This window comes from Streptomyces sp. NPDC007164, assembly GCF_040634135.1.
Taxonomy (GTDB): domain Bacteria; phylum Actinomycetota; class Actinomycetes; order Streptomycetales; family Streptomycetaceae; genus Streptomyces; species Streptomyces sanglieri.
The window spans coordinates 1-41125 of record NZ_JBEYFB010000053.1 but is presented as its reverse complement, the minus strand read 5'-3'; the positions used below and the strand labels follow the sequence as shown (position 1 = coordinate 41125).

Here is a 41125-nt window from a genome sequence, read left to right as displayed (position 1 = left end):
CCGACCCGAAGCCGTACGTCTGGACGAAGACCTCCGACGAGATCCTCGAACGCCTCGCCTCATATCTGAACAGAATCCCTGACTCAGAACACTAGGGGTCAGGGGAGGGATATCCGGCGTCGCGCGTCCAGCAAGATCCGGAACAGAGGCCCTGGCGCTGCCCTGCGGAAGTTCGTGGAGAGGTGAGGATCAGGCGGCCTTGAGTGCCTTCGTAAGTCGCTGTGCCGCACAGCCGGCGGGTCAGGACCGTAGTCGGCCGGTAGCAGAGGAACGTCGCCTCGCCGCCTGGAGCTTGTGATGACTCGCCGTCTGCCGTGTCTGCCCGCTCCGGGCCCGCTGGAAGCCTACGCCGCGCGCTAAATGGCCTCGCGCTCACCCGGATCCGGCGGCCGGTGCGCCTGTGTTCCCAGGTCGTCCCGTCAGGCTGTGGGCGCCCGTACCCTTCCGCTTCGGAGTGAGGGGAGGGAAGGACTCGCGTCACAGGTCGTCGACCTGGACCAGTCCGTCCTGGATCGCTCGTGCCAGGAGCGCGGCCTTGGTGGGCGCCTCCCTGCCGATCATCGCGTACTTGATCCGGATGTGTTCGAGGTGGGTGTTGACCGTACGCGGCGAGATACCCAGGCGTTGGCCCACGAAGTCCTTGGACTCGGACTGGAACCACTCGACCAGCACCTCGGTCTCGCGCGCCGAGAGCGCCGGCCGGGTGGCGGAGCGGTCGCCTGCCAGCGCTCCTGCCAGCGACGGCGGAGTGTACGTGCGGCCTGATGCCGCGGCGACGGAGGCTTCGAGGAGATGTCCGGCGCCCTCGGCCTTCGTCAGGTAGCTCAGGGCCCCCAACTCCAGACACTGCAAAGCGATCTCGTCATCCGCGCGCATCGAGTAGACGACGACCCGCCGCCCCGCCTGAACCAGCCTGTGCAGCTCGCCCATGGCCGGCGTCGGCCCGCCCAGGTGCAGGTCGAGGATCACCACGTCGGCGGTGGCGCCCGCACCGGCCCATGCGACCCGGACGTCGTCACCCGACGCCGCGACCTGGATCGGTGGGGTGCCGGTGACCAGCCATTGGGCGACCCCGGCACGCACTGCGGGGTGGTCGTCGACGATGACGGCGCTCAGCTCTGTTGCTTGCGCCATCTGGCCTCCAGCCGCAGGAACTCACCGTAGACACGGTACTCGACCCCGACTCGGCCGGTGGATTCGATGACCAGGCCGGCGCAGTCGTCAGCGTCGGCCACCACCGCGATGCGTACCTCCTCATCGGTGCGCAGCATGCTCACCCTGGCACGGATCCGCGCCGCCGACAATGCCGTGACCACCGGCCCGGTCAGCTCGTGGCGCACCTGCGAGGGCACCGGCACAGCGGCGCCACTGATGGCGAACGACACCTCCACGCCTCGTCGCTCCGCCGCGTCGACGCACGCGGTGACCTCGTGCACCAACGGGTCGGGCATGTCGTCGTTCTCGGCGAACAACCGCCGCAACTGCGTCGCGGCAAGCGCACACCGCCGCTGGGTGTCACTGTCGCGTGGGTCGAGTTCGCCGTCGGCCAGGCCCGCAAGAAGCGACAGTGTGGAACCCAACTGGTCGGCGAAGAGGCTCCGTTGACCCCGTTCCCACTGCTGCGCCGTCAGTACCCGGGTCACCAGCCGGTCCTTTTCCTCGGCCACCGCCATCGCCTCGTGGGTCTGCCAGTGCAGCACTCGCGTGATCACTACGACCGCCAGCTGGACGTTGACCGCGCCGAACGCGGCGGCACCGGCCGCACCCAACGTGGCGCGGTCCGGCACGCCTGCCGAAAGGAACAGTCCCATGCTTGTCACCAGATGCGCGGTCAGAACCGTGATCAGCGTCCGGACCCGGTCCAGCAACAGCAACAGCAGGTGCCACCCCACCAGGCCGAACGACCAGTCGGACGCCTGGAATCGCTGGTCCGGGGCGAGCGCGGCCGAGGCGCAGAACGACACCGCGAGTACCACTGCCGTGCCGGCCACCACGAGGGCGACGGGCAGCGGCCTTCGCCGCAGCACCCACCCGCAGCAGACGGCGGTGACGCAGGCCAGGGCGATGAAGGCGGCCACGGCGAGCCATCGGTGCCGGTACTCCTGTGTGAGCAGGGGGTGCAGGCACAGGCCGAACTGCAGGATGCCGGTGGCGCAGACCAGGATGATCCGCGTCGTCGCGTAGACGTGGTCACCTGCCACGCGTCTCTCACTCACCGGGCCACACCAACCTCACGGTGGCACCCGCACCGGGACGCGAGGTGATCGAGGCGCTGCCGCCGACGGCGACCATGCGCTCGACCACCGAGCTCCGGATACCGCGACGGGAGCGCGTCACCTCGTCCGGGTGGAACCCCACCCCGTGGTCGGCCACCGTGACGACGACCCGGTCGCCTTCGCCGTGCACGCTCAGCACGGCGGTGCCGACCTCGGCATGCCGCTCGACGTTGGCCAGTGCCTCGCGTACCGCACGCACGAAGGCGAGTGCCACCGAGGCCGGAACCAGCGGGGTGTCCTCCGCGCTGACGTAGACGGCCAGTTGACCGCGGCCGACGACGGTGTGCAGCGCGGCTGTCAGGTCCACGGTGCTGTCCTGGGCTGTCGCTCCCCCCGCGGTACCGGTGAGCACCGCGAGGTCGTGCCGGGCGTACTCGGCGACCTGCTCCGGGTCCGTTTCCTTCGCCTGCACCGTCACCAGAAGGAAGGTCGACGCCGCTGTGTCGTGGAGCAGCGCGAGGTACTCGCGTTCCTGCCGGTGCCGCGCCAGCAGGGCCGCCTCCGCGCGCGCCAGCGCCGATCGCCGTTCCCGCAACTCGTCCACCCGCCGGGCCGATTGGCGAAGCAGCACGAATCCCAGGCGCGCCAGCAGGCACTCGAACACCAGGCGCGGCAGCAGAGTGCCGACGACATCGGTTCCCCCCGCGGTCAGGTCGACCGCGAGCAGCGCGGACGTGACGGGCACGGCGACCGCCGGGGGCCACTCCAACTGGAGTGTGATCGCCGTTGTGGTCAGCATGTTCAGCGCCCACAGGTTCGGTGGCCCGCCGGTCCATTCCTGGGTTCCGCAGACCGCCGCCACCCTCAGCACGGCGAACACCAGAGACAGCACCGCGCCGCGCCCCGTGAACCCCGCCCAGCAGTCCGCCCCGGCCCCCATGAGTACCAGCCCGAACAAGGCGAACCCCAGCGGCAAGGCCTCGTCGGGTACCGCGAGAAGTCCGAAGAGACTGATGACGACCACCGCGACCCCGCGCACGGGAGGAACCAACCGGCGGGCGGACGTCAGGAATCGCGCCTCGACACTGTCTTGCGGCGAGACCGGCGGCATGCCGCTCACCGAACCGGTGCGACACCGCAGGATGACAACCCGGGCATCGGTTCACCGTCCTCCTGGGTTGACCCGGCCATCTCAGCTGTCGAGGACGAGCCCCGACGACGCGGGACTATACCGAAGCCGTACGACCGCCCCTCACGTCAGATGTGCGTGCTCGTCGGCCTGTCGGATAGCGACACGGCGGACATGTCATGTTCCGTACGTCGGTCGAACACCCGATGCCGGCCGGGCCGTCCGTTGCTAGCTTTCGGCACTCCATATTGCTTGACGTGGGAGTCGGGTTGATATCAGGAACAAGAGTCAGACGTACGTGGGTCGCGATTGCCGCGGTGTGTGCGGCCCTGGTGGTCTCGCTCGGTCTTGTGCAGTCGGCCACCGCCGTTCCTGCCTGGCCGGCCCTCAGCAATGGCACGACCGGAGCGAACGTCGCCACCGCCCAGTACCTGTTGCGTGGTCATGGTTACGACATTTCGGCCGACAGCGATTTCGGCCCCGCGACCGAGAACACGGTGGTTGCCTTCCAGGAGTCCAGGGGGTACGCCGCGGACGGTGTCATCGGCGGGGAGACCTGGCCGGGGCTGATCGTCACGGTCCGGGAGGGCGAGAGCGGCGACGCGGTCGCGGCGGCGCAGACCGCTTTGAACAAGTACGGTTACGGACTTGCCGTCGACGGGCAGTTCGGTCCGGCCACCGCCTCCGCGGTCACCTTGTTCCAGAGCGACAAGGGTCTGTCCGTGGACGGTGTCATCGGCCCCGAGACCTGGCAGAACCTCGTCGGCCTGGGCGGCGGCGGTGGCGGCGGGGGCTGCACGGTGCCGGACGAACCCGACCCCGAGGTACTCAAGGTCGTCTACCGGACCGGCGGCGAACTCGGCGTCATCGACCGGGTGTTGCTCGCCGGGTTCGAGGCGGGCGTGGTCGAGTCGAACATGAACAACCTGGACTGCGGCGACCGGGACTCGCTCGGAGTGTTCCAGCAGCGTCCGTCGCAGGGCTGGGGCACGCCGGAACAGATCAGGGACGTGTCGTACGCGTCGAAGGCGTTCTTCACCCGCGCCGTCCGAGTGGCGGCGGACAACCCGGACCTGTCCGCGGGGCAGGTGGCGCAGGCCGTGCAGGTCTCGGCCTACCCGGACCGCTACGACTCGGTGGAAGGCACCGCCCGCGAGCTGATCGAACGCGCGTCGCACCTCTGAAGTCCTGGCTCAGTCAACGACGCCGCGCCCCCTGACCGTGTCACACCCCCCGACCATGTCACCCGACATGTCGTCGTCCGAACAGAGGCCCACATGACATCGCGTTCATCCCTGTTGCTCGCGTCCGCCCTGACCGGCGTCAGCCTGCTTTTCGCCGCACCCACGTCCGCGTCCGCGAGCCCCGCACCGTCCCTCGCACCCGCCTCGGCATCCACCGGCCTCGCATCCGCCGGAGCCTGCTTCACCTGGAACCGGTCCCTGAGCGAGGGAACGTCCGGCGAGGACGTACGACAGCTCCAGATCAGGGTCGCCGGCTACCCCGGGTCCGGCGGCGAACTCGCCATCGACGGCGAGTTCGGCCCGGCCACCAGGGCCGCGGTGCAGCGCTTCCAAACGGCGTACGGCCTGGAGGCCGACGGCATCGCCGGCCCGCTCACCTTCGGCAAGATCTACGACCTCCAGAAGGGCGACTGCTCCCCGGCCAACTTCGACTGGTCGGAACTCAACCAGTGCGGCACCGACTGGTCCGGCGGCCAGACCGACGCCGCCACGGTCCAGGCCAACGTCCTGGCCACCATGTGGAAACTGCAGGCCCTGCGGCACGCGATGGGCGACCGGCCCATCGGCATCAACGACGGCTTCCGCGACCACGCCTGCAACGACGCCGTCGGCGGAGACCCCGACAGCCTCCACATGTACGGTCTCGCAGCCGACTTGAGCGCCGGCTCCCAGGGCTTCTGCGCCCTGGCCTTCGAGGCCCGCGAACACGGCTTCACCCAGATCCTGGGACCGGGCTACCCCGGCCACGACGACCACGTCCACGTCGCAGGCGGCACCGGCCGATATTGGTCGGCCCCCGACTGCGGCCTCTGACCCCTCATCCCGCGGCGAACCCAGCCGCCCGCTTCACCTGCCGGCGTGCCGCGTTCCACCACCCTCTCGTTGCCTGTCCGCCCGGCAGGCCCTCCTGTGCAGAAGGGATACCGCCCATGCTTTCCAAACTGTCCGTGAGAACCGTCGTCGCCGCCCTCGCCGTCACCGGGCTGCTCGCCGCCGCGCCTTCGGCGGCGGGGAGCAGCCGGCACTCGGCCGCGACCCCGGTTGCCGCCCCCCAGCCGTCGGCCTCCGGTGTCACCGTGAGGATGCCGGCCACGGTCGCCGACCGCCTCGGCACCGACCGCGAAGCACTGATGGACGCCGTCTCCACCGACGTCCTCTCCCGGTCCCACGACGCCAAGGGCATCGCCCCGAAGGCCGCCGTCAGTAAGCTCGCCGCCGAGGGCCGCAAGGTGGTCGTCGACGTCCGCGCCGTCTCGCGCGACTGGGCACGTGGCGTCGCGTACGTCGAGGCGCCGCGCACACAGCACGGCGAGCCGGAAGGCTGGCTCTACATCGCCCACCGCAAGGACGGGCGCTGGGTCGCGGGCCTCGAAGGGGACCGCGAGTTCGCCGACCACGTGGCGAAGTCCCCACTGGTCGGCAAGGCGGAGCGGCAGACCATGACGGCATACGCACAGCGCAAGGCGACGCCGCAGAAGCAGACGTCGTCGGTGGGGATCCTGGCCAACACCAACGGGCTGCTGCTGCCCTGGATGCCCGACTACTACATGACCCTGACCGGCGGCGCGCACTCCAGCGACGGCTCGACCGGCTACTGGAGCAGCCTCGACTTCTCCGGCGGCAACGCCAGTGGCCGGGTCCGCTCCTCCCGCGAGGGGACGGCGACCTCGATGTGCGGCGCCGGCGGCGGCTGGACCAGGGTGATCCACCCGGGCGGCTTCTCGACGGACTACTACCACATGTGGAACGCCACCTACTACAACGGGACGTCGATCGCCCGCAGCGCCCTGCTCGGCAACATCGGCACCGACACCTGCGCAGGCGGTTCCGCGACCGGAGCCCACGTGCACTGGAGCCTCCGGACGTACGATGCCAACTACGTCGGCCAGTACACCTGGCTGAACGGCCGCACCATCGGCGGCTGGACCTGGTGGAACGGCTCCGGCCAGTACACCGGCTGCGCCACCCGCTCCGGCGTCACCGCCTGCCCCGGCACGGCGATCTACAACCGCACCAGCTGACAACCGCCGTGCGACTCCGCACCCGGCCCCACCGCCGGGTGCGGAGTCGCGCGGTCGCGGCTGCACCGGGGTGATCGAGTCGACGAACTCCCCGGCCCGCAGCCGGACAACGGTGAAGCGCCTGCCTGACGGGACAGCCTGCCGGGAGCGAGGACGTCTTCCAGCAGCCATTGCTGCGCGGGCAACAGCTGCTCCCGATCGATCTCGTCGAACGCCGCCCGCCGCGCCCTGGCCGACCTCCTCGACGGCTGAGGCACTGCACCCTGAACCCTCTGACCCCGCCCGTCTGCCGGACCTCACGAATGGCCGGCCGTGCCGTTCCTCTTGGTGAGTGGGGTCGTTGCCGGGGTCGCGGGCGGCGCACGGCACGCCCGGCATCAGATCAGCCCGGCTCGCATGGCGCGTGCACCGGCCTGGAATCTGCTACGGGCGTCCAGTGCGGCCATCGCCGCCGCCACGTCGTTGCGTACGGTACGGACGCTGCAGCCCAGTCGGCGGGCGATGGCGTCGTCGGTCAGGCCGTCGGCCAGCAGGCGCAGGACCATCTGCATACGGGGCCGCTGGGCAGCACCCGTACCGGGTGTGCGTCTGAGTCGTCGTACCTCTGCGCCTCGCTCCCAGAGCCGCTCCGCGAGGGAGCACAGGGACTCCAACTCCGCACCGGGGCGCACCATACGGGGCGTCCGGGAGTGGTCGATCACCACGGCCGCCGCGCCGTCCATGATCATGGCGCACACCGGCACCGCGTCGGCCATGCGGGGCGGGACGTCCTGTTGGGCCAGCCACTGCGCGTGATCCATGGCGTCGTCGGCGTCGAAGACCGAGGATGCCCAGACGGCCCGCAGACGGATGCCTCGCCGCAGCCCCAGGTCCACGATGGGGCGGGAGAAGGCGAATCCACCGTCGACGTAGCCGGGGACGAGGAAGGTCACATCCTTCTCGACCTTGGCGACCATCCGTTCGACCACACTGGAAGCGTCGGTCCGGTGCCCGCCGCTGCCGCGGGCAACCCCTTCGTCCCGCTCGGCCGCCCCCTCGTGGAGGGCGATGAACCGGTCGGCCTCCGCCGGGCTGAGCCCCAGGGTGCGCCCCTCGAACATCGCTCGTGCCAGCAAGGCCGGGAAGGCGACGCACGGCTCGACCGCGCGGAAGGACGTGGGGTCGTCCGCCGAGACACCGACGAGGCCCTCGTCCCTCAGCGCCTGCAGCGCCTGTGCGACCTCGCCCGCCGAACACTTCACGGCTCGGGCCAGTTCCTGCGTCCGCCAGTGGGTCCGCTGGAGCAGCTTCCGGTAGAGAAGCTCCGCACATGCTTCGGGACCGGTTACGGAAAGCGCCACTTCAACCTCTCGGAAAATGTCTTCGCAAGGGCAAATCAACCCCACCCGCGAGTGTGGGTCGGGCACGGCCAGAACGGCTTGGAGTACTTGGACTGCGGTCCGGCAGATCGATGCCACGGGACAGGCAGGCCCGGTCGCTGCGCTCGCGCAGCGACCGAGAGGAGGGGCGCTGCCGGTCCCGGGGGATGCCGGACTCAGTGCGCGGCTGGAACTACGGGGCGATGCCTCAACTGCGCCACAGCCGACCCGAGCACCCGTCGGCACGACACGCTGCTTCGCCCCATGATGTACCTCTATCTCGCACAATGGCTGAATTCCGGGACATCACACACGGTCACCGGAGTCGGAACAGATTAACCAGCCAAATCCAGCCAAGCGCGCCAACAGGACACAACCATGTCAACCTTGTGACCCGCTCGTCACAATAGCAACTGACTCATCACAGCGGCGCGGGAAAATGCCCGCCGGCAGAGCATGCGGAACTCCGCCGGCGAAGCCTACGAACTGCGGGGAAAACCACTTGTCGAAGTGTCAGGCGCGGTCGCCCCGGCGTCCGAGTCGCCGAGCACGGGCCGCCGCGTGGTCACGGCGGCGTGCGCGGGGCGCGGTGCTCGCGGCGGGTGCAGGCGCCGCCGCCTGTTGCAGGTGGCGGGCGAGCGCTCCCGTGCTGGCGTGTTTGAACAGCGATACGAGGGTGATGTCCCGTCCCAGCCGCTCACGCAGCGACACCTGCACCTGGGCCATCAGGCGCGATGTGCCGCCGAGGTCGAAGAAGTTGTCGTCCGGCGCGATGTCCTCCACCTCCAGCACGGTCTGCCAGATGCCGCGGACGATCTCTTCCAGGTCGCCTCCCGACGCCTGCCGTCCGGGCTCCCGGTCCGGTGCCGGATCCGGGAGTGCCTGGGTGTCGATCTTGCCGTTGGGTGTCAGGGGCATGCTGCTGATCTCCATCACCTCGGAGGGGGTCATGTACTCGGGCAGGCGGGCCGCGAGGTCCACGCGCAGTTGCCCCGGCGCGAGTGCCTGGCCGTCCGCCGTCAGCACGTACGTGGTCAGCCGGATGTCACCCTCCGCGTGCTGCCTCGCGACCGTCACCGCGTCGTTCACGCCGGGCAGCCGTCGGCAGACGGCGTCGATCTCGGCCGGATCCACCCGGAATCCCCGGATCTTCACCTGCGCGTCGGTACGGCCGAGGATCTCGACGGTGCCATCGGGCAGGTAGCGGCCCCGGTCGCCCGTGGCGTATCTGCGTACGCCCGGCATGGGGTCGTGGTGGAATCCCCCACTGCCCGGGGAGTTCGCGCCCGAGGCGTTCACATAGCCCTCGGCGAGGTAGGGCGTACGGATCACGATCTCACCGGCCTCGCCCACGCCGGCCAACTGCCCGGAGCCGTTGAGGACAAGGATCTGTACGTCCGCGATGCCCCTGCCCACGGGCACGGAGCGGGTCGCGTCCGCACCAAGGTCCGCGGCACCCGGCTCGACGATGTGGAACGCCATCGCCTGCGGCGTTTCGGTCGCTCCGTAGAAGTTGACGTGCCGGGCCGATGGCGCGACCGCCGCGAGCGCGGCCACATCGCCCTGCCGCAGGACGTCACCGCCGTAACAGATCAGGCGTACGTCCGGCAGCCGCATCCCGGTCTCCCCGGCGGCGATCGCCAGCAGACGGGCGAGTGGCGGGGTGAGGTGGAGGACCGTGATCCGGCGCTCCGCCAGCCAGTGCAGGAGCGACAGCGGGTTCGCGATGAGCTCGGTGTCGGGTACATGGAGTTCGCCTCCCGCCCACAGCGGGGTGAAGACGTCGCGCAGCAGCGGATCGTGGCCCAGTCCGGCCAGCAGCGCGAAACGGCTGTCCGGACCGAGGCCGAAGGCCGGGACGTACCAGGCGAGGAAGTGAGCCAGGGGGGCCGGTCCGCTGCGGACACCGCGCGGCAGCGGCCCGGTCGACCCCGAGGTGAACATGATGTACGCGGGGTGTTCCGCGCCGGGGGCCGATGGCGCGGGCGTCGGCGCATCGAGTACGTCGAGTGCGCCGAGCAGCCGCCCGGCCTCGACCACGCGTACCCCGGAGTCCGTGATCGCCTGTGGCAGCGCACCAGCTTCCGCGAAGCGGATCAGCAGCACCGGTGCCACGGCCGCCAGCTGGGCCCGCAGCCGGGCGGGCGGGTGGGCCGGGTCGAGCAGCACGAATGCCGCGCCGCGTTCCAGGATGCCCACCAGCAGCGGCACCAGAGCAGTGGTCCGGGCCGCGTGGAGCGCGACGACGTCCCCTTCGCGCACCCCGAGTGCGGCCAGTTCGCGGGTGACCCGGGAGGCGAGCGCGGCCAGACGCTCACCGCCTGCCAGCTCTCTCCCGGACGCGTCGCGCACGGCCGCCGTCGCCATTCCCCTGCGCACCCCGGCGGCGAGCGCGGTGCGCGTGGTGTCTCCCGGTCCCGCCCCGGTGTCCGGCAACAGGGCGCGGTGCGCGTCGGTCACCAGGGACACCCCGCCGGTCCGCACCCCTGGGTCGGCGGTCACGGCCGCGATGACGTGGGCGAGCTGTTCCAGGATCACCCGGGCCCGGGCGTCGCCGAACAGCCCTCGGTCGTAGGAGAGATCGAGCCGGAGCCGGTCGCCGTGGTCGGTGACGTACAGGCCGAGGTCGAAGAGTGCCGCGTGCGCGGGCAGCTCGATCATCTCGGTGTCCAGCCCCGGCATGCGCGGTGGCTGGTCGGGGCCGCCCAGCAGGTTGAACCAGGTCTGGAAGAGCGGGTTGCGGCCCACGGCTCCGGCGGCCGACACACCCGCGACCACGTCCTCGAATGGGATGTCCTGGTTGGTGTGGGCTGCCAGCACCTCGTCGCGCACCCGGCCGAGCACCTCGGCGAACGTCGGTGTGCCGGTGAGGTCCGTGCGCAGGGCGACCGTGTTGACGAAGAAGCCGATGAGGTCCTGCACCTCTTCGCGGTCGCGCCCTGCCATCGGGGTGCCGACCGTGATGTCGTGTTCGCCCGCGAGGCGCGAGAGAAGCACGGTGAAGCAGCTGAGCAGGGTGACGAAGAGCGTTGTCGCGTGCTGCTGCCCGCAGGCCCGTACGGCGCCGGTGAGCGCCGGATCGAGCCACCGGGTGGCCCGCCCGGCCTCGCCGCGTTCGCCCGCGTCCCGCCCCGGCCGGTCCGCGAGGCTGTCGAGTGCGGGCGGCGGCGTACGGAACCTCTGCTTCCAGTGGTCCAGTTGAGGGGCGAGCCCGCCGGAACGGTGCCGACGGTCCTGCCAGGCCGCGATGTCACCGTACGACAGCCCGAAGGCCGGCGGACCGGCCGTCGCGTCACGCAGCGGCGCCGCGTACTCCTGGCCGAGGCCGGTCAGGAACAGTTCGGCCGACCAGCCGTCGAAGACGATGTGGTGGACGGTCACCAGCACCTGGTGGCGGTGCCGGTCGAGGCGCAGCAGGTCCGCCCGGATGAGCGGGCCGGCCGTCAGATCGAACGGTTCGCGTACCCGGCCCGCCAGTACGTCCAGTGCCCGGCGCTCGGCGGACGGGTCCCCGCGCAGATCCGTGACGGTGATGGCGAGCTCGAAGCCGGGCAGGACCTCCTGCATCGCCTCGCCGCCGGCCATGACGATTCGGGTCCGCAGGGGTGCGTGCCGGGCCACGATCCGGTTGAGCGCCGTGGTGAGCGCCGAGTGGTCGAGCGGTCCCTCGGCGCTGAAGGCGATGGGGATGTTGTATGTGGCGTCGGGGCCGGTGATCAGGTTCAGCAGCCACAGCCGGCGCTGGGCCGGGGAGAGCGGGTAGCGCCCACCGGGGGCGGGGTGTGGTGCGGGCGGCTCGCGCTCGGGCGTCAACTGGGTGGTGTGTGCCGCGAGTTCGCGCACGGTGGGGCGGGTCAGTACGGCACTGGGCTGGATGTCGACATGGAATTCCGCGCGGATGCGGGCGCAGACGCGGGCCGACTGGAGGGAATCGCCGCCGAGCATGAAGAAATCGTCCAGGGCACCCACGCGAGGGAGCCGCAGGGTCTCCTGCCAGATCCCGGCGACCCGGATCTCGGTGCTCCCCTTGGGTTCCTCGTAGGTCTCCTCGTCGCCCCGGGCCGGGGCGGGCAGGCGGTGCCGGTCGACCTTGCCGTTGGTGTTGAGGGGCAGCGAGTCCAGGACCGTGACGGTGGCGGGCACCATCGTCGCGGGCAGGGTGCGTGTCGCGTGCTCGTGCATCTGGGCGGGGGTCACCGTCGCGGGACCGGCCGGGGTGACGTAGGCGTGGAGGCGTACGCGCCCGGCCTCGTGGGCAGTCACCGCGACGGCCTGGCCGACGCCGGGATGCGCGCGCAGGGCGGTCTCGACCTCGGCCGGCTGGATGCGCACACCGTTGATCTTGACCTCGTCGTCGATGCGGCCCAGGTGCTCGACGGCCCGGTCGGGCAGCAGACGGGCCCTGTCCCCCGTGCGGTAGACGCGCCGGCCGCCGGGTGCGGGCAGGAAGCGCAGCGCGGTCAGGGCGGGTTTGCCCCGGTAGCCGCGGGCGAGTCCGGCGCCGGTGACGTACAGCTCGCCCTCCGCACCGTCCTCGGTCCTGCCGAGCTCACGGTCGTACACCATGACACGGGTGCCGGGGAAGGCGAGTCCGATGGGCAGGGTGGCCGTGCCGGGCGATGGGCCGGGGAAGGTCTCGTAGCAGGTGCTGTCCACGCTCGACTCGGTGACGCCGTACGAGCAGAAGACCCGCGTCCGCGGGCCGACGAGGGCACGCAGCCGCAGGTAGTCGCGGGGCGGCCAGCCCTCCCCGCCCACCGTGATCAGCCGCATGCCGTCCAGCCGTCCGCCGGTGGCCTCCAGATGGTCCATCAGCAGCCGCAGGAGCGCGGGGGTGATGTCCATCATGTGCACGTCGTGTTGGGTGATGAGCCGGTACAGATTCTCCGGTCGCAGCAGGTCCTCCTTGCCGCACAGCACCAGCGTGCCGCCGGAGAGCAGCGCCCGGACGAAGTCACCCGTCGACACGTCGAACGAGAAGCCCGCGACCTGGAGGTGGCTGCGGACACCGTCCCGGAGCCGGTAGACCTCCTCCCAGCCCAGGTAGGAGGTGACGAGCCCGCGGTGGGCGACCTCGACGCCCTTGGGCCGTCCGGTCGATCCGGAGGTGTAGATGGTGTAGGCGAGGTTGTCGGGCCGTACGGCCGAGGCCATCGGGGCCGGATCGGCCGCGGCCGCGGCCGGGCCGTCGGCCAGGACCACCCGGGCATGGTGCTCCGGGAGCCCGGCCGACAGCCGCGCCGATGTCACGATCACCGCCGGATCGCAGTCCTCGATGATGTGCGCGAGGCGTTGCCGGGGCTGCGCGGGGTCGAGGGGTATGTACGCCCCGCCCGCCTTCCACGCCGCCAGGACCGCGGTCACCGCCTCCGGTGTCCGCTCCAGATGGACGCCGACGACGGCCTCGGGGCCGACACCGGTCGCGCGCAGCACCGCCGCGAGGCGGTTCGCGGCAGCGTCGAGCTCGCCGTAACCGATGGTCCGGCCCTGGTGGATGAGAGCGGGCGCCTCGGGGTTCTCCCGGACCCGTGCCTCGAATCGTCGGTGGATCAGGAAGCTGGCGGAATCCTCGTCTGACGTAAACATGCCGGCCTTCGCGCTCGCGGAGTGGTTCAGAAGGGGGACGACGAGGCGGGTGTCAGTTCCCCGTCGTGTCGAGGACGACCTTGCCCGTGGTGGAGCGGTCGGCCAGCAGACCGAAGGCCCGCGCCGCGTCCTCCAGGACGTACGTCCCCCCGATGACGGGCTTCAGCTGCTTGTTCTTGACCATGCCGAACAGCCCGTTGAGGGTGTCGGTGAGGGCACGGCGGTTGGTACGCATCAGGTCGGCGGCCCAGAAGCCGGTCACGGAGCGGGACGCGCCGATCAGCGACTCCAGACGTACGGGGGTCGACGGCTCGTCCGAGGCCGATCCGAACACCACCATGCGGCCATGGGTGCCCAGGGCCGCCAGTCCCTGGTCCAGGGTGTGCCCGCCCGCCATCTCCAGGACGACGTCCAGCGGACGGCCGCGGTTGGCCTCCAGGAGGGCTGCGGTCATGTCGTCCGTGTTCGAGTCGACGACGGCGTCGGCGCCGATGGACAGGGCGAGTTCGCGCTTGTCCGGGGTCGATGCCGACCCGATCACCCGGGCGGCGCCCCATGCCTTGGCGAGCTGCACCGCGAGCGAGCCGACCCCGCCCGCCGCCGCGTGGACCACGATCGACTGGCCGCGCACGGCGCGGGCACAGGTGCGCAGCAGGTGCCAGGCGGTGAAGCCCTGAAGGCCGAGGGCGAGTGCTTCCTCGCCGGTGACGAAGTCCGGTACGGGGACGAGGGATCCGGCCGGAACGACGGCGCGCTGGGCGTGCCCGCCGGAGGCGATGATGCCGAGAACCCGGCGGCCCGAGGGGTCCTTGCCGTAGACCTCGGTGCCCGGGGTGAACGGCAGCTCGTTCGTCGTGAGGTATGTCCCGGCCATCTGGTGCAGTTCGGCGAAGTTGAGCCCGGAGCGCTCCACATCGACGAGCACCCAGCCCTCGGCGGCCAGGGGTTCGGGGACGTCGCTGATCTCGATGTTCTCTGGACCGCCGAACTCCTTGATGACGATGGCCCGCATCGCTGCTCCTTGCTCGAAAGTGTCTGTGCTGGAAAGGGGCTGTTTTTGGGAAGGTGGTGCGGCGCGAAGGTCAGGTGTCCGGCCCGGTGGCGAGTTCGCGGATGATCCCGGCGACCTCCGCGGCATGCTCACGGATGAAGAAGTGCCCGCCGCCGAAGGGCTTCGGGTCGACCGGCCGGTCGCTGTACGCGGGCCAGCCGGCTACCCGGTACTCGCTGACGGACTGGTCGTCCTTGCCGTACAGCACGGTGAGGGGGGCGGGCAGCGGGGCCGGGCGGGGCCGGACCCAGGTCTCGATGAGTTCGAAGTCCGCCCGGATCACCGGCAGGACGAGGGCGAGCAGGTCCGGGTTGTCCATGACCTCGCGGGGCGTGCCGTCGTACCGGTGGAGCCGGGCGGTGAGCCGTTCGTCGTCGAGTACATGGATCAGGTCCTTCAGGTCCCTGCGGTCCGGTGAGCCCGCGCCCGAGACCAGGATCCGGGCGGGCGGCGGGAAGCCCTGCCGGGCCAGCTCAAGGGTGAGGGCCACCGCCACCGAGGCGCCCATGCTGTGGCCCCAGAAGACGACGCGCCGGTCCATGAGCGGGCCGACTTCCGCGACGAGGTCGCGGACCAGGTGGGTCATGCGGCGGTAGGGGCGTTCCTGGAAGCGGCGTTCCCGGCCCGGCAGGTGTACGGGCAGTACGGCGCAGTCGGCGTCCAGCAGGTCGCGCCACTCGGCGTAGGCCGCGGCGCCGCCTCCCGCGTACGGGAACGCGATGACCAGTGGGCGACGGTCGGACGGGGCCGGTATCTGCCGCAGGAGCGTCCCCTGCCGGGCGGGCGGCGCCGCGGGTTCAGAGGAAGCGGGTCTTGAGTTCACGGCGGTATCCCATGACGGCCAGGGTGGTGAAGGCCGCGGTGTAGGCGACCAGGATCAGGAGCGAGGGGAGGCCGAAGCCGGGCTCGATGCCGACGACGCCCCAGCCGATGCGGGCGAAGTGCCAGGTCGGCAGGAACTGGGCGAGGTTCTCGGCCAGGGGCGGCAGCTGGTTGATCGGGACGAACATCCCGCTGGCGAAGGAGAGCAGCAGATAGATGATGGTGGACACGGGGCCGGCGGCCTTGGGCGACAGGTTGTAGCCGATGGCCAGCCCCATGGCGACGAAGACGATGTTGCCGAGGGTCAGTCCGCCCATCAGTTCCAGCCACTGGAGGGCGCTGAGCCGGACGCCCGCCACGACCGTGGAGAAGACGCCGAGGACACCGAGCGTGAACAGGGTGAAGACGGCGGCGGGAATGATCCGCGAGCACAGATAGGCGCTCGGCGACATGGGGGTGGCCCGGATCAGCAGGTCCCATTTGAAGCCGCGTTCGGCCGCGATGCCCACTCCGAAGCCGAACATGCCGACGCCGATGGCACCGTAGGCGCTGAAGCCCGCGACGGTGTACGCCATGGCCTCCTGGTCGCCGTGCCTGGCCTGGGAGAGGCCGAAGAACGCGAAGAAGAGCGTGGGCAGCAGACAGGTGGTCAGGATGAACGCCACGTCCCGCTTGAGTTTGAGGAACTCGGCCTTCGTCTGGGCGCGCACGATCCTGGTCCAGGAGGCGGCGTCCAGCCGCTCGGCGGCCTTGGCCCGCTTCGCTGCGCGCCGGTTGCGGGGGGCGGCGGCCGGGGCGGGTGCGGGGAGGTCGGCGGAAGAGGTGCGCAGGACCTCTTCGACGGCCTCTTCCAGGCTGACGCCGCGTACCTCGATGTCGTTCAGGTCCTGTTCGGTGGCGAGCAGGACCCGCAGGACGTCAGCGGTGCGGGCCGTGCTCAGCGACAGCAGGCCGTCGATGTACTCGATGTCCTCCGCGCCGCTGTTCCGCACGGCCTCCAGATCGGGCCGGCCGGACGGACGCAGTGAGAGACGGCGGCGGTTGAAGTGGGACTTCATCTCCGCGGACGAGCCCTCGAAGACCGTACGGCCGGAGGCGAACAGGACGATGCGGTCCGCCAGGGCATCGGCCTCTTCGAGGTAGTGCGTCGTGAGGAGTACGGCGGTGCCCTCGGCCGCGACGCGCTGCACAGTGGACCACAACTGGCGGCGCGAGACGCTGTCGAGCCCGACGCTGGGCTCGTCGAGGAAGAGGACGCGGGGCTTTCCGCACAGCGCGAGCCCCAGGTAGACGCGTTGCTGCTGGCCGCCGGAGAGTTCGCCGAAGAAGCGCTCGGACAGGTCCGTGAGACCGGCCAGGTCCATGACTTCCCGGGTGTCCATCGGGGCCGGGTAGTAGGCGCGGAACAGGTCGACCAGTTCGCGTACCTTGAGGCTGCCCGGCAGACCCGAGTTCTGGAGGACGACGCCGCACTGGGCCCGTACGCGTGAGGAGGTCGGCGAGCCGCCCATCAGTTCCACAACACCGGAGTCGGGCTGCCGCAGACCGAGCAGACAGTGCAGGCTGGTCGTCTTGCCCGCGCCGTTCGGCCCGAGTACGGCCACGACCTCGCCCGGGAACACCTCCATGCGGCCTTCGACGACGGCCTGGACGTCACCGAAGGACTTCATCAGTCCGGCCATGCGGACGGCGGGCTCGTGACGGGCGGGACGCGCCGTCGAACCATCCGCTGTCTCAAGGGTCTCAGTCATGGTTCTTCCTGTCTGTGCACACGATCCTGAATTCAACGGGATACCGCTGCCCGGCATCGTCCCTGAACCACATTCCGTCCGGGCCCGGGAGCATCTCGGAGAACGCCAGGTCGCCGTCGGGCACCCGCTCGCGTCCGCGACGGATCTTCGACCAGAGCATGTCGGCCAGCAAGGGGTTGGCCAGGTCGACGTAGACCGGTTTCACCTCGCCGGCGACCCGGACGAAGACGTTCTGCGGGACCCCGAGCCGTTCGCGCAGCGCCTGGAAGAAGGCGTGCACGGGCTCCTCCTTGGCGTCCGGGCCGGGCAGGTCCGTGAACGGCACCCGCCAGGTCTCGCGGCACACCACGACATCGTCGATGGTGATCCTCGGCTGGTGGTCCCGCCGTTCCAGGAAGCCGAACGACTGCACCGCAGCGCTGCTGAGGTAGTCCCCCAGGACCTGGACGAGATCCTCCTCGAAGGTCCCGTCCACGGACACCACCCGGAAGCCGTCTCCCGCCGGGACGACCCGCAGCGAGGTGATGGGGATCAGCTCGGCGGTACGCGGGTGGTACGAAGGCTCGCTGCCGATGCCGATGTACCGGCACAGCGGTGACAGATGGGCGCCGGGCGGGGCGGTGCGGGAGTTCACGTGCCCGGTGGAGAAGGGGTAGAGCGGGGTGATGGCCCCGGCGATCTCACGGTCGATCCAGCCGCGTATTGCCGGGGCGTTGGGCGCGGTGTCCAGGAAGAGCAGGGCGTTGACGGTGTTGACGCACGAGTGCAGTTCACCGAGCACCACCCGGAAGCGTCCGGCCCGGATGTCGTCGGCGCCGGCGGCGTCGATCATCAGGTCGGGGCTGTGCCAGCGGGCCTCGGTCCAAGCGGGCCCGTCCGCGGGGAACATCTCGTACACCGCGTCGCGGATCTCGGCGGCGGTCCGGGTGGTGGGCGAGCCGTCCGCGTTCGGCCTAAGGATCTTCGTCCAGCGGGCGCGGAGTTCGGCGCAGGCCGCGTCGGCGGGGCGTACCGGGTCGTCCCAGAAGGTGGTGGACATGGCCGCGAGGAGGTACGCGAAGGGGTAGCCGCCGTCGGACGACCGTCCCTCGTCGTCGGCCATGATCTGCCGGGCCGCGCGGACGTACTCGGCGGCGATCATCCGGGAGAACCAGCGGGAGCTGGTCAGCACCAGGTCGAGGACGGGCCCCGCCCTTTCGAGGACCTCGGGTCCCAGCTCCACATCGAGATCGGCGACGCAGTCCTCGTAGGCGATGCGCCTGCCCGCGTAGAACTTCCCGGCGCCCTGCTCGGCCCGTTCGCCGGTGACGCGTACGAATGCCTCCTCGGCGGCGGTCAGGGCCTGGGCCAGCTGCGCGGGCTGCCCGGTGTGGTTCTTCAGGGCGGCCACGGCCCGTACGACCTCGTCGAGGTCACGGAGCGCGGCGGTACGGCGTTCGACATCGCTCACCCGCATGAGCTGGCCGCGCAGTTGGCGTTCCGGGCGGCGTGCCTGGTGGATGGCGAAGTCGGTGCTGAGCACGCCCATGGCCCGGAGCCGCCGCACTTCGTCGCGTACCTCGCCGGCGTCCGACTCCGGGCAGCCGAGCGGGATCTCGTAGGCGGCGCGGGTGCCGTCGCAGGCTTCCAGCACGGCGCGGCGCAGCGGTGTCACGGACAGCTGGGAGCCGTCCTGGAGGGGGAACACGTCGCTCGTGAGGTCCAGGCCCGGGGCGACGTGCGGCACCACCCAGGGGTCCAGGCCGTGCCGCAGGCGCAGCGCGCGGGCCAGGGCACGGACCGCCCACAGCTCCATGTACACATCGCGGGACCGGGGAGCCCGGCCCGCGGGTGTGACCCGGGTCGGCTCTGTGCCCCACGTACCCCACACCGATGGTCCGAAGAAGCCGATGGTGTCGTTCTTGGCGCAGTAGCGGGACGCATAGGCGGCCAGCGAACGGCGCAGGTAGCGCCGTCGCTTCCCGGCCAGGTGCGCGCCCTTGCGGACCTGCTCGCCCAGCAGGGGGTTCTGCCAGGCGAGCGCGGACCGGAAGAGGTCGTTGTCGGCTGCCGTGGCCAGCTGCCGCAGCGCGGCTTTCCTGGCCTCCTCGAAGGAGTCCGGGGTTGCCATGTCGGCTGTGTCGAGCCAGTCGAAGGGCATGCCGGTGGTGCGGACGACGAGGGAGGGCCAGACGCCCCAGTCGCCACTGCCGCCCAGGGGGAGCAGATGGGTGTCGTTCACCGGACGGCTGCCGCGTCCGCGTCGTCCATGGCCCTGCGCAGGCTGAGCGGGCGCATGTCCGTCCAGACGCGTTCGATCTCGACGAGGCAGGCGTCGATCTTCCCGGTGAAGCCGGTCGAGCGCCATCCGTCGGGTATCTCCCGGCTCGCCGGCCAGATCGAGTGCTGTTCCTCGTGGTTCGCGACCACGTGGTAGGTGATGGTCAGGTCGTCTTCGTCGAAGAGGGGCATGGCACCTTCTCAGAGTTGTGCGAGCGCGGTGAGCTCTTGCTGGATGCAGGCGGAGAACTGGGCGACGCGGTGGCGGGTGAAGTGCTGGCTGCTGTAGCACACGGAGCCTTCGAGTGCGCCGTCGACGATCTCCAGGACGAACTCGATGAGTGCCTCCGGCTGAGCCTCGGCGTCCTGCATGGTTGCTGGCGGCGGGTCCAGGGGGCGTATGAACGGCCCTTGGGTCAGCAGCGGGTTCGGCGAGCGTTCTCCGTAGTAGTTCAGGTGGATCTGGGGCTGGCGCAGCTGCCGCAGTGCCCGCGCACCGGGCGTGCCGTCGGCGAGGTAGCGCAGCAGGCCGAAGGAGTTGCGCAGCAGGGGGCGGCCGGGCAGCAGTCCGCCGACCCGTCGCAGGGCGTCGTGCGATGTCTCTTCCGGTACGGCGTCGATGCGGACCGGGAACATCCCGGTGTACCAGCCGACGGCACCGCTGGGGTCGGGCTCGGGGCCCGCCACCGCGCCGTACCCGTCCCGGCCCTGGGTGAGGACGCCGAGCAGCAGGGGCCGGCCGTCGGCCCAGCGGTGGTACGCCCGCGCCAGGGCGGTGGCCAGCACGGCCTCCAGCAGCGGGCGGCCCTCGTCGTCGCGCAGTTCCCGCAGCCGGGCGGTGGCGGCCGGGGCCAGCGAGAGCGGCAGCTTCAGCTGCTCACCGCGCGTCGGGGGCCCCGGATCGTGGTCCACGGGAACGGGCCGGAACCCGTCCAGCACCCGCGCCCAGTGCCCGGCCAGTTCCTGCACCTCGGGGCGGTGCGCGGCGGCGACCGAGGCGCGGGCCCAGGCGGCGAAGCCCGTCACCGGGGCATCGTCCAACTCCCCGCCGAGCGCTGCTCGTTCGTACGCGTGGTGGAAGTCCTCCAGCAACTGCTGCCACGAGTAGCCGTCGACTACGAGGTGGTGGACGGCGAACAGCAGCCTGCTGCGGCCGGGGCGCAGCCGGACCAGCGTCACCGACCACGGCGGTTCGTGTTCCAGTGCGGTCACCGCCCGGACGGTGTGTTCGAACTCCCCGAGCCGTTCGCCGCGTTCGTCCTCGGACAGCTCCCGCAGGTCGAGGACCTGGAAGGTCACGAGGTCGGGCCGTTCGGCGACGTACTGCCGCCATCCCCCCGCCGTGCGCTGCCAGCGCATGCGCAGGGCGCTGTGACGCCGCGCGACCCACTCCAGGGCCGTGCGGACCGCCTCCGGGGCCAGTTCCGTATCCAGCTCCAGGTACTGGCACATCTGCTCCAGAGCCGGATCGTCGCCGGTCCGCTCGAAGAACACCCGGGCCCTCGGCAGGATCGGCACCGGCCCCGGGCCGTCGTCGAACGCGGTCGCGGGGGCCGGGCCCGCCGCGGCGGCCACGGCGGCGAGGTCGGCGAGCACGGGGTGGCGGAACAGGTCGGCCGGGCTGAGCGTGATGCCTTGGCCGGCCGCCTTGGCGACCAGCCTGAGGGCCCGCAGCGAGTCACCGCCCAGATCGAAGAAGTCGGCGGTCCGGCCCACCGATCTGACGCCGAGCACGTCCTGCCAGACGCGTGCGAGCCGGGCCTCCATCGGTGTCCGCGGCTCGACGTGCTCCGCGCAGTCAGTACCCCGGCCCGGGTCGTCGGCGACTTCGACGGTACGCAGCGCCTTGCGGTCCACCTTTCCGTTGGCGTTGAACGGCAGTCGGGCGACGCGGACGACCGTCGGGACCACCGGAGCGGGAAGGGTCCGGGCCGCGTGGCGGCGTACCTCCGCCGCGTCAAAGGTGTCCTCGGCGTCCGGCCGGGCGGTGGCGCAGGCGATGAGGCGGTCGTCGCGCAGGACGACGCCGACCTGCTGGACGGCCGGATGGGAGCGTACGACGGACTCGACGTCCGCCACCTCGACGCGTACGCCGCGCACCTTGACCTGGTCGTCGTCGCGGCCCCGGAATTCCAGCACGCCGTCGGTGCGCCACCGGGCCCGGTCACCGGTGCGGTACATGCGGGTGCCGTCGCCCGCGAACGGGTCCGGGACGAAGCGCGCCGCGGTCGCGCCCGGCTGGTCCACGTATCCCTGGGCCAGGCCGCCGCCGCCGATGTGGAGGTCGCCCACGACGCCCGCGGGCACCGGGTGCAGCGCCTCGTCGAGCACGTACATCCGTTCCCCGGGCAGGGGACGGCCGATCGGCACCACACCACGGTCCAGGTGGGCGTCCGTCACCTCCAGTGCCGTGGACCAGATGGTGGTCTCGGTGGGGCCGTACCAGTTCTCCAGGCGCACCCCGCGCCCGAGCAGGGTCTCGGCGACGGGAGCGGGCAGCGCCTCGCCGCCGCACCAGCCGCGCAGGCCCGCCAGGTCGCCCTGGGCGTCGGCGAGCGCGCCCCAGACCGTGGGGGTGGCCTGCAACAGGCTCGCTCCGGCGGTGCGCAGGGCCGTCATCAGGGCGTCCGGGTCGAGCACGCCACCGGTGTCGTGCAGTACGAGACGGGCCCCCACTGTCAGCGGGAGCAGCAGCTCCACGATCGAGATGTCGAATCCGGCGGTGGTGACGGCCAGCACGCTGTCCGCGCTGCTCCACTGCCCGGTCACGGCATCGGCGAACACCGCCAGCGCCCGATGGGAGACAGCGACTCCCTTGGGGCGCCCGGTGGAGCCGGAGGTGAACATCTCGTACGCGACGGCCTCAGGAAGCACGGCCGCGTGGGCTGCGCCGGGCTGCGCCTCGGCCGGTGTGTCCGCCCGGACCACGGTGGCGCCGTGCGGCACCCGGTGCAGGGTCCGCGCGTCCACCACGACGGCGCGCGGCCGGGCCACTTCGCCGATCAGCCCGGTGCGGGCGGCGGGCTGCGCGGGGTCCAGCGGCACGTACACACCACCGCACTGCCATACGGCGACGGCCGCGGCGATCAGCTCCATGCACCGGGGCAGGCAGACGGCGACCGGGTCGCCCGGCCTGACGCCCGCGGCGCGCAGGCCGTCCGCCATCCGGGCCGCGGCCTCGGCGAGTTCGGCGTACGAGTACGTGCCCCGGGCGTCCGTGACGGCGGGAGCGGTGGGCCGCTCCGCCGCCCTGGCGCGGATGCGGTCCGGAACGGGGAGCGGGGAGGGAGCGCCGGGCCAGCCCCGGCCCCACTCGTTCAGGACCGTGCGCCGCGCGCCCGGTCCGAGGACATGGCGGGAGGACAGCGGCTCCTCGGGCTCGGTGGCCAGCCACTTCAGCGCCGACCGGTACAGCTCCACCAGCTGGTCCGTCTCCCACGGTGCGAAGTGGCGCGGGGAGGCGGCCATGAGGAGCGCCAGGTGTCCGTGCGCCTCGTCGGTTCCGTGGTCGAAGGAGACGTACAGCGGATAGTTGGTCGGGGCGATCTCCTGGAACTCGCCGGAGAGCCGGACCGCCGACGAGCCCGGTTCGTCCTTGTGGAGTTCCCCGAGGGCGTGGAAGCGGGTGTAGTTGAAGACCGCCGTGATCAGCGGGCCGTGTGCGCTGCGGCGCTCCAGTGCCGCGCCGGGGTAGGTGCGGTGGCGCAGCAGCGCGGTCTCGGCCCGGAAGCACTCCTTGGCCAGGGTGGTGCCGGTGAGGCCCGCCGTCCGCAGCCGCACGGGAAGGGTGTTGAGGTACATGCCCCGGGTGTCCTCGGCTCCGGCCGTTTCCGGGCGGCCGTTGACGACCAGGCCGGTGAGCACGTCGTCCCGGCCGGTCCACAGGGCGAGTACGGCGACATGCGCGGCAAGCAGGACGTCCTTGACGGGGGCTCCCAGCCGGCCGGCGAGCCGTTCGAGGCCCCGCTGGACGTCGAGCGGCAACGGGACGACGCGGCGTTCGGCGGCGGCGGACCGCTCGCCGCGCCGGACGGGCAGCTCCAGCGGCTCGGCGCCGGCCAGGGCCTCGTTCCAGAACTCACGGGCCGCCGGGTCGTCGAGGGCCTTGCATTCGTCGGCCACGAAGTCGCGGAACAGTGTCGCGGGGGCCTCGGCGGCGGGCAACTCGCCACCGGTGAGCAGGATTCCGTACGTACCGAGGATCTCGGAGACCGTCGAGGTGAAACTCCAGCCGTCGAGGATGGCGTGGCATTCGGTGACGCAGAACCAGAACAGGTCCGTGTCCGCCCGGTGCACGGTGATGCGGAAGAGCGGAGCGCGGCCGAGGTCCGGGGCCCGCCCCCGCTCCTGGCGCATCCACGCGTCCACGCGGGCGGCGGCGTCGTCGTGAGCCGGTGGCGCCCCGTTCCGGTCCCGCAGGTCGACCACGGTCACCGGTGGTTCGACCGTGCGGTGGACGATCTGAAGGGGCTCGCTGTAGGCGGACAGGTCGAAGGACGTACGCAGGACCGCGTGGCGCGCCATGACATGGCGCACGGCGGCGCGGAGCAGGCCCTCGTCCAGTGCCGCGCGCACCGCGACGCCGGTCACGTTCAGATAGGCGGCGTCGTCGAGCTGGTGGAAGACCATGCCCTGCTGGAGCAGGGTGAGCGGGTAGGCGTCCTCGCAGCTCTCGGGGAGCAGCGGGCGGTCGGCGGGGTCGGTCAGCTCGAAGGGGCGGGTGCCGGTGTGTTTCTGTGCGGCCGACTCCCCTGCCAGCGCGGCGAGTTCGGCCACAGTCTGGGCGGCGAAGACATCCGCGACGGAGATCCCCAGCCCCTTCTCCTGGGCGAGTGCGGCGACCTGTACGGCGCGGATGGAGTCGCCGCCGAGCTCGAAGAAGTTGTCCTCCGCCCCTACCCGCTCGCTCTGGAGCACTTCGGCCCAGATCGCGGCGATGGCCTCTTCGGACGCTCCCCGGGGGGCCCGGTACACGGACCGGACGGTGTCGGCGAGTTGTGCCTTCCGGGCGTTCTCCCGCAGCGCGCGGCGGTCCAGCTTGCCGTTGACCGTCCGGGGCAGGTCCGTGGCCATGGCGAGGACGGGCACCATGTGCGCGGGAAGCCGGTCCGCCAGGTGGGCCCGCAGTTCCGCGGCGTCCAGGCCGTCGTGCGCGGGCACGACGAAGGCGATCAGCCGGCCCTCGTCCGCGACCACACCGGTCGCGGCCACGGCGGGGTGGGCGGCCACCGCCGCTTCGACCTCGCCCGGCTCGATACGGAAGCCGCGCACCTTCACCTGGGCGTCCACGCGGCCCAGGTACTCCAGTTCGCCGTCGGCGAGGAGCCGGACGCGGTCGCCCGTGCGGTACATCGGGCTGCCGTCGGCCGCGAAGGGGTCCGGTACGAACCGGGTGCCGGTCAGCGCATCCCGTCCCGCGTAGCCCTGGGCGACGCCCTTGCCGCCGATATGGAGCTCACCGGGGATGCCGGGCGGCAGCGGGCGCGCCCAGGGGTCGAGCACGTAGGCGGCCAGGTGCGGCAGCGGAACGCCGATCAGGCTGCCGGTCATGGGCCGGTCCGCGTCCTCCCTGGTGATCTCGCGCAGGGTCACGTGCACGGTCGTCTCGGTGATCCCGTACATGTTGACCAGCCGCGGCAGGTCGGCGACCGGCAGCCGGAACCAGGGCCGCAGCGCGGCCGGCCTGAGGGCCTCGCCGCCGAAGACGACAGTGCGCAGCGCGGCGGGGAAGGGTGCGTGCGTGCCCGCCCAAAGGTGGACCAGCGAGTCGAACGCGGTCGGGGTCTGGTTGAGCACGCTCACGCGCTCGTCGATGAGCAGCCTCAGGAACCGGTCGGGGGCGCGGGCGGTGTCCCGGTCGACGACCACGACGGTGCCGCCGGAGGTCAGCGGGCCCCAGATCTCCCAGACCGAGAAGTCGAAGGCGATCGAGTGGAACAGCGTCCACCGGTCGGCCGCTCCGTACCCCAGTGCCGCGCGGCCCTCGGCCAGCAGGGAGGCGAGGTTCCCGTGGGTCACGGTGACGCCCTTGGGGGCGCCGGTGGAACCGGAGGTGTAGATGCGGTAGAGGGGGGTGTCCGAGGTCACGGGGCGGGGCTCGAAGCCCTGGGCCGCTGGGTCGTCCTCCGGACCGTCCGGCGGGATGACGTCGAGGCGGCCTGCTCCGGCCCACTCCGCGAGGGAGGGATCGCCCACGAGTACGGTGCAGCCCGCGTCCTGGAGCAGCGAGCGCAGCCGCAGCTTCGGGTGCTCCTCGTCCAGCGGCAGCGCGGTGAGCCCGGCCTTGGCCACCGCCAGCATTGCCACGACGAGGTCGGTGCCGCGCCGGGTCAGGACCGCGACCGGGACGCGCGGGTCGGCCGCCCGCCGGCCGATGCGGTGGGCCAGCGCCTCGGCCCGCCGGTTCAGTTCGCCGTAGCCGGTGCGGGTGGAGCCGTGCACGACGGCCTCGCGCTCCGGGTGGGCGGCGGCCTGCTCCTCGAACCAGCCGACGATGCCGCGCGGGCCCAGACGCGGCGCTGTGTGGCGGGTGCCGACGGGCAGCGGCGCCGGGGCGCCGAATCCGAGCGTGGACAGGGGTGCGTCGGGGGCTGCGACGGCCCCGGTGAGCAGCGCCTCGTAACAGGCCAGCCAGGAGCGGGCCGTGGTGGCCCGGATGAGGTCGCTGTCGTACTCCAGGTACAGCCGCGTGCCGTCGGCGGCGTCCTCGACGGTGAGCGTCAGGTCGAACTTCGAGATGCCCAGGTCGACTTCGAGGCGTTCGGCGAAGAGCCCGCCGGGCAGCCCCCCGGCGCCGGTCTCCGTACGACGGTGGTTGAACACGGCCTGGACGAGCGGCGGCCGGCTGCGCTCCCGTTCGATGTCCAGGGCCTCCACCAGCCGCTCGAAAGGCAGGTCGCGGTGGGACACCGCTTCACTCGTCGAGCGGTGCTCCCGGGCGACGAGTTCGCGTACGAGCGGGTCGTCCGCGGCCGGTGCGCGCAAGCACACCATGTTCACGAAGTTCCCGACGTGGGGGGCGTCCTCGGCCCGCCGGGTGGTGACGGGGCAGCCGATCAGCAGGTCCCGCTCGCCGGTGAGGACCTGGAGCAGGTAGCGGTAGAGCGCCAGGTGTACGGACGAGGAGGTGACGCGCAGTTCGCGGGCGAACCCGGCGATGCCGGAGGTCAGCTCCGCGTCGAGCAGGCGCTCGATGCGGCGTCCGTTGTTGCCCTGTACTGCGGGGCGCGGGTGATCCGAGGGCAGTTCGACGACCGTGGGGGCGTCCGCCACCCTCGCGCGCCACCAGTCCAGTTCCCGCTGCTCCGTCTCCGGTGCCGGTCCGGTCACCCGGCGCGGGACCACGGGCCCCGCCGGGGCGCCCGCGTACTGCCCGAACATCTCCGCGGTGATCAGGTCGAGGCTGTCGCCGTCACCGACGATGTGGTGGACGCAGAGGCAGACCAGGTACTCGTTCTCCGCGGCGCGGGCCACCGCCAGCCGTGCGAGCGGGCCGCCCGCGAGGTCGAACGGGCGGCGGGCCTGCCCGGCCAGCCACTGATGAGCCTCCTCCGGTGAGACGAAGTCCTCACCGAGGACCGTCTCCGGGGACAGGTCTTGCGGGCCCAGGACCCGGGCCCGGGGACGGCCCCGCTCGTCCTCGAAGACCGTGCGCAGGGCTTCGTACCGGGAGACCACCGCCGAGAACGCGTCGAACAGCCGCCGGACGTCCAGCGGTCCGGAAAGACGCACACCGGCCGCGATGTTGTACGCCGCGCTGTCCGGGTCGAGGCGGTGCAGAAACCACAGCCGGGTCTCGGCCCGGGTCAGCCGGGAGGCGGCGTCCGGAGCGCTGCCGCCCGGAACTGCTCCGGCATCCGTGACGGATGCCTGGTCGAGTCCATGAGCCTGCATCTCGGCGTCGAGCAGGCACAGGAACTCGGGATCGTCGAAGACGTCGGTCATTGGTTCGCCTTTGCGGACAGGAGCAGTTGTTCGGCCACCTTCGCCATGCGCTCGGCGTTCGGGTTGGCCGCGCGGATCTTCGCGGACTGCTGTGCGATGGTCTGGGCCTCGAAGACGTCCGTCACGGACAGCTCGGTACGCAGCACACGGCGGATGCGGTCGACGATGCGCAGGGCGCTGATGGAGTCCCCGCCCAGGTCGAAGAAGTTGTTCTCGCGTCCCGGGGCGGCGACGGACAGCGTGCCGGACCAGATCTCCGCGAGGACCCGCTCGACCACATCGGCGGGCGGTGCGTCCGCCTCCGGTTCGGACAGCCGGGGGTCCGGCAGCGCCTTGCGGTCGGTCTTCCCGCTGGGGGTGAGCGGCAGGGCGTCGATGAAGCCGACCGCCGGAACCATGTGCGCGGGCAGCCGTTCGGCGACGTATCCGCGCACCTCCTCCTGCGTGGGTTTCCCGTCGCCGGGGACCACGTAGGCGATCAGGCGCCCGTCGCGGACGACCACGGCGGCTTCCCGTACCTGAGGATGCCCGGTGAACACGGCTTCGATCTCGCCTGGCTCGACACGGAACCCCCGCACCTTGACCTGGTCGTCGACGCGGCCGAGGAATTCCAGGGCCCCGTCCGGGAGCCGGCGCATCCGGTCGCCGGTGCGGTACATCCGCGCACCGGGCGGGCCGAAGGGGTCGGGCACGAAGCGCAGGGCGGTGGCCGCGGGGTCCTGGTCGTACCCCTGCACGACGGTCCGGCCGGCGATGTACAGCTCCCCCTCGGCGCCCGTCCGCGCGGGCCGCAGCCACTGGTCGAGCACATGGGGGACGACTCCGGGCACGGCGCGCCCGACCGGGACGCGCCGGCCCGTGGTCTCCTGCGCCGTCATCCGCTGGGGCAGGAGGTCGTCCACGGGCTGATCCGTGGCCCAGATGACCGTCTCCGTCGGCCCGTAGAGATTGTGCAGCCGCACACCCCGGCGGCGGGCGCGCTCGGCCAGAGCAGGGCTGAGCGGTTCGCCACCGCAGCCACCGGTCATTCCGGCCAGGTCCGCGTCGGTGGCGAGCAGCTGCTCCCACAGGCTGGGCACCGAGTACATACGGGTGGCCCGCACCCGGTCGATGTGCGCGGCGAGTCCGGCGGGGTCGAAGACCGGGCCGCTGTCGTGGAGCACCACGCGGGCGCCCAGCGACAGGGCGACCAGAAGCTCCAGGACGGACACGTCGAACCCGACCGTGGTCACCGCGATCAGCGTCTCGTCCGGCCCCCATGTGGGAGCGATGGCGTCGCGGAACGCCGCGAGTTCCCCGTGTCCCACCACCACGGCCTTGGGGACACCGGTCGATCCGGAGGTGAAGATGAGGTACGCGGCACCGCCCGGCACCGCCCGGAAGGCCGGGGCGGACACCGGCGGCGCCCCGGTGGCGTCCCGCGCCTCCCGTGCCTCCAGGGGCAACACACGTATGTACGGCGGGAGTTCTCCGGCCGCCGACGCGTCATCGGCGTGCACGACGACGACCGACGCACCGGACCGCTCGACGATGTGGTGGACGCGCTCGCGCGGGGTCCGCCGGTCGACGGGCACGTACACGGCGCCGCAGCGCATGATCGCCAGCAGGGCGACGACCGTTTCGGCGGTCCTGGGCAGAAAGGTGCACACGCGGTCACCACACCTGACCCCCATGGCCGTCAGCTCGGCCTCCGCACGGGCGACTTCGAGTTCGAGGTGGGCATGGGTCAGCTCCCGGCGGCCGTCCGACACTGCGGGCCGGTCACCGGGCAGGTCCGCGATCAGCCTCGGCAGAGAACGGAAGCTCTCGGCCGGTGGCTCGTCTGCGTAGGGGGACGGCTCATCGTCGTCGATGCCGAGGTCGGGCAGAGGCCGCTGCGGGTCCTCGTCGAGCACGCGCAGCAGGGCGCCGACCGACTGGGCGAGGAAGCGGGCGGCAGCGTCCCCGACCAGGGTGGTGCTGTAGCGCACCTGAGTCCTGATCCGCTCCCCCTCCTCGTACACCTCCAGCACGAGCGGGAACTGAGTGGTCCGGGAGTCCGGCTCCTCGGCGCGGAACACGGTGTCGCCGATGCTCACCTCGCCCCGGCTGCCCTCCCAGGCGACCAGGGTCTGGAACAGCGGCATGGCGGCGGTGTCGCGCTCCGGCGCGACCTCGCGGGCCAACTGCTCGAACGGCAGGGAGCTGTCCTCGTACGCCTCGGCCAGCAGGCGCTGGGTGTGCCTGACATGGTCGGTGAGTGAACCCGTGGCCGGGAAGTGGGCCTTCACCGCGATGCTGTTGAGCAGCGGGCCCACCACCTCGTGCTGGTCCTCGCGGGTGCGCAGGGAGACCGGCAGCCCCACCGCGAAGCCGTCCTGGCCCGTCCACCAGTACACGGCGAGCTGCCACAGCGCGACCATGACGGCGTTCGGGGTGACGGCGGTCCGGGCGGCGGCGCGGGTGAGCGCGTCGTTCTCGAAGGCCACCTCGGTGACCGCGCCCTTGTGGTCGAAGCCGTCCCGTGGGCTCAGCGCCTCCAGCGGGCGTACGTCCTCCAGGGCCGCCGCCCGGCGCCGCAGCATGCCGGCCGCCGACGCGGCGAGCTCGGCCTCCTGCCGTCCGGCCACATCGCTGTACTGCACAGCCATGGGCATCGGCTCCGCGCCATGCGAGATGTCCCGCGGGGCGTTCTGCGCAGTGCGCGCCACGCAGCGGCTTACGAGCTGGCGCACGATCGTCTCGACGGACTCTCCGTCGCACGCGATGTGGTGCACACACAGCAGCAACAGGTGGCTGCTGCCGTCGAACAGCAGCGCCGTACGCACCGGCCCTTCGGCCAGGTCGATCGGGAGCGCCGCCAGTTCGGCCACCTGCTCGCGGCACTGTGCCCAGGAGTCGCACCCGCGCGGCTCCAGATCCGCCCGCACCTTGTACCCGCTCACCGGCAGGACACGGCCCTGTGGCCCCTGCGCCGTCATACGGACGGACAGCCGCAGGGACTCGTGCGCACTCAGGACGTCGTGGACCGCACCGGCCAGGGCGTCGACATCCAGCGGCCCGTCGATCCGCAGGCCGATGGGGATGTTGTACGCCTGTGCCTCGGCGGAGTAACGGGACAGGAAGAGGAACCGCCGCTGTGCCGCGGAGAGCGTGACGGGGGTGCCGGCCTCAGGACGCCTCGGTTCCGGGAGGACGTCCGCGGCGGTGTTCTCGGTCCTGGGGTCACTCGCCGGGCTCCGGCGGATGTGGGCGGCCAGTTCACGCAGAACGGGGTTGTTGAAGACGGTCGCCAAGGACACCCGGCGGCCGAAGCGTTCGGTGCAGACCGCGGCCACCCGGGTGGCCAGCAGGGAGCTGCCGCCGAGCGCGAAGAAGTCGTCCGCCGCCCGGATGTCCGCCCTGCCGAGCAGTTCGCCCCAGATGCGCAGCAGTTCACCGGTGATGTCGTCGGCCGTGTCCGCGGGCGCCGGAGGTGTGGACGAAGCCTCCTGGTCCGCCGCGTCCCGCAGCGCCGCCCGGTCGACCTTGCCGCCTGAGGTGAGCGGGAGCGCGGAGGTGACCCTGATCCGTCGCGGGACGGCGGCGGACGGCAGATGGGCGGCGGCGAGGGCGCGCAGTTCGGCCCCGTCCACGGCGGTCCCCGCCTCGCACCGGGCCCAGGCGACCAGATGGGGCTGCGGTTGCGTACGCAGCAGCACCACGGCCTCGTTGACCTGCGGATGCCTGCGCAGTACGGATTCGACCTCGCCGAGCTCCGTACGGATGCCGGACAGCTTCACCTGGCCGTCCCGGCGGCCCCGGAACTCCAGGCGGCCGTCGTGGCGCAGGCGCACGATGTCGCCGGTGCGGTACATCCGCTGCCCGCCGCCCGCGTGGGGGTCGGGCAGAAAGCGCAGGGCCGTGGTGCGGGTATCGTCCGGACAGCTCTCGGCAACGAGTCCGCCGAGGAAGAGTTCGCCGACGGCGCCGTCCTCCACCGGACGACCTGCCCGGTCCAGTACATGGGCGTGGCGGCCCGGCATCGCCGTGCCCAGCGGCACACACGTCCAGCGCGCGTCCTGCGGCCCCAGCCCGCCGTGCACAGCGGTGATGACGGTCTCCGTCGGGCCGTAGACGTTGTTGAGCCGTGGGGTCGCGGAGACATGGCCGAACCAGGTGTCCAGCGCCCCCTGGTCCAACGCCTCGCCCCCGATGAGGAGTTCACGCAGCGGCCCCTCGGCCAGCGGCTCCAGGACCGCACTCCCCCGGGCACACAGCTCGTGCCAGTACGGAGTGGGGAGGTTGGCCACGGTGATCCGGCGGGCGGCCACCTCGGCCGCGAAGTCCGCCGGGTCCCACAGGTCGTCGCCCCGCAGCACCACGGTGGCCCCCGCGGTCAGGGCCACCACGGCCTGCTCGATCCATACGTCGAAGCCGTGCCCCGAGAACTGGAGGTACCGGTCATCCTCGGTGATGCCGTACGCGACGGCCGCCGATGCGGCGTGGGCCAGCAGCGCGGCGCGCCGGACGAGCACGCCCTTGGGGCGCCCGGTGGACCCGGAGGTGTACAGGCAGTACCCACTCACCCGGTCACACAACTCGGCGGTTGGGACAAGCAGTCGAGAGGAAGCTCCCTCACCGACGCTCTCCCGTGTGATCGCCAGCTCCGTCGGCGCACCGTTGTGTTCCGCTTCCGTGATCTGCACGCTCGGGCGCGCGGAGGCAAGGATCTGCTCGCTCCTGCCCGGTGGGGTGTCCAGGGGAACGGGTACGTACACGGCTGCGGCATCCAGCACGGCCAGCAGCGCTACCAAGGAGTTCACCGAGCGCGTCGTGCGCACCGCGACCGTCTGTCCGGGCCGGACCCCCGCCGCGAGCAGCCGGTCACTCAACGAGCTGACACGATCGCGCAGTTCGCCGTACGAAAGCGTCTCGCCATCCGCCTGTACGGCGGCCCGTCCGGCGTGGCGGCCCAGCAGCTCCGCCATCGTGGCCCGCTCCCGCGCGACGGCCGGAGCCTCGGGGAGCCGGGCCGCCGCCGCCCGCGTGCCGAGCGCGCCCACCGTCTGCTGCGGTCGCGCGCAGGCGGCGCGCAGCAGTTCGGTGTAGCGCCGGCCCAGGGCGGCCATGCTCTCCTCGCTGTAGCACTCCTTCTGGAAGATCAGCCGCGGACGCATCACGCGCCCGTCGTCGGAGATCTCCAGGGCCACACCGTTCTCCGCCACCGTCCGGGGCAGGCCCGCCTCCAGCCCGGAGAACGCGGGGTCGACGGCGTACTTGTTGAAGATCACGCCGATCCGGGAGCCCCGCCCGTAGACCTCGGCCATCACCTCGTTGAAGGGGGCGTCCTGGTGTCGCAGCACCTCGGTGATCCGCGAGCGGACCTGCTCGAACAGGGCCGACACCGACTCCTCGGGGGACACGGTGACACGGAGCACCATGGTGTTGATGAACAGCCCCACCACCCCGAGCGACCCGTCGGAGTCGCGCCCCGAGACGGGCATGCCGAACACCAGGTCCGACCGGCCGCTCCAGCGGGCGACGAGCACCGCCCACACGGCGAGCATCACCATCTGGTCCATCAGGCCCGACCGCCGGGCGGTCTCCCGCACCTGGTCCGCCAGTTCGACGGGGAGCGCGATGTCGTGGATCCCGGCCGAGAAGTCCGGCTCGGCGGGCGGCGCCAGGTCGGCCGGCAGCAACACCGGATCCGGCGCGCCGGACAGGGCGGCGACGGCTTCCTCGACCTGACGCCTGCGGTGTGCCTTACGCTCCGCGCTCGCTTCCCACACCGCGAGGTCGGGATAGTCGAGCCCCGGGCCGGAGGTGGCCCCGCGCGTCAGCGCGAACATCAGGATGACCTGGAGCGATACCGCGTCCACCGTCAGGTGGTGGACGGCCACCAGCACTCGGGGCATGGCATCGGGGAAGGTCATGAGACCCAGCCGGAACAGGGGTTCCCCGGTCAGGTCGAACCGGTGGCCCAGCCACTCCCGCTCCAGCTCGGCCAGGCGCCGCGCGGTCGCGGGGTCGGCTTCGGGGCCCAGCTCGAAGTGCTCGACGCGGAAGTCGCTCGCCGGGCGGAACCGGATGACGGGCCCGCCGTCGGTGACGACCACACGTGAACGCAGCGCCGCATGCCGGGAGACCAGGCTCTCCAGCAGCAGCCGGGCCTCGGAGACCGCGATGCGCTGATCCGGGCGGGCGGTGAATCCCAGCGTGAACAGCGGCGTGTCGCCGGCCAGTTGGTCCGCCAGCCAGATGCGCTCCTGGGCCGGGGTCAGTGGCACCTCGTCGGGGACGGTACCCGAGGCTACCGGCCCCTGCCGACGGGCGAGAGCGGTGTTCCCGCCCGCCAGCAGTTCGGCGATCAGCGCCTGCTTCGCCGGGGAAAGAGAACCGATACCGGTGGTCATGCCTTCTCTCCGCGCCCCAGCATTGCCTGGGCCTCCTCGTCACTCATCTTCCCCAGGGCCTCGACCAGCCGGGACTCGACGAAGCCCGCCAGGGCCCGCACGGTCACGTACTCGAAGAGGTCGGCGACGGAGAGACGGACCGTCAGCCGGTCGGCGATGCGTGCGATGAGCTGCACCGCGACGAGCGAGGAGCCGCCGATCGCGAAGAACTCGTCGTCGATGCCGACCTCGGCCACGCCCAGGGCCTCGCCCCACAGCCGGCTGAGGACCTGCTCGACCTCGGTCTCCGGCGCGATGTACGGGGTGTCGAGGGTGCGGGCGGCCTGGCCGTCGGCGAAGGAGGTCCCGGCCTTGCTCAGCTCGGCCGTGCCGAAGGAGCGGGACCGGGCCAGGCGACTGAACAGCCCCTCGGGGCAGACCACGACCTGCGCGCCGGGGCGCTGGGCCAGGATGCGGCGGAAGATCTCCTGGCCCTCGACGGTGCGCAGCCGGTCGCTGGGCCGCTGCGAGGGCTCCGACCGGGCCGGTGCCTGGGCGCCGCCGGCGGACTGCGTGGAGTCGAGGCGTACGGAACGCATCGTGTAGCCCTCGATGACCACGCACGGCCGGCCCGTCTCGTCGGTGACGGTGACGTCGACGTCCAGGAAGTCGGGGCGCTGCGGGTCGCTGTGGACCCGCTGGACGGCCCAGCAGTGCGTCGGCATGGGACGCAGGACGGTGACGGAACGGTAGGTGAACGGAAGGTAGTTGTGATCGTCGGGACCGCCCGTGCCGAAGGAGGTGGCCCGGTCCAGGAGGGACGGGTTGATGACGAGTCCCTCGGTGTCGGCGTGGAACTCCTGCGGCAGCGTCAGCTCCGCCAGCCCCTGACCGCCCTCGCCGTGGTAGTAGGAGGTGACGACGTCCCAGCGGGGCCCGTACGCCATGACACCCACCTCCGACTCGTCGAGACCGGTGAGGTCCGCCTCCCGCAGCGAGGTGCGCAGCGCGTCCAGGTCCACCGCGGCGGGTGCGGCGCCGGTGTGGACGCCTGCCCGGCCCTGGCAGTGCACGCGGCGGCCACCGCCGCCGTCGACACTGTGGGCCGTCAGCTCGAAGCCCCAGCTGTCGTCGCCGTCGGGGGTGAGCTGGATCCGGATGGCCGTGGCGTCGGGGACCGCGAGCGGGTCGATGAAGATGACCTCGGACAGGGTGACGTGCTCGGCGTCCGTGGTGTCCCGCACCGCCTCGCGGACCATCTCCAGCAGGCTGGTGCCGGGCATGACGCCGACGCCGTCGAGCTGGTGGTCGGTGAGCACCCAGTGGGAGCCGGGGCGGAATTCGCTCTCGTACTCGCGCAGGGTCACGTCGTCGTCGTAGCGGCGGTGCGTCAGCGGGTGGCCGAGCGGGATGCTGCGGGCACGCACCAGTTCCTTGATGCCCTGGGACAGGTTGCCGTCGGCCACCATGCCGACCTCGCTCCAGCCGGCCCAGTTGATGGACACGACGTACGGGCCGGAGCCGTCGCGGTACGCGGCGAAGGCGTCCATGAAGGCGTTGGCGGCGGTGTAGTCGGAGTGGCCGTAGTCGCCGCAGATGGAGATGACCGACGAGAACAGCGCGATGAAGTCGGGCTCGTCGCCGAGCAGGCGGTCGAGCAGGACCGTTCCGGCCGTCTTGGGACTGAGGACCGGCTCGGCGGCCTCCGGCGTGTGGATCTCCATCAGCGCACCACCGGCCAGCCCGGCTGCGTGGACCACCCCGTTGATCGGGCCGAAGCGCTCCCGTGCGGCGCGTACGACCGCGGCCATGGCGGCCTCGTCCGCCGCGTCGGCCGTCCCCACCAGCACCTCGGCGCCGAGGGACTCCAGGTCCCGCACCCCGAGGATGCGCCGCCGGGTCTCCGAACCGGTCTCCGGGTCGGCCAGGACCGCGTCCCACTCCTCGGGCGCGGGCAGGGCCCTGCGTCCGACGAGGACGAGGCGGGCCCGGTGCCGGGCCGCGAGATCCCGGGCGATCTCCAGCCCGATGCCGCCCAGACCACCGGTGACGAGGTACACGCCCTCGTCCCGCAGCAGGGTGGACTCCGCCGGCTCGTTGTCGATCGGACGGTGGTCCCGCACCCAGCGGCGCGCGCCGCGTACGACCACGTGCTCGTCGGTGTCCTGCCCGAGTTCGCGCACGATGTTCCGGATCAGCCGGCCAGGCTCGTCGGTGGTCTGTACGTCGAGGTGCCGGGCGTGCACCCCGGTCACCTCGGTCGAGATCGCCATGACCGGACCGCGGGCGGTGGCGGCGTAGGGCACGGTGTTCTCGGTTCCGGTGACGGCGTGGGCCCGGTCGGTCACGACCAGCAGGTCGAGCTTCTCGGGGGCGGCGCGGGTCAGGCCCTGGGCGAGGTGGAGCAGCCGGTCGTAGGTCCGCTGGGCGAGCGCGGGCGTCACCTCGTCGGCGGCCGTGAACACGCCTGCCGCGTACAGCACACGGTCCGGCGCCTGCCCCGCACTCCAGGCGGCGTCCAGCAGCTCCCGCACACTCGTCACGTCGTCCGGGTCGACGACGTAACCATCACCGTCGTCGGAGAAGCCGAAGCCGCTGACGGCGGGAGTGACGAACGCGCCGGTCGCCCGGCAGGCGTCGATCAGCTCATGGCCTCGCGCGTCGTCGTCCGTGATGACCAGCCAGGTCTCGCCGAGGGCGCTGCCCGCCCGGTGCCGCTGGTGCGGCGACTCGGTCCACACCGGCACGTACAGCGGGGCCTGGAGCGGCGGCTTCAAGCCCTCCTGCCGCGCCAGGGCGCTCTGCGGGGACTCGGTGCCAGGATCCGGGTCGACCCAGCAGCGGCGGCGTTCGTACGGGTAGGTGGGCAGCGGCACCTTGCGGTACGGGCGGCAGGTGACCCGGTCCCAGTCGAGGGGCACGCCACAGGCCCACAGCCGGGCGGCGGCGGCCAGCACGAAGGCGCCGTCGTCGACCTTCTTGCCGGGGGAACGCAGCGTCTGGGCGGTGGTGATCTGGCCGCCGTCGACCATGGCGTGCTGGCGAGCGAAGGACGACAGGGCCTGTCCCGCCCCGACTTCGAGCAGCGCGAGCCCGCCCCGCTGGGCCAGGGTGTCCAGCCCGGCGGCGAACCGGACCTCGCCGCGCAGGTGCCGGACCCAGTAGTCGGGGTCGGTGGCCTCCTGCTCGGTGATCCAGTCACCTGTGACGTTCGAGATGTACGGGAGAGTGGGCGCCGACAGCCGGACCGAGGCGACGAGCTCCCGGAACTGCTCCAGGACCGGGTCCATCATCTGGCTGTGGAACGCGTGCGACGTGCGCAGCACGGTCGCCTGGAGCCCCATCTCCGCCAGGATCTCGCGCAGTTTGTCCACGCCTTCCTGGGTGCCCGAAACCACGCTGGCCGACGGCGAGTTGGACGCGGCGAGCTGGACCTCGCCGGCCAGCTCCGGGTCGTCGAGCAGCGGCCGGACCGCCTCCGCGTCGAGCGGCAGGGCGAGCATCGCGCCGCGCGGCAGCTCCTGCATCAGCGCGCCGCGACCGGCCACGAGCCGCAGGGCGTCCTCCAGTTCGAGGACACCGGCGAGGGTGGCGGCGACGTACTCGCCGACGCTGTGCCCGATCATGGCCGCCGGGCTGATCCCCCAGGACTGCCACAGCTGGGCCAGGGCCCAGGAGACGGCGAAGGTCACAGGCTGAGTGATCCGGGTCTCCGCAAGCCGCGCAGCAGCACCGCCTTCACCCTCACCCTCGACATGCAGCACCCCATGCACCTCAACATCCAGCACCTTGGACAGCACATCCGCACAGCGGTCCAGCGCTTCCCGGTAGACGGGCTGGGTGCGGTACAGCCCCAGGGCCATGCCCGGGTACTGGGCCCCCTGGCCCGGGAAGAGGAAGGCGACCTCCTGCTGCTTGCCGCCCCGGCCGTCGACGGTGAGGGCGGGGTTCCCCTGACGGCGCAGGGCGGCGACGGCCGCTTCGGGGGTGGTCGCGACGACGGCACGCCGGTGGTCGTGCCGGCCGCGTCCGTTCTGCAACGTACCCGCGACATCCGCCAGGTTGCCGCCCTCGGTCTCCAGATGCGCGGTCAGGTCGGCAACGACCCGCTCCAGCGCGTCCGCACTGCGCGCCGACACCGGAAGCACGTGGTACGCCTGCTCCTCGCTCTCCTCGCCCTGCTCGTCCTCGGGCGCTGCCGGGGGCTCCGGCGCCCGCTCCAGGATGGCGTGGGCATTGGTGCCGCCGATGCCGAAGGAGCTGATCGCGGCACGCAGCGGGGTGCCGTCCTGCTCCCAGCGCGTGGTCTCGCGCTGGAGACGGAAGGGGGTCTTGTCGAGTTCGAGCGCCGGGTTGAGCTCGGTGCAGTTGATGCTGGCCGGGAGGACACCCTCGCGCAGCGCGTAGGCCGCCTTGATCAGGCTGGCGATGCCGGCCGCCGGACCGAGGTGTCCGACGTTGCCCTTCAGCGAGGCGAGGGCACAGAAGCCGCGCTCGGAGGTGTGCTGGGCGTACGCCTCGGTGATGGCGCTGAGCTCGATGGGGTCCCCGACCACGGTGCCGGTGCCGTGGGCCTCCAGGTATCCGATGGTCCGCGGGTCGACCTCGGCGTCACTGAGCGCGTCGAGGATGAGTTCGGTCTGACCGTGGACACCGGGGGCGGTGAACCCGGCCCGGTCGTCACCGTCATTGTTCACGGCGGAGCCGCGGATGACGGCGTGGATGGTGTCCCCGTCCTTGAGGGCGTCCTCCAGGAGTTTCAGCACCACGACGCCGCCGCCGTTGGAGAAGATCGTGCCGCTGGCGTTCGCGTCGAACGGCCGCACATGCCCGTCGGCGGAGTAGATGCTGCCCTCGACGTGCATGTAGCCGGAGCCGAGCGGAAGATCGACCTGCGCGCCACCGGCCAGGGCCACCTCGCACTCACCGCTGCGCAGGCTCTGCGCGGCCAGGTGAACGGCGGCGAGCGAGGTGGAGCACGCCGTGTAGATGGAGATGCTCGGCCCCAGGAACCCGAACTTGTACGAGACGAGCGGGGCGACGTAGTCCGGGTAGTTGCCGACGGTGACACTCATGGCGCCGGTGGCCCGCATGACCGCCGCGTTCTCGTAGACGTAGTCCTCGCGGTACGGACTGTTCGCGGTACCACCGAAGACCCCGACTCGCCGCGTCATGCGACGGTGGTCGTAACCGGCGTGTTCGAGGGCGGTGTTGGCGAGTTCCAGGAACAGGCGGTGCTGGGGGTCCTTGATCTCGGCTTCGCGCTGGGTGAGGCCGAAGAACCCCGGATCGAAGCCGTCGAGCTCCGACGCCGAGTACGAGGCCGATACGTACTTGTCCGAGGTGCACTCGGCCTCGGACACCCCTGCCTCGCGCAGTTCCTCGGGAGTACGCCACTCGACGGACTCCACACCGTCGCAGAGGTTCCGCCAGAACTCGTCTGCGGTATCGGCGCCCGGGAACCGTGCGGCCATTCCGACAACAGCTATGTGATCGCTGCGCAGCGACATACCCCACCCAGTCTCGAAACGTGGCAGGTGCCTGGCACCCTGCCCGCGGTACGTCCAGTCCGGCGTTCCGGACAACGGGGCACCAGTGAATACCAGCCAACCGGTGAAGATCCCCTCTCGTGCCGGAACCTGCACTCTGGCTCATGTTTGCAACTGGACGGAGACAGCGGCGAACTGTCCGGTTCCGGCTGCCAACGGCCGTACCGCTGAAGGAACAAACCCTGCCCGGCGGCTCTCGGCCCTGGGTGAAGGTCTCGAACCCGCTTGGCCGGTGGTCGAGTTCATGGGACACACTCGGCGGTTTCCGTTCCGGGCGAACCGCTGCCTTGCGGGAGCCGAACGATCCGATCGTTCCGCATCACGCAGCGGGTTCCCTCGCGCGGTTTGCTCCTGCGATGCCCGGTTCGGCGGGCACCCGGTGGAAGGTGTGGTTCGGCGCGGCGACGGTGTTCCGCAGTACGCGCTTCGACTCGCAGGTGTACCTGGACCAGCGATCAGGAAGCGCTCGATGTCCGGGCATCGGTAGTGACGGACCCTGGCGACCAGCAGAGGCGGCTCGACAGGGCCGACAACGGCAATCGGAGGGGAGGCGCGTTCAGCGTTCAGGGCTCCTTCGCGTGCAGGGAGGCGAAGGAGCGGGTGAGGAAGCCGGCCTGCCCAGCTGGCGTACGTACCCCCGGCAGGCCGGCTGCGTCGGAGCCGGGCAGCGGAAGCGGCTGGCGAGCTGTGGCGCCAGGGCATCGGCGAGAGCAACCGGATCGCCGGTGCGCGCAAGCCGACCGAGCAGTGGCACGACGATGTCCTCGGTGGTGACCACCTCGTGGACGAACCGAAGGTGTGGATGACGCCCCAACAGCGCGGTAGCCCCGTGCAGGGCTTCGCTCGCGGTCGGGATCACCACCGCATCGGCGTGGGACTCCAGTCGGCGGACAGTCCGCAGCGCGGACGCCTCGGTCAGGCAGAGCGCGACAAGGGTGACCTGGTGCGGCAGCCGCCGCAGGCGGCGAGGCCATCGACGCGACCGGAAGATGCTGTCCGGCTGCGGACGGCCCGGCCGTGAGCCGGGCGACGGTCAGCAGCGCGGACACCACTCGCCAGGCCGGTTCGGTGACCACCCGGGCACCGGCCTCGCGCAGGGCACCGCGCGCCTCGCCGGCGATTCCGTGCGGGGCGACGACCGGGCTGCAGCCGACATCGAGGGCGTAGGCGACGCCGTCTCGGCCACCCGCGGCAGCGCAGGCGGCGAACTCACCGCTGTGGCTGGTGGTCCACGCCTGAACCCGCTGGCGGGCGGAAGTACGACGGCAGCACGTACGACCTCTTGGTGGTGAGTCCCGTTGGGAAGGAGGTGGTTGTTGCGGTGGTGGCTGCTCGGGCGGAACCGAAGAGTTGTCCCATGCGTCCATATTTCCCCCGGTTCTGGGATCGGGCGATCCCGCCGGGTCGTGGCGTGATGGTCCCGATTCCCCATTCCTGGATTTCAACGGAACTCCCCATTAAATCAAGGTTGTTGACGTCGCGTGACAGTTCGAGCCGCTCCCTGATCACCGTGAGAACTATCCGGCAGGCTGCTCCGGTTCTTCTGCCGACGAGGGATGCAGTCAGCCAGTCCGTCTTGAAGCTGTAGGCGGTGGCGTGGGAGTCGCCTGCCTTGACGACAGCGGTGACCTCGTACAGGTAGCCGGTGCTTCCGGTCCCGGTGTCGTACCAGCCGGTTCCGAAAGCCGCGTGGCTGGCGGGGAAGGGGAGCGTGAACTGGGGTGCGTTGGTCCTGGGCCTTGGCCCAAGGCCGGGTAGTTGGCGTTTTTGCTGGTCACGCTAGGGGTTCGGCAACTGTGTGATTGCCGCGTAGCGGCCCGTGCGGACTCTCTTGATCAT

General features: G+C 71.5%; 16 protein-coding genes. 3 read left to right on the top strand and 13 right to left on the bottom strand.

From position 1 onward, the window contains the following. Positions 1-477: 477 nt before the first annotated feature. From ABZ622_RS36035 to ABZ622_RS36025, 3 genes are read right to left on the bottom strand one after another with little or no spacing between them, the layout of a single operon-like run. Entirely contained in the window at positions 478-1134 is a 657-nt protein-coding gene (locus tag ABZ622_RS36035) for a response regulator transcription factor (RefSeq protein WP_360550638.1), read from the bottom strand. Continuing rightward, on the bottom strand, positions 1113-2216 hold the full coding sequence (locus ABZ622_RS36030) for a hypothetical protein (RefSeq protein WP_360550636.1): 1104 nt from the start codon (positions 2214-2216) through the stop codon (positions 1113-1115). Before ABZ622_RS36030 ends, ABZ622_RS36035 begins: the two co-directional genes overlap by 22 nt. Beyond that, a complete protein-coding gene (locus ABZ622_RS36025; RefSeq protein ID WP_360550634.1) occupies positions 2209-3255 on the bottom strand; it encodes an ATP-binding protein in 1047 nt (348 codons plus the stop codon). Before ABZ622_RS36025 ends, ABZ622_RS36030 begins: the two co-directional genes overlap by 8 nt. A gap of 407 nt (positions 3256-3662) precedes the next feature. On the opposite strand from ABZ622_RS36025, the gene ABZ622_RS36020 reads away from it, so the two are divergent. The 3 genes from ABZ622_RS36020 to ABZ622_RS36010 all read left to right on the top strand — a co-directional run bounded on the left by ABZ622_RS36020 (position 3663) and on the right by ABZ622_RS36010 (position 6610). After that, positions 3663-4529, top strand: a complete 867-nt coding sequence (locus tag ABZ622_RS36020; protein ID WP_360550632.1) for a peptidoglycan-binding protein — start codon at positions 3663-3665, stop codon at positions 4527-4529. Positions 4530-4622: 93 nt separating this feature from the next. Beyond that, on the top strand, positions 4623-5402 hold the full coding sequence (locus tag ABZ622_RS36015; protein ID WP_360550630.1) for a D-Ala-D-Ala carboxypeptidase family metallohydrolase: 780 nt from the start codon (positions 4623-4625) through the stop codon (positions 5400-5402). A gap of 116 nt (positions 5403-5518) precedes the next feature. Further along, positions 5519-6610: a M23 family peptidase gene (locus ABZ622_RS36010; protein ID WP_360550628.1), complete on the top strand. Its 1092-nt coding sequence runs from the start codon at positions 5519-5521 to the stop codon at positions 6608-6610. Positions 6611-6987: 377 nt separating this feature from the next. On the opposite strand, the gene ABZ622_RS36005 is transcribed toward ABZ622_RS36010, so the two are convergent. The 10 genes from ABZ622_RS36005 to ABZ622_RS35960 form a co-directional block, all read right to left on the bottom strand. Then, positions 6988-7950: a helix-turn-helix domain-containing protein gene (locus ABZ622_RS36005; RefSeq protein WP_360550626.1), complete on the bottom strand. Its 963-nt coding sequence runs from the start codon at positions 7948-7950 to the stop codon at positions 6988-6990. A 531-nt stretch (positions 7951-8481) separates the two neighbouring features. Then, positions 8482-13554, bottom strand: coding sequence for an amino acid adenylation domain-containing protein (locus ABZ622_RS36000; protein WP_360550624.1), 5073 nt, complete (start codon positions 13552-13554; stop codon positions 8482-8484). A gap of 52 nt (positions 13555-13606) precedes the next feature. Then, positions 13607-14566 (bottom strand): NADPH:quinone oxidoreductase family protein, encoded by a 960-nt coding sequence (locus ABZ622_RS35995; protein WP_360550622.1) that lies wholly within the window; start codon positions 14564-14566, stop codon positions 13607-13609. Positions 14567-14636: 70 nt separating this feature from the next. Then, positions 14637-15428, bottom strand: coding sequence for an alpha/beta fold hydrolase (locus ABZ622_RS35990; RefSeq protein ID WP_360550620.1), 792 nt, complete (start codon positions 15426-15428; stop codon positions 14637-14639). Then, positions 15403-17178 carry an ABC transporter ATP-binding protein/permease gene (locus tag ABZ622_RS35985; protein ID WP_360550618.1) on the bottom strand — a complete coding sequence of 592 codons (1776 nt, stop codon included), beginning with the start codon at positions 17176-17178 and terminating at the stop codon, positions 15403-15405. The genes ABZ622_RS35990 and ABZ622_RS35985 overlap by 26 nt, the downstream gene beginning before the upstream one ends. Continuing rightward, on the bottom strand, positions 17171-19399 hold the full coding sequence (locus ABZ622_RS35980) for a lantibiotic dehydratase (protein ID WP_360550616.1): 2229 nt from the start codon (positions 19397-19399) through the stop codon (positions 17171-17173). The genes ABZ622_RS35985 and ABZ622_RS35980 overlap by 8 nt, the downstream gene beginning before the upstream one ends. Then, entirely contained in the window at positions 19396-19629 is a 234-nt protein-coding gene (locus ABZ622_RS35975; protein ID WP_266773060.1) for an MbtH family NRPS accessory protein, read from the bottom strand. The genes ABZ622_RS35980 and ABZ622_RS35975 overlap by 4 nt, the downstream gene beginning before the upstream one ends. A gap of 9 nt (positions 19630-19638) precedes the next feature. Then, entirely contained in the window at positions 19639-27381 is a 7743-nt protein-coding gene (locus tag ABZ622_RS35970) for an amino acid adenylation domain-containing protein (protein WP_360550613.1), read from the bottom strand. Further along, positions 27378-33758: an amino acid adenylation domain-containing protein gene (locus tag ABZ622_RS35965; protein ID WP_360550611.1), complete on the bottom strand. Its 6381-nt coding sequence runs from the start codon at positions 33756-33758 to the stop codon at positions 27378-27380. The genes ABZ622_RS35970 and ABZ622_RS35965 overlap by 4 nt, the downstream gene beginning before the upstream one ends. Beyond that, positions 33755-39247, bottom strand: a complete 5493-nt coding sequence (locus tag ABZ622_RS35960; RefSeq protein ID WP_360550609.1) for a beta-ketoacyl synthase N-terminal-like domain-containing protein — start codon at positions 39245-39247, stop codon at positions 33755-33757. The genes ABZ622_RS35965 and ABZ622_RS35960 overlap by 4 nt, the downstream gene beginning before the upstream one ends. Positions 39248-41125: the final 1878 nt, after the last annotated feature.

Excerpts from the sequence above, each read along its gene's own strand:
- ABZ622_RS36035 (WP_360550638.1), bottom strand. The coding sequence starts at position 1,134 with ATGGCGCAAGCAACAGAGCTGAGCGCCGTCATCGTCGACGACCACCCC.
- ABZ622_RS36015 (WP_360550630.1), top strand. The coding sequence starts at position 4,623 with ATGACATCGCGTTCATCCCTGTTGCTCGCGTCCGCCCTGACCGGCGTC.
- ABZ622_RS36010 (WP_360550628.1), top strand. The coding sequence starts at position 5,519 with ATGCTTTCCAAACTGTCCGTGAGAACCGTCGTCGCCGCCCTCGCCGTC.
- ABZ622_RS36000 (WP_360550624.1), bottom strand. The coding sequence starts at position 13,554 with ATGTTTACGTCAGACGAGGATTCCGCCAGCTTCCTGATCCACCGACGA.
- ABZ622_RS35995 (WP_360550622.1), bottom strand. The coding sequence starts at position 14,566 with ATGCGGGCCATCGTCATCAAGGAGTTCGGCGGTCCAGAGAACATCGAG.
- ABZ622_RS35985 (WP_360550618.1), bottom strand. The coding sequence starts at position 17,178 with ATGACTGAGACCCTTGAGACAGCGGATGGTTCGACGGCGCGTCCCGCC.
- ABZ622_RS35975 (WP_266773060.1), bottom strand. The coding sequence starts at position 19,629 with ATGCCCCTCTTCGACGAAGACGACCTGACCATCACCTACCACGTGGTC.
- ABZ622_RS35970 (WP_360550613.1), bottom strand. The coding sequence starts at position 27,381 with ATGACCGACGTCTTCGACGATCCCGAGTTCCTGTGCCTGCTCGACGCC.
- ABZ622_RS35965 (WP_360550611.1), bottom strand. The coding sequence starts at position 33,758 with ATGACCACCGGTATCGGTTCTCTTTCCCCGGCGAAGCAGGCGCTGATC.
- ABZ622_RS35960 (WP_360550609.1), bottom strand. The coding sequence starts at position 39,247 with ATGTCGCTGCGCAGCGATCACATAGCTGTTGTCGGAATGGCCGCACGG.